The 54,781-nt window shown below is 72.0% G+C and carries 56 protein-coding genes, 1 pseudogene and 1 riboswitch; of the genes and pseudogenes, 27 read left to right on the top strand and 30 right to left on the bottom strand.

Annotation, left to right across the window (positions count from 1 at the left end; genetic code table 11):
* Positions 1-53: 53 nt before the first annotated feature.
* A riboswitch (cobalamin riboswitch) is annotated at positions 54-243 on the bottom strand.
* 91 nt (positions 244-334) lie between these two features.
* The 3 genes from ACH4G3_RS19095 to ACH4G3_RS19085 all read left to right on the top strand — a co-directional run bounded on the left by ACH4G3_RS19095 (position 335) and on the right by ACH4G3_RS19085 (position 3,800).
* A complete protein-coding gene (locus tag ACH4G3_RS19095; protein ID WP_397625589.1) occupies positions 335-763 on the top strand; it encodes a CoA-binding protein in 429 nt (142 codons plus the stop codon).
* 134 nt (positions 764-897) lie between these two features.
* Positions 898-2,538, top strand: coding sequence for an APC family permease (locus ACH4G3_RS19090; protein WP_397625588.1), 1,641 nt, complete (start codon positions 898-900; stop codon positions 2,536-2,538).
* 38 nt (positions 2,539-2,576) lie between these two features.
* Complete coding sequence (locus ACH4G3_RS19085; RefSeq protein ID WP_397625587.1) at positions 2,577-3,800, top strand: 4-hydroxybenzoate 3-monooxygenase; 1,224 nt, start codon at positions 2,577-2,579, stop codon at positions 3,798-3,800.
* A 1-nt stretch (position 3,801) separates the two neighbouring features.
* Here the strand turns inward: ACH4G3_RS19085 and ACH4G3_RS19080 are convergent, their stop codons facing one another.
* Positions 3,802-4,161 carry an ArsR/SmtB family transcription factor gene (locus ACH4G3_RS19080; protein ID WP_397625586.1) on the bottom strand — a complete coding sequence of 120 codons (360 nt, stop codon included), beginning with the start codon at positions 4,159-4,161 and terminating at the stop codon, positions 3,802-3,804.
* Positions 4,162-4,223: 62 nt separating this feature from the next.
* Between ACH4G3_RS19080 and ACH4G3_RS19075 the strand changes: the two genes are divergently transcribed.
* A complete protein-coding gene (locus ACH4G3_RS19075; RefSeq protein WP_397625585.1) occupies positions 4,224-5,276 on the top strand; it encodes a cation diffusion facilitator family transporter in 1,053 nt (350 codons plus the stop codon).
* A 10-nt stretch (positions 5,277-5,286) separates the two neighbouring features.
* Here ACH4G3_RS19075 and ACH4G3_RS19070 read toward each other — a convergent pair whose 3' ends face one another.
* Entirely contained in the window at positions 5,287-5,844 is a 558-nt protein-coding gene (locus tag ACH4G3_RS19070; protein ID WP_397625584.1) for a YbaK/EbsC family protein, read from the bottom strand.
* 44 nt (positions 5,845-5,888) lie between these two features.
* Positions 5,889-6,461 carry a cupin domain-containing protein gene (locus ACH4G3_RS19065; RefSeq protein ID WP_397625583.1) on the bottom strand — a complete coding sequence of 191 codons (573 nt, stop codon included), beginning with the start codon at positions 6,459-6,461 and terminating at the stop codon, positions 5,889-5,891.
* Positions 6,462-6,558: 97 nt separating this feature from the next.
* On the opposite strand from ACH4G3_RS19065, the gene ACH4G3_RS19060 reads away from it, so the two are divergent.
* Positions 6,559-7,416 (top strand): EamA family transporter, encoded by an 858-nt coding sequence (locus ACH4G3_RS19060; protein WP_397625582.1) that lies wholly within the window; start codon positions 6,559-6,561, stop codon positions 7,414-7,416.
* Positions 7,417-7,431: 15 nt separating this feature from the next.
* On the opposite strand, the gene ACH4G3_RS19055 is transcribed toward ACH4G3_RS19060, so the two are convergent.
* Entirely contained in the window at positions 7,432-8,229 is a 798-nt protein-coding gene (locus ACH4G3_RS19055) for an acyltransferase (protein WP_397625581.1), read from the bottom strand.
* Positions 8,230-8,342: 113 nt separating this feature from the next.
* Here ACH4G3_RS19055 and ACH4G3_RS19050 point away from each other — a divergent pair, with 113 nt between their 5' ends.
* The gene (locus ACH4G3_RS19050; protein WP_397625580.1) at positions 8,343-8,870 is read left to right on the top strand and encodes a gamma carbonic anhydrase family protein; all 528 of its coding nucleotides are present in this window, start codon (positions 8,343-8,345) and stop codon (positions 8,868-8,870) included.
* A gap of 62 nt (positions 8,871-8,932) precedes the next feature.
* Here the strand turns inward: ACH4G3_RS19050 and ACH4G3_RS19045 are convergent, their stop codons facing one another.
* From ACH4G3_RS19045 to ACH4G3_RS19030, 4 genes are all read right to left on the bottom strand, one after another.
* On the bottom strand, positions 8,933-9,556 hold the full coding sequence (locus tag ACH4G3_RS19045) for a DedA family protein (protein WP_397625579.1): 624 nt from the start codon (positions 9,554-9,556) through the stop codon (positions 8,933-8,935).
* Positions 9,557-9,627: 71 nt separating this feature from the next.
* On the bottom strand, positions 9,628-12,015 hold the full coding sequence (locus ACH4G3_RS19040) for a phosphoketolase family protein (RefSeq protein ID WP_397625578.1): 2,388 nt from the start codon (positions 12,013-12,015) through the stop codon (positions 9,628-9,630).
* A 314-nt stretch (positions 12,016-12,329) separates the two neighbouring features.
* The gene (locus tag ACH4G3_RS19035) at positions 12,330-14,198 is read right to left on the bottom strand and encodes a ricin-type beta-trefoil lectin domain protein (RefSeq protein ID WP_397625577.1); all 1,869 of its coding nucleotides are present in this window, start codon (positions 14,196-14,198) and stop codon (positions 12,330-12,332) included.
* Between the two features lie 374 nt (positions 14,199-14,572).
* Positions 14,573-15,025, bottom strand: coding sequence for a DUF4442 domain-containing protein (locus tag ACH4G3_RS19030; protein ID WP_397625576.1), 453 nt, complete (start codon positions 15,023-15,025; stop codon positions 14,573-14,575).
* Positions 15,026-15,187: 162 nt separating this feature from the next.
* On the opposite strand from ACH4G3_RS19030, the gene ACH4G3_RS19025 reads away from it, so the two are divergent.
* Complete coding sequence (locus ACH4G3_RS19025) at positions 15,188-16,201, top strand: DUF8017 domain-containing protein (protein WP_397625575.1); 1,014 nt, start codon at positions 15,188-15,190, stop codon at positions 16,199-16,201.
* A 131-nt stretch (positions 16,202-16,332) separates the two neighbouring features.
* On the top strand, positions 16,333-17,646 hold the full coding sequence (locus ACH4G3_RS19020) for an MFS transporter (RefSeq protein WP_397625574.1): 1,314 nt from the start codon (positions 16,333-16,335) through the stop codon (positions 17,644-17,646).
* On the opposite strand, the gene ACH4G3_RS19015 is transcribed toward ACH4G3_RS19020, so the two are convergent.
* Together ACH4G3_RS19015 and tuf are read right to left on the bottom strand one after the other, a co-directional pair.
* On the bottom strand, positions 17,608-18,453 hold the full coding sequence (locus ACH4G3_RS19015) for a spermidine synthase (protein WP_397625573.1): 846 nt from the start codon (positions 18,451-18,453) through the stop codon (positions 17,608-17,610). The genes ACH4G3_RS19020 and ACH4G3_RS19015 overlap by 39 nt on opposite strands.
* A 112-nt stretch (positions 18,454-18,565) precedes the next feature.
* Positions 18,566-19,735 (bottom strand): elongation factor Tu, encoded by a 1,170-nt coding sequence (gene tuf, locus ACH4G3_RS19010; RefSeq protein ID WP_397625572.1) that lies wholly within the window; start codon positions 19,733-19,735, stop codon positions 18,566-18,568.
* 352 nt (positions 19,736-20,087) lie between these two features.
* Here tuf and ACH4G3_RS19005 point away from each other — a divergent pair, with 352 nt between their 5' ends.
* Positions 20,088-20,879, top strand: a complete 792-nt coding sequence (locus ACH4G3_RS19005; RefSeq protein ID WP_397625571.1) for a TVP38/TMEM64 family protein — start codon at positions 20,088-20,090, stop codon at positions 20,877-20,879.
* 22 nt (positions 20,880-20,901) lie between these two features.
* On the opposite strand, the gene ACH4G3_RS19000 is transcribed toward ACH4G3_RS19005, so the two are convergent.
* Positions 20,902-22,071, bottom strand: coding sequence for a thiolase family protein (locus ACH4G3_RS19000; RefSeq protein WP_397625570.1), 1,170 nt, complete (start codon positions 22,069-22,071; stop codon positions 20,902-20,904).
* A 92-nt stretch (positions 22,072-22,163) separates the two neighbouring features.
* Here ACH4G3_RS19000 and ACH4G3_RS18995 point away from each other — a divergent pair, with 92 nt between their 5' ends.
* The 3 genes from ACH4G3_RS18995 to ACH4G3_RS18985 all read left to right on the top strand — a co-directional run bounded on the left by ACH4G3_RS18995 (position 22,164) and on the right by ACH4G3_RS18985 (position 23,950).
* Positions 22,164-22,634 carry a winged helix-turn-helix transcriptional regulator gene (locus ACH4G3_RS18995; protein ID WP_397625569.1) on the top strand — a complete coding sequence of 157 codons (471 nt, stop codon included), beginning with the start codon at positions 22,164-22,166 and terminating at the stop codon, positions 22,632-22,634.
* Between the two features lie 162 nt (positions 22,635-22,796).
* Positions 22,797-23,672, top strand: a complete 876-nt coding sequence (locus ACH4G3_RS18990) for an undecaprenyl-diphosphate phosphatase (RefSeq protein WP_397625568.1) — start codon at positions 22,797-22,799, stop codon at positions 23,670-23,672.
* 98 nt (positions 23,673-23,770) lie between these two features.
* The gene (locus tag ACH4G3_RS18985; protein ID WP_354739636.1) at positions 23,771-23,950 is read left to right on the top strand and encodes a hypothetical protein; all 180 of its coding nucleotides are present in this window, start codon (positions 23,771-23,773) and stop codon (positions 23,948-23,950) included.
* Between the two features lie 15 nt (positions 23,951-23,965).
* On the opposite strand, the gene ACH4G3_RS18980 is transcribed toward ACH4G3_RS18985, so the two are convergent.
* Positions 23,966-24,568 (bottom strand): DUF4291 domain-containing protein, encoded by a 603-nt coding sequence (locus tag ACH4G3_RS18980; RefSeq protein ID WP_397625567.1) that lies wholly within the window; start codon positions 24,566-24,568, stop codon positions 23,966-23,968.
* Between the two features lie 92 nt (positions 24,569-24,660).
* Between ACH4G3_RS18980 and ACH4G3_RS18975 the strand changes: the two genes are divergently transcribed.
* Together ACH4G3_RS18975 and lnt are read left to right on the top strand one after the other, a co-directional pair.
* Positions 24,661-25,131 carry a nuclear transport factor 2 family protein gene (locus ACH4G3_RS18975; RefSeq protein ID WP_397625566.1) on the top strand — a complete coding sequence of 157 codons (471 nt, stop codon included), beginning with the start codon at positions 24,661-24,663 and terminating at the stop codon, positions 25,129-25,131.
* 72 nt (positions 25,132-25,203) lie between these two features.
* Entirely contained in the window at positions 25,204-26,769 is a 1,566-nt protein-coding gene (gene lnt, locus ACH4G3_RS18970) for an apolipoprotein N-acyltransferase (protein WP_397625565.1), read from the top strand.
* Here the strand turns inward: lnt and ACH4G3_RS18965 are convergent.
* Together ACH4G3_RS18965 and ACH4G3_RS18960 are read right to left on the bottom strand one after the other, a co-directional pair.
* Positions 26,693-27,598 (bottom strand): Gfo/Idh/MocA family protein, encoded by a 906-nt coding sequence (locus ACH4G3_RS18965; protein ID WP_397625564.1) that lies wholly within the window; start codon positions 27,596-27,598, stop codon positions 26,693-26,695. The genes lnt and ACH4G3_RS18965 overlap by 77 nt on opposite strands.
* Positions 27,599-27,611: 13 nt before the next feature.
* Positions 27,612-28,797 (bottom strand): annotated as a pseudogene (locus ACH4G3_RS18960) (FAD-dependent monooxygenase).
* Between the two features lie 104 nt (positions 28,798-28,901).
* Here ACH4G3_RS18960 and ACH4G3_RS18955 point away from each other — a divergent pair.
* From ACH4G3_RS18955 to ACH4G3_RS18945, 3 genes are all read left to right on the top strand, one after another.
* Complete coding sequence (locus ACH4G3_RS18955; protein WP_397625563.1) at positions 28,902-29,492, top strand: TetR/AcrR family transcriptional regulator; 591 nt, start codon at positions 28,902-28,904, stop codon at positions 29,490-29,492.
* A gap of 44 nt (positions 29,493-29,536) precedes the next feature.
* Positions 29,537-30,049, top strand: coding sequence for a DinB family protein (locus tag ACH4G3_RS18950; RefSeq protein WP_397625562.1), 513 nt, complete (start codon positions 29,537-29,539; stop codon positions 30,047-30,049).
* Positions 30,050-30,194: 145 nt separating this feature from the next.
* Positions 30,195-30,671 carry a hypothetical protein gene (locus tag ACH4G3_RS18945; protein WP_397625561.1) on the top strand — a complete coding sequence of 159 codons (477 nt, stop codon included), beginning with the start codon at positions 30,195-30,197 and terminating at the stop codon, positions 30,669-30,671.
* A gap of 19 nt (positions 30,672-30,690) precedes the next feature.
* Here the strand turns inward: ACH4G3_RS18945 and ACH4G3_RS18940 are convergent, their stop codons facing one another.
* From ACH4G3_RS18940 to fabG, 5 genes are all read right to left on the bottom strand, one after another.
* Positions 30,691-31,206: a hypothetical protein gene (locus ACH4G3_RS18940; RefSeq protein ID WP_397625560.1), complete on the bottom strand. Its 516-nt coding sequence runs from the start codon at positions 31,204-31,206 to the stop codon at positions 30,691-30,693.
* Between the two features lie 98 nt (positions 31,207-31,304).
* Entirely contained in the window at positions 31,305-31,988 is a 684-nt protein-coding gene (gene ung, locus ACH4G3_RS18935) for a uracil-DNA glycosylase (RefSeq protein ID WP_397625559.1), read from the bottom strand.
* A 92-nt stretch (positions 31,989-32,080) separates the two neighbouring features.
* Entirely contained in the window at positions 32,081-33,667 is a 1,587-nt protein-coding gene (locus tag ACH4G3_RS18930) for an ABC transporter substrate-binding protein (protein ID WP_397625558.1), read from the bottom strand.
* A gap of 198 nt (positions 33,668-33,865) precedes the next feature.
* Entirely contained in the window at positions 33,866-34,618 is a 753-nt protein-coding gene (locus ACH4G3_RS18925) for an SDR family oxidoreductase (protein ID WP_397625557.1), read from the bottom strand.
* 21 nt (positions 34,619-34,639) lie between these two features.
* The gene (gene fabG, locus ACH4G3_RS18920; protein ID WP_020270157.1) at positions 34,640-35,401 is read right to left on the bottom strand and encodes a 3-oxoacyl-ACP reductase FabG; all 762 of its coding nucleotides are present in this window, start codon (positions 35,399-35,401) and stop codon (positions 34,640-34,642) included.
* A 229-nt stretch (positions 35,402-35,630) separates the two neighbouring features.
* Here fabG and ACH4G3_RS18915 point away from each other — a divergent pair, with 229 nt between their 5' ends.
* Positions 35,631-36,074: an excalibur calcium-binding protein gene (locus tag ACH4G3_RS18915; RefSeq protein ID WP_397625556.1), complete on the top strand. Its 444-nt coding sequence runs from the start codon at positions 35,631-35,633 to the stop codon at positions 36,072-36,074.
* A 15-nt stretch (positions 36,075-36,089) separates the two neighbouring features.
* On the opposite strand, the gene ACH4G3_RS18910 is transcribed toward ACH4G3_RS18915, so the two are convergent.
* The gene (locus ACH4G3_RS18910; protein ID WP_354739608.1) at positions 36,090-36,503 is read right to left on the bottom strand and encodes a DUF3037 domain-containing protein; all 414 of its coding nucleotides are present in this window, start codon (positions 36,501-36,503) and stop codon (positions 36,090-36,092) included.
* Positions 36,500-37,255, bottom strand: coding sequence for a HipA family kinase (locus tag ACH4G3_RS18905; protein WP_397625555.1), 756 nt, complete (start codon positions 37,253-37,255; stop codon positions 36,500-36,502). Before ACH4G3_RS18905 ends, ACH4G3_RS18910 begins: the two co-directional genes overlap by 4 nt.
* 259 nt (positions 37,256-37,514) lie before the next feature.
* Between ACH4G3_RS18905 and ACH4G3_RS18900 the strand changes: the two genes are divergently transcribed.
* On the top strand, positions 37,515-38,003 hold the full coding sequence (locus ACH4G3_RS18900; RefSeq protein WP_397625554.1) for a Rieske (2Fe-2S) protein: 489 nt from the start codon (positions 37,515-37,517) through the stop codon (positions 38,001-38,003).
* Here ACH4G3_RS18900 and ACH4G3_RS18895 read toward each other — a convergent pair.
* A complete protein-coding gene (locus ACH4G3_RS18895; RefSeq protein WP_397625553.1) occupies positions 37,990-38,640 on the bottom strand; it encodes a cysteine hydrolase family protein in 651 nt (216 codons plus the stop codon). The genes ACH4G3_RS18900 and ACH4G3_RS18895 overlap by 14 nt on opposite strands.
* 141 nt (positions 38,641-38,781) lie before the next feature.
* On the opposite strand from ACH4G3_RS18895, the gene ACH4G3_RS18890 reads away from it, so the two are divergent.
* Positions 38,782-39,252 carry a pyridoxamine 5'-phosphate oxidase family protein gene (locus ACH4G3_RS18890; protein ID WP_397625552.1) on the top strand — a complete coding sequence of 157 codons (471 nt, stop codon included), beginning with the start codon at positions 38,782-38,784 and terminating at the stop codon, positions 39,250-39,252.
* 15 nt (positions 39,253-39,267) lie between these two features.
* Here the strand turns inward: ACH4G3_RS18890 and ACH4G3_RS18885 are convergent, their stop codons facing one another.
* A complete protein-coding gene (locus ACH4G3_RS18885) occupies positions 39,268-40,170 on the bottom strand; it encodes a LysR family transcriptional regulator (RefSeq protein ID WP_397625551.1) in 903 nt (300 codons plus the stop codon).
* A 75-nt stretch (positions 40,171-40,245) separates the two neighbouring features.
* Between ACH4G3_RS18885 and ACH4G3_RS18880 the strand changes: the two genes are divergently transcribed.
* On the top strand, positions 40,246-41,184 hold the full coding sequence (locus tag ACH4G3_RS18880) for a DMT family transporter (RefSeq protein WP_397625550.1): 939 nt from the start codon (positions 40,246-40,248) through the stop codon (positions 41,182-41,184).
* Positions 41,185-41,274: 90 nt separating this feature from the next.
* On the opposite strand, the gene ACH4G3_RS18875 is transcribed toward ACH4G3_RS18880, so the two are convergent.
* The gene (locus ACH4G3_RS18875; protein ID WP_397625549.1) at positions 41,275-42,606 is read right to left on the bottom strand and encodes an aminotransferase class I/II-fold pyridoxal phosphate-dependent enzyme; all 1,332 of its coding nucleotides are present in this window, start codon (positions 42,604-42,606) and stop codon (positions 41,275-41,277) included.
* A gap of 35 nt (positions 42,607-42,641) precedes the next feature.
* Here ACH4G3_RS18875 and ACH4G3_RS18870 point away from each other — a divergent pair, with 35 nt between their 5' ends.
* Positions 42,642-43,325 carry a pyridoxamine 5'-phosphate oxidase family protein gene (locus tag ACH4G3_RS18870; RefSeq protein ID WP_397625548.1) on the top strand — a complete coding sequence of 228 codons (684 nt, stop codon included), beginning with the start codon at positions 42,642-42,644 and terminating at the stop codon, positions 43,323-43,325.
* A gap of 12 nt (positions 43,326-43,337) precedes the next feature.
* Here ACH4G3_RS18870 and ACH4G3_RS18865 read toward each other — a convergent pair whose 3' ends face one another.
* The 3 genes from ACH4G3_RS18865 to ACH4G3_RS18855 form a co-directional block, all read right to left on the bottom strand.
* Positions 43,338-44,324 (bottom strand): DMT family transporter, encoded by a 987-nt coding sequence (locus tag ACH4G3_RS18865; RefSeq protein ID WP_397625547.1) that lies wholly within the window; start codon positions 44,322-44,324, stop codon positions 43,338-43,340.
* A gap of 228 nt (positions 44,325-44,552) precedes the next feature.
* The gene (locus ACH4G3_RS18860) at positions 44,553-45,566 is read right to left on the bottom strand and encodes an EamA family transporter (protein WP_397626161.1); all 1,014 of its coding nucleotides are present in this window, start codon (positions 45,564-45,566) and stop codon (positions 44,553-44,555) included.
* Between the two features lie 86 nt (positions 45,567-45,652).
* Positions 45,653-46,261 (bottom strand): Clp protease N-terminal domain-containing protein, encoded by a 609-nt coding sequence (locus ACH4G3_RS18855; protein ID WP_397625546.1) that lies wholly within the window; start codon positions 46,259-46,261, stop codon positions 45,653-45,655.
* Between the two features lie 221 nt (positions 46,262-46,482).
* On the opposite strand from ACH4G3_RS18855, the gene ACH4G3_RS18850 reads away from it, so the two are divergent.
* Positions 46,483-46,911 carry a type II toxin-antitoxin system Rv0910 family toxin gene (locus ACH4G3_RS18850; RefSeq protein ID WP_397625545.1) on the top strand — a complete coding sequence of 143 codons (429 nt, stop codon included), beginning with the start codon at positions 46,483-46,485 and terminating at the stop codon, positions 46,909-46,911.
* A gap of 73 nt (positions 46,912-46,984) precedes the next feature.
* On the opposite strand, the gene ACH4G3_RS18845 is transcribed toward ACH4G3_RS18850, so the two are convergent.
* The gene (locus ACH4G3_RS18845; protein WP_354739572.1) at positions 46,985-47,614 is read right to left on the bottom strand and encodes a PadR family transcriptional regulator; all 630 of its coding nucleotides are present in this window, start codon (positions 47,612-47,614) and stop codon (positions 46,985-46,987) included.
* A gap of 536 nt (positions 47,615-48,150) precedes the next feature.
* Between ACH4G3_RS18845 and ACH4G3_RS18840 the strand changes: the two genes are divergently transcribed.
* A complete protein-coding gene (locus ACH4G3_RS18840; protein WP_397625544.1) occupies positions 48,151-48,969 on the top strand; it encodes a PhzF family phenazine biosynthesis protein in 819 nt (272 codons plus the stop codon).
* Between the two features lie 21 nt (positions 48,970-48,990).
* Here the strand turns inward: ACH4G3_RS18840 and ACH4G3_RS18835 are convergent, their stop codons facing one another.
* Positions 48,991-49,794 (bottom strand): CPBP family intramembrane glutamic endopeptidase, encoded by an 804-nt coding sequence (locus ACH4G3_RS18835; protein WP_397626160.1) that lies wholly within the window; start codon positions 49,792-49,794, stop codon positions 48,991-48,993.
* 67 nt (positions 49,795-49,861) lie between these two features.
* Positions 49,862-51,379: a glutamate-cysteine ligase family protein gene (locus ACH4G3_RS18830; protein WP_397625543.1), complete on the bottom strand. Its 1,518-nt coding sequence runs from the start codon at positions 51,377-51,379 to the stop codon at positions 49,862-49,864.
* Positions 51,380-51,939: 560 nt separating this feature from the next.
* Here ACH4G3_RS18830 and ACH4G3_RS18825 point away from each other — a divergent pair.
* The 3 genes from ACH4G3_RS18825 (at position 51,940) to ACH4G3_RS18815 (ending at position 54,362) form a co-directional block, all read left to right on the top strand.
* Positions 51,940-52,524 (top strand): hypothetical protein, encoded by a 585-nt coding sequence (locus ACH4G3_RS18825; RefSeq protein WP_397625542.1) that lies wholly within the window; start codon positions 51,940-51,942, stop codon positions 52,522-52,524.
* Between the two features lie 396 nt (positions 52,525-52,920).
* Positions 52,921-53,127, top strand: a complete 207-nt coding sequence (locus ACH4G3_RS18820) for a DUF5999 family protein (protein WP_397625541.1) — start codon at positions 52,921-52,923, stop codon at positions 53,125-53,127.
* A gap of 200 nt (positions 53,128-53,327) precedes the next feature.
* A complete protein-coding gene (locus ACH4G3_RS18815) occupies positions 53,328-54,362 on the top strand; it encodes a LacI family DNA-binding transcriptional regulator (RefSeq protein WP_397625540.1) in 1,035 nt (344 codons plus the stop codon).
* The last annotated feature ends 419 nt before the right edge of the window (positions 54,363-54,781 follow it).

Raw genomic sequence — 54,781 nt, 5'->3', positions numbered from 1 at the left:
TCGTCGAGGGCTCGATCGCGGAGCCCGGTCGTACGGTGCTCCCCCGCCGCGAACGGCCGCGGGGGCCGCCAGCAGGTCTTCGGACTCGGGTTCGTCCGGTGCGGAGCGCCTTCCCGGACGTCATACGTGCCGTCCAGTGGCCGAGGCCCCGCCCGTCCCCCTCACCGCTGCGCGTCAGTTCCGGATTCGCACCGGATTCCCTGACCCACGTACATGGGTTCGACTGGCCTCGGCAAGCTATCACGCCGGGCGCGGGGGAATCACCGCCCGCCTTGCGCCGTTGGACCAGGGGAAGTCCCCAGCAGTTCTTCCGCGACGTACGAGGAGGCCGCCGGTGTACGGCGACGAGGCAACGGTCCGCAGGATCCTCACCGAGCTCGGCGACACCTGGGCCGTGGTGGGCCTGTCGTCGAACCGGCAGCGCGCGGCGTACGGCGTCGCCGCCGTGCTCCAGCGCTTCGGCAAGCGTGTCGTGCCCGTGCATCCGAAGGCGGAGACGGTGCACGGCGAGCAGGGGTACGCCAGTCTGGCGGACGTCCCCTTCGACGTGGACGTCGTGGACGTGTTCGTGAACAGCGATCTCGCCGGCGCGGTCGCGGACGAGGCGGTCGCGAAGGGCGCGCAGGCCGTGTGGTTCCAGCTCGGCGTCATCGACGAAGCGGCGTACGACCGGACCCGCGCCGCGGGCCTGGAGATGGTGATGGACCGCTGCCCGGCGATCGAGATCCCACGACTTCCTCATCACCGCGTACAGAATTCCTGAAGCGCTTTCCAGGAAATACCCGTGCCGGGTCAAGGGTGCGCAACTCGTCTTCTACCGCTGGATAATCGATTCCTAATCTGAGGCCTCTTGCTCGCAGAACTCACCGAGTTCTTTTATGAGAGGCCCCTTGATTCATGGTGAGCGTCGACCAGGCAGCAGCGGGGGTAAAGGGGGGTCCGGGCGGATTGCGCCGGGACGTCGGACTGATCGGGCTCATGTGGGCGTCGGTCGGTTCCATCATCGGCTCGGGGTGGCTGTACGGAGCCGAGAAGGCGGTCGTGGCGGCCGGCCCCGCGGCGATTCTGTCGTGGCTGATCGGCGCGGTCGGGATCGTGCTGCTGGCCCTGGTGCACGCGGAACTCGGCGGCATGTTCCCGGTCGCGGGCGGCACGGCACGTTATCCGCACTACGCGTTCGGCGGACTGGCCGGCATGTCCTTCGGCTGGTTCTCCTGGCTCCAGGCGGCGACCGTGGCGCCGATCGAGGTCGAGGCCATGATCGGCTACGCCGGTCACTGGCACTGGGCGCAGGGTTTCCAGCACGCCAAGGACGGGACGCTGACGACCAGCGGGTTCGTCGTCGCCGTGGTCCTCATGGCCGTGTTCGTCGTGATCAACTTCCTCGGGGTGCGGCTCCTGGCGCACACCAACAGCACCGCCACCTGGTGGAAGGTGGCCGTGCCGCTGGCCGCGATCTTCATCATCGCGGCCGGCAACTTCCACCCGGGCAACTTCACCGAGCACGGCTTCGCCCCGTTCGGCGCCCACGGCGTGCTGAGCGCCGTCAGTTCCAGCGGCATCATCTTCGCCCTGCTGGGCTTCGAGCAGGCGATCCAACTGGCGGGCGAGAGCCGCGACCCGGCCCGTGACCTGCCCCGCGCGACAATCGGCTCGGTCGCCATCGGAGCCGGAATCTACGTCCTGCTCCAGATCGTCTTCATCGCCGCCCTGCCGCTGGCCTCCTTCGCGCACGGCTGGGCCAAGCTCGACTACCCCGGTATCAGCGGCCCTTGGGCAGGACTGGCCACCCTGCTGGGGCTCGGCTGGCTGAGCGTGGTGCTGTACCTGGACGCGGTCGTCTCCCCCGGCGGCACCGGCCTGATCTACACCACCGCCACTTCCCGCGTCTCCTACGGCCTGGCCCGCAACGGCTACGCGCCGAAGATCTTCACGCGCACCGACGCGCGCGGCGTGCCGTGGTTCGGCCTGATCGTCTCCTTCGTGACCGGCGTGGTCTGCTTCCTGCCGTTCCCGAGCTGGCAGCAGCTGGTCGGCTTCATCACCTCGGCGAGCGTGCTGATGTACGCGGGTGCCCCGCTGGCGTACGGCGTCTTCGCCGACCGGCTGCCGCACCGCGAACGGCCCTACCGCCTGCCCGGCGGGAACGTCATCTCCCCGCTGTCGTTCGTCGTGGCCAACCTCATCATCTACTGGTCGACCTGGGACACGCTGTGGCGACTGGGCGTGGCCATCGTCCTCGGCTACGTTCTGCTGGGCGGATACGCCTGGTACGCCACCCGCAAGGGCCTGCCCGACGCGCCCCGGCTCGACTGGAGGGCCGCCCAGTGGCTGCCGGTCTACCTGCTGGGCATGGGCGTCATCTCCTGGCAGGGCGGCTTCGGCGGCCAGGGACACATCGGACTGTGGTGGGACATCGTGGTCATCGCGGTGTTCTCCCTGGCGATCTACTACTGGGCCCGGGCGTCGGCGTCCCGCGCGGAGGAGATCGAGCGGGGCATCGGGGAGGTGGCCGTCACCGAGGTGCCCGTCCACTGACACAGTCCACGCGCGGCCGGGGCCTCCATAATGAGCGCATGACCCAAGCCTCCCCGTCTCCCAACTCCGGCGCCCCGCAACGCTTCCCGGTCGTTGTAGTGGGCGCCGGTCCCGCCGGTCTGACCGTCGGCAACATCCTGCGGGCCGCGGCCGTGGACTGCCTGGTGCTGGAGACCGAGACGCGGGAGTTCATAGAACAGCGGCCCCGGGCCGGAGTCATCGAGGAATGGGCCGTGCGGGGCCTGGAGAAGCGGGGCCTCGCCCGGAACCTGCTGGACCGCGCGGAGCTGCACTCCGCGTGCGAGTTCCGCTTCGACGGCGAGCGGTACCGGTTCCCCTACGCCGAGCTGACGGGCAGTCATCACTTCGTCTACCCGCAGCCGTTGCTGGTGACGGACCTGGTGCGCGAGTACGCCGACGTACGCGGCGGGCAGATCCGCTTCGGGGTCCGGGACGTGCGGGTGCACGACATCGACACCGACCGGCCGTCGGTGTCGTACACCTGCCCGGAGACGGGTGAACAGCGCACCGTGCACTGCGACTTCGTGGCCGGCTGCGACGGGGCGCGCGGGGTGACGCGGGCCGTTCTGCCGCCGGAACGGGTGCGTGTCGCGCGGCACGACTACGGCATAGGCTGGCTGGCCCTGCTCGCCGAGGCTCCGCCGTCCGCCGACTGTGTGCTGTTCGGCTGCCACGCCAGGGGGTTCGCCGGGCAGATGCCCCGCAGCCCGGAGGTGACCCGCTACTACCTCCAGTGCCCGCCGGGCGACGACCCGGAGAACTGGCCGCACGAGCGCGTCTGGGCGGAGCTCCAGGAGCGGCTCGGGGCGTCCGGTGTGCCGCCGCTGACCGAGGGGCGGCTGATCGAGAAGCGCGTGCTGGACATGCACGACTACGTGGTCGAGCCGATGGTGTCCGGCCGGCTCTTCCTCGCCGGTGACGCGGCCCATCTGGTCGCGCCCATCGCCGCCAAGGGCATGAACCTCGCGCTGCACGACGCCTTCCTGCTCGGCGACGCCCTGGTGGCCCGGCTGGCCGGCGGGGACGACAGCGGCCTCGGCGGCTACGCGGAGGCGTGCCTGCGGCGGGTGTGGGACTACCAGGAGTTCTCGCAGTGGCTGTCCGAGGTGTACCACGGCACGGCGGCCGGCGACCCGTTCCGGGCGGGCACCACGCTCGCCCGGCTGCGTCGCCTGTTCACCTCGCCGGCGGCGGCCGCGGCCTTCGCCGAGCAGTACCTGGGGACGGCCGCGCGGTACTGATTCAGTCGTGGAGGGGCCGGTCGGTGAGCCGGTGGTCGGCCACGTTCAGCGCCTCGTCCACGAGCCGGCGCAGATGGCCGTCGCGGAGCGAGTAGACCACCCGGCGGCCCTCCTTGCGGGTGTTCACCAGGCCCGCGAGACGCAGTCGCGCAAGGTGCTGGCTGACGGCGGGCCGGGCCGCCGCGCACCTCTCCGTGAGGGTCGTGACGTCGGCCTCTCCCCCGGCCAGCTCGTGCAGCAGGGTCAGCCGCGTGCGGTCGCCGAGCAGGGCGAGGAGTTCGGCGGCGAGCGCGAACTGTTCCTCGCCGGGGCTGCGCGGATGCGCATCGTGCGCAGATGACAGGTGCATGCGTGCGCTCATACGCACATAATGGCTCCACGGGCGTGTGGACGTCCACTCGCGCGCACCGGAAGGAGACCCACGTGAGCGACCGGCACGAGCACTCCCACCCGCACGAGCACCCCCAGCCGCACGGCCACGGACACCGGCACGGCCTGCTGCACCGGTTGACCCACCTCCTCACCCCGCACTCCCATGAGACGGCCGACAAGGTCGACTCCGCGCTGGAGTCGTCGGCCCGCGGGATGCGGGCGCTCTGGGTCTCGCTCGCGGTGCTCGGCGTGACGGCCCTGGCCCAGGCGGTGGTGGTGGCCGCCTCCGGCTCGGTGGCGCTGCTCGGGGACACGGTCCACAACGCGGCGGACGCGCTGACCGCCGTCCCGCTCGGGATCGCCTTCGTTCTCGGCCGGCGCGCGGCCACGCGCCGCTTCACCTACGGCTACGGGCGGGCCGAGGACCTGGCGGGCATGGTGATCGTGCTGACGATCGCCGCGTCGGCGGCCTTCGCGGGCTGGACGGCGATCGACCGCCTCCTCGACCCGCGCCCGGTCCAGCACGTTCCGGCGGTCGCCGTGGCAGCCCTCGTCGGTTTCGCGGGCAACGAGTGGGTGGCCCGCTACCGCATCCGCGTCGGCCGGGCGATCGGCTCGGCCGCGCTGGTCGCCGACGGACTGCACGCCCGCACCGACGGCTTCACCTCACTGGCCGTGCTGCTGGGTGCCGGCGGGTCGGCCCTGGGCTGGCAACTGGCCGACCCGATCGTCGGGCTGGCGATCACGGCGGCGATCGCGCTGGTGCTGCGGGACGCCGCGCGCGAGGTGTTCCGCCGGGTGCTGGACGCGGTCGACCCGGCCCTGGTGGACCGGGCCGAGCGGGCACTGGCCGAGGTCGCCGGGGTGCGCGGCGTCGGTGAGCTGCGGCTGCGCTGGATCGGTCACCGGCTGCGCGCCGAGGTCGCGGTCGTGGTGGACGGCGACGTGACCGTACGCCAGGCCCACCGCATCGCCGTCGACGCCGAGCACGCCCTGCTGCACGCCGTGCCCCGTCTCACCGCGGCACTGGTCCACGCCGACCCGGAACCGGCCCCGGGCGAGGCCGACCCGCACCTGCCGCTGGCCCACCACGCGGCGGCGTAGGGCCTACGCCTCAGGCGACCCCCAGCCCCTCCAGCACCACCGCGCCCGGCAGTTCCGCGAACGCCTTGCCCGGCACCAGCAGCTTGCCGCGCCGCCGGCCGCTGCCGACCAGCACGTACGGCAGGTCGACGACGGCCGCGTCCACCAGCACGGGCCAGCCGCCCGGCAGTCCGAGCGGGGTGATGCCGCCGTACTCCATGCCGGTCTCCCCGGTCGCCGTGTCCATCGCGGCAAAGGATGCCTTGCGGGCGCCGAGTTGGCGGCGTACGACGCCGTTGACGTCGACCCGGGTGGTGGACAGCACCACGCACGCGGCGAGCGTGGTCTCGCCGCCGCGCTTGCCCGCGACCACCACGCAGTTCGCGGACCGCTCCAGCAGGTCGCGGCCATAGTGCTCCACGAAGGTGGCTGTGTCGGCCCACTTCGGCTCGGTGTCGACGTAGAGGATCTGGTCGGCGGGGACGCTGCCGTGCCAGTGGCGTACGGCGTCGGCGACCGGGCCGGTGAGCTCGTCGAGGCGGTCGGGGGCCGGACGGGCGTCGTCGAAGTGTCCGATGGGTGCGCGCATAGCGGCACGCTAACAACACCGGACCGCCCTCGGGGCCGGTCGTCTCAGGTCACGGGCGGAACCGAGACGGCCATCATCATCTCCATCGGCTCCTCGCCGGTGTTGCCGTACGTGTGCGGGAGGTTGGCCTCGAAGGACACGCTCGCACCGGCGGGGACGCGGTGCTCCACGCCGTCGACGGTGAGGGTCAGCTCCCCGGCCGTGACGTGGAGCAGCTCCATGGTGCCGGCGGGGTGCGGGTCGGACGCGCTGCTCTCGCCGGGCATGAGCCGCCAGTCCCACATCTCCAGCGGGCCGGGCGCCTCGGTGCCCGCGAGCAGCCGGTTGTAGCTGCCGGCCTCGGTGTGCCACAGCCGTACGGCCTGCTCGGCGGGGACGATGCGGACCTTGGGGCCCTGCTCGTAGTCGAGGAGGGTGGTGATGCTGACGCCGAGCGCGTCGCCGATCTTGACGACGGTCCCGAGGCTGGGGTTGGTGCGGGCCTGCTCGATCTGGATGAGCATGCCGCGACTGACGCCCGCCCGGGCGGCGAGCACGTCCAGGGTGAAGCCGCGCACCGCGCGCCAGTGCTTGACGTTGCGCGCCAGGGACTGGGTCAGCAGGTCGAGGTCCGACACATTCCGTCCAATATTCTGTATGACATAGTGCAACTGACTGCACTACGGTGTGGTTGACCTGATCGTTCACCGAACTGTACTGCGAGGCATCCGTCCCATGACAGCGCTCTTCGCCCTGGCCACCAGCCTGCTGTGGGGACTGGCCGACTTCGGCGGCGGACTGCTGACCCGGCGCACGCCCGCCCTGACGGTGGTCGTGGTCTCGCAGTCGATCGCGGTGGCCGTGCTGGGCGTGGTCGTGGTGGCGACGGGCGGCTGGAGCGAGGCGGGGCCGCAGCTGTGGTTCGCCGTGGCCGCCGGTCTGGTCGGGCCGGTGGCGATGCTCGCCTTCTACAAGGCGCTCGCGCTGGGCCCGATGGGCGTGGTCTCGCCACTGGGATCGATCGGCGTGGCCGTGCCGGTCGGCGTGGGCCTGGTGCTGGGCGAGCGTCCCGGGGTGCTCCAGTTCGTCGGCATCCTGGTCGCCGTCGCCGGTGTCTGCCTCGCCGGCGGTCCCCAGTTCCGCGGCGCGCCCGTCCAGCGGCAGGCCATCGCCCTGACCCTCCTCGCGGCCTTCGGCTTCGGCGCGGTGATGGCACTGATCGCCGAAGCGTCGACCACGCTGACCGGGCTGTTCCTCGCGCTGTTCGTGCAGCGGGTGACGAATGTCGCCGCCGGCGGACTGGCGCTGTACGTGTCGGTGCGGCGCGGGGCACCCGCCCTCGCGGCGGACGGCTTCCCGTGGCGCTCCCTGCCGGCGCTGGCCTTCGTCGGCCTCGCGGACGTCGCGGCGAACGGCACGTACTCGATCGCCGCGCAGCACGGCCCGGTCACCGTCGCCGCCGTGCTCGCCTCGCTCTACCCGGTGGTGACCGCCGTTGCCGCGCGCGGTGTGCTCCGCGAACGGCTGCGGGCGGTGCAGGCCGCGGGTGCGGGACTGGCCCTGGTGGGGACGGTTCTGCTGGCGTCGGGCTGAGCCGGCCGGAGTCGTTCAGGATCCCGGCTCCAGCTCGGCCAGTCCGGCCGTGGCCTCCTCGTCCAGCTCTGCGAGCCGGGCCGCCGTCTCCTCGTCCAGGTCGGACAGGGCGCGCAACTGCTCGGGCGTGACACCCTCCGGTATCGGCACCGGCGGCGGGGTGCGCAGCGGCGGCTGCCAGCCGTCGGCCGGTGTCCAGCGCCGCACGACACGAGCCGGCGCGCCCGCCACCACGGCGTGGTCGGGCACCGCGCCCCGGACGACCGCGCCCGCGGCCACCACCACGTTCCGCCCGATCCGGGCACCCGGCAGGATCACCGCGCCCGTGCCGATCCAGCAGCCCGGCCCGATCTCCACCGGCTCCATCCGCGGCCACTGCTTGCCGATCGGCTCGTGCGGGTCGTCGTAGGAGTGGTTCGTGGACGTGACGTAGACGTACGGGCCGAAGTAGCAGTCGCTGCCGATGGTGACCGTCGTGTCCGCGATGACGTGGCTGCCGCGCCCCAGGACGACGCCGTCGCCGATGCGCAGGATCGGGTCGGGGCCGAGGTCGAGGTCGGGCATCAGACCCGCGGTGAGGGTGACCTGCTCGCCGATGATGCAGTGGGAGCCCAGGTGGATCCAGGGTTCACCGAAGACCGTGCCGAGCGGGAAGGCGAGTCTGGTACCTGTTCCCATCGCCCCGAATCGGTAGCGCCCGGGGTGTTCGGCGGTCACGGAACCCGTGCGCTGCGCCCAGGCCCAGCCCGCGTGGACGGCGCGCTGCGCGAGGCCGCGCCGCCAGGATGAGAACGTGTTCTTGCGCTTCGGCACGAAGTCACGGTACTCACCGGTAGCTCACCACGCGGCGCTGGAGGCCTGTGATCTTCGCCCCAACGGGTGCCGTACGGTTTGCGCGTTGTCTACGACGTTTTCTGGAGGCGGGCATGGGACAGCGGGCGATGATCACGGGGATCGGCGGCAGGGAGCCGCACGTCGATCCGGAGGCGTTCGTGGCGCCGACGGCTTCGGTGATCGGGAGCGTGACGCTGGGTGCGGGGACGAGTGTCTGGTACGGGGCCGTGCTGCGGGGCGATGTCGAGGCGATCTCGGTCGGTGCGAGCAGCAACGTCCAGGACAACTGCACCCTCCACGCCGACCCGGGCTTTCCCGTGACGGTGGGTGAGCGGGTGTCCATCGGTCACAACGCCGTGGTGCACGGGGCGACCGTCGAGGACGACTGTCTGATCGGGATGGGGGCGACGGTGTTGAACGGGGCGGTGATCGGGGCCGGGTCGCTCGTCGCCGCGCAGGCACTGGTGCCGCAGGGGATGGTCGTGCCGCCCGGGTCGCTGGTGGCGGGGGTGCCCGCGAAGGTCCGGCGGGCGCTGTCGGAGGAGGAGCGGCAGGGGGTCACCCTCAACGGCACGATGTACGCCGAGTTGGCGAAGGCGCATCGTGAGGTGCACGCGTAGGTTGTGCGGCGGGTGCGGGTGTTGTGTGGTTGCTCGCGCAGTTCCCCGCGCCCCCGAAAGCTCTACTCCCCGGCAACAGCAGGTACTGCCTTCTTCGCCCTGCGCTTCAGCACCAGCATCGACGTGAGGCCGACCAGGACCGCCGCCACCAGGCCCAGCCACGAGAAGCGCTTCAGCCAGGACTCGGCGACGATGCCGACGTAGTAGATGACCGCTGTCGTGCCGCCGGCCCAGAGGATGCCGCCGAGGACGTTGGCGATGAGGAACTTCCAGTACGGCATGCGGAGCACACCGGCGAGGGGGCCCGCGAAGATGCGCAGGAGGGCGACGAAGCGGCCGAAGAAGACGGCCCACATGCCCCACTTCTCGAAGGACCGCTCGGCCGTGGCGATATGGCCCTCGCTGAAGTGCTTGGGGAACTTCTTGCCCAGCCAGGCCAGCAGGGGGCGGCCGCCCTTGCGGCCGATGGCGTAGCCGATCGAGTCGCCGATGATCGCGCCGGCCGTGGCGCAGGCGCCGAGGACGACGGGGTCGATGTGGCCGTGCTGGGAGGCGAGCAGAGCCGAGGAGACGAGGATGATCTCGCCCGGCAGCGGGATGCCCAGGCTCTCCAGGCCGATGACCAGTCCCACCAGTGCGTAGACGGCGACCGCGGGTACGGTTTCGAGCCACTCCTGGACGTGCAACGCCGGATCCTTTCCCTGTGCTTCCCTGCGAGCACGGGAAGCCTACCGGGTGACAAGACGTCCCTCGCGGCTCAGGCGTTCCAGTTCCACTCGGCGACCTCGGGCAGGTCGGTGCCGTGCTCACGGATCCAGGCGTGGTGGCGGGTGCGGGCGTCGGCCATGCGCTGGCGTACGGCCGTGGCGCGCACGGCGAGGCTCGGTACGCGGTCGATGACGTCCATGACGAGGCGGTAGCGGTCGAGGTCGTTGCGGACGACCATGTCGAAGGGCGTGGTGGTGGTGCCGGCCTCCTTGTAGCCGCGCACGTGCAGATGCTGGTGGCCGGCGCGGCGGTAGGCCAGGCGGTGGATCAGCCACGGGTAGCCGTGGTAGGCGAAGATCACCGGCTTGTCCGCGGTGAAGAGGCCGTCGTACTCGAAGTCGTTCATGCCGTGCGGGTGTTCCTCCCGGGGCAGCAGCCGGGCGAGGTCGACGACGTTCACCACGCGGACCGACAGGTCGGGCAGGTGCCGGCGCAGCAGGTGCGCGGCGGCCAGGGTCTCCTGGGTGGGGACGTCTCCGGCGCAGGCCAGCACCACGTCGGGTTCGCGGGAGCCGTCCTCGGTGCCGGCCCACTCCCAGATGCCGGCGCCGCGGGCGCAGTGGACCCGGGCCTCGTCCATCGACAGCCAGTCGAAGCAGGGCTGCTTGCCGGCCACGACGACGTTGACGTAGTCGCGGCTGCGCAGGACGTGGTCGGCGACGGACAGCAGGGTGTTGGCGTCCGGCGGGAGGTAGACCCGGACGACCTCGGGGCTCTTGTTGAGGACGTGGTCGACGAAGCCGGGGTCCTGGTGGGAGAAGCCGTTGTGGTCCTGCCGCCAGACGTGGGAGGTCAGCAGGTAGTTGAGGGAGGCGATGGGGGCGCGCCACGGCAGTCGCCGGGAGGTGCGCAGCCACTTGATGTGCTGGTTGACCATCGAGTCGACGATGTGCACGAACGCCTCGTAGCAGGAGAACAGTCCGTGCCGGCCGGTGAGGAGGTAGCCCTCCAGCCAGCCCTGGCAGAGGTGCTCGGAGAGGACCTCCATCACCCGGCCGTGCCGGTCGAGGTCCTCGTCGACGTCGAGGGTCCCGGCCTGCCAGGCCTTGCCGCTGGCGGCATAGACCGCCTGGAGCCGGTTGGAGGCGGTCTCGTCCGGGCCGACCAGGCGGAAGTCACGGCGGTCGGCGGTGTCCCGCATGACCTGGGCCAGGAGGTCGCCGAGGACGCGCGTGGGCTCGTGCAGGGTCGTGCCCGGCTTGTCGACGGGGACGGCGAAGTCGTCCAGGGCCGGGACCGGCAGGTCGCGGACGAGCAGCCCGCCGTTGGCGTACGGGGTGGCGCCGAGCCGCCTGCTTCCCTCGGGGACGCAGGCCAGGACGTCCGCGACCGGCCGGCCCTCGGCGTCGAACAGTTCCTCGGGCCGGTAGGAGCGCAGCCAGGTCTCCAGTTGCCGAAGGTGGTCCGGGTTGTCACGGACACCGGCCAGCGGCACCTGGTGGGAACGCCAGGTCCCCTCGACCGGCTCGCCGTCGACCTCGGCCGGGCCGGTCCAGCCCTTCGGGGTGCGCAGCACGATCACCGGCCAGCGGGGGCGCTCGGTCACGCCCTCCTCGCGGGCGACGCGCTGGGCCTCCGCGATGGTGTCGAGCGCGGTGTCCATCGCCCGGGCCATCGCGCGGTGCACGGCCATCGGGTCGTCGCCGGTGACGTGGATCGGCTCGTGGCCGTAGCCGCGCAGGAGCGCGTCGAGCTCGTCCTGGGGCAGGCGGGACAGCACCGTCGGGTTGGCGATCTTGTAGCCGTTGAGGTGGAGGATCGGCAGGACGGCGCCGTCGTGGACGGGGTCGAGGAACTTGTTGGCGTGCCAGGAGCCGGCCAGCGGGCCGGTTTCCGCCTCGCCGTCGCCGATCACGCAGGCGACCAGCAGGCCGGGGTGGTCGAGGGCGGCGCCGTAGGCGTGGGCGAGGGAGTAGCCGAGTTCGCCGCCCTCGTGGATGGAGCCGGGCACCTCCGGGGCGACGTGGCTGGGCACGCCGCCGGGGAACGAGAACTGCCGCAGCAGCAGCTCCATGCCCCGCGCGTCCCGCGTCACGTCCGGGTACTTCTCGCTGTAGCTGCCCTCCAGCCAGGAGTTGGCGAGCACCGACGGACCGCCGTGGCCCGGGCCCCAGATGCACAGCGCGTCCAGCGCGCGGTTCCTGATCACCCGGTTGAGGTGCGTGTGGACGAGGTTGAGTCCGGGCGAGGTGCCCCAGTGGCCCAGCAGCCGCGGCTTGATGTGCTCGGGCCGCAGCGGCTCGGTCAGCAGGGGGTTCGCCAGCAGATAGATCTGACCGGCCGCCAGGTAGTTGGCGGCCCGCCAGTGGGCGTCCAGCGTGCGCAGTTCCTCGTCGGTCGGTTGCGTGCTGCTGTCCTGGCGCGGGGCCTCGGGCATGAGTGAACTCCCTGGGTTCTGCGACGGCCTCAGGAGGAGTACCAGTCTGTTCCGGTTCGATGCCCGGCGCCTCCCGGCCTGCCTCACCCGCTGTCCGGAACGCGTCGCGCAGGCCGCCCGCCCGTACGCCCGTCCGCAGCCGCGGATCCGGTGACAACGCCCCGATCCCCGGGGTGCGTGGCCCGCCCGACCGGGTGACACGGCGGGTGCCCCGGCGGGAGCGGCCGAAGGCCGGGGCAGTCCTGGGAACGGCCCCGGCCAGGCACGGCACCCCGGAGGCCCGCTCCGGTCGCCCGGAGGCCCGCAGACCCGGTCTACGGGAGCGCGGTGGAGTGGAGCGTCGCCGTCACGGCCGCCGTCACGGGAGCTGTCGCGGAACCCGGTACGTCTGCGCGGGGCGCCCGGTCGAGGACATCGGTGCGGGGCGCGCCCGTGTCGCCGGGGGCCCGGCCCGGTTCGGCCGCGCCGCAGCAGTCCGCCCGGGCGAACCGTGTCTCGTACCGCTCCTGCGGCAGATCCCCGGAGTTGCTCCGCGGCGGCTCGGGCCGATGCCCGGGCGGAGCGCCGTCGTACAACTCCTTCTCCCGGCGGCTCTCCCGAGGGGCGTCCTGGCCTCGCCGCTCCCCCGGGTCCCGCGGATCCCCCGACTCCCCCGACGCGTCGCCTCCGGAAGCAGCCCTCGGTTCCAGCGCCCAGCGCTGCGCCTCGGATCCGTCGCGCCCGGCGACGATCACGTTCCGGCCGGGACCATGGGCGAGAGCCAGCCCCTTGCCGCCGCGCGGCAGGAGTTCGCCGCGCACGGTCAGGTCGTAACGCACCACTCCGGCGTGCACGAGGCAGCCGGCGAGGACGACCGAGCCCTCGACGATGTCGGAGCCGAGACAGAGCGTGGGGTCGGCGGCGCTGCGCAGCATGCCGTCGTCCTGGTACGACCACGTCAGGGGCCCGGCGGCGGAGCACGAGGTCAGCACCATGCGGGCGTCGGCCCGGGACCGGCCGTCCTGGACGCCGAGGCACAGGCCGGCGTCGAGATTGCGCAGCCGCCCGCGGGCCACTACGGCGGGGTGGCCCGCGGACGCGGCCGACGGGAGGCCGGCCGAGGAGGTTCCGGCGGAGTCCGGATCGACGGAGTGTCCGCTGACCGCTCCCCAGGTGGCCTGGGGAGCCACGGCGCCGCCCTCCTCCGTCCAGCCCTTGACGGCGAGCAGCGTCGCGAGCAGCACGAGGGAGGTCACCCCGACCGCGGCGGCCAGCGCCTTGGTGTGTCTTCTCGAAGGCCCGGGCCGGCCGCCCGCCGGCAGGGCATGGGCCCGGAGCCGGTGGCGGCCACCGGCCGGGCCCGCGGACAGGGCGCCCCGGCCCTCGCCCCGGCCCGGCCGTGATTCGAGGTAGCGGCGGGCGCCCCAGCCGAGCACGGTCTCGACGAGCAGGTCCTCCAACCCGCCCTCGAAATGGCTGAGTTGTTCGGCGGCGTGCCGGCAGTAGCGGCAGGCCATCAGATGCCGTTGCACATCCGGCAGCAGGGCCCCGCCGCGGCGCATCGGAACGTCCAGCAGACGGTTGTAGAAGCGGCATTCCTGCGTCGGCGCGAGTTCCCGGTGGGCCCGGACGCAACCCGCCCGGAATTGCTCACGCGCCTGCTCCACCGCGGCCGATGCGGTTCGGACGTCCACTCCCAGCAGACCAGCCGGTACGGATATGGGTTCGGCCTCGACCTCCGTATGCCAGAGCAGGCATTGGGACGCTCCCGGAAGGGTCCGGAATGCGCGCTCGGCGAGCCGCCGCCTTTCGGCTGTCACGGATCGCGCGGCACGCAGCCCGCGGGCGCCGACGGGTTTGCGGAGTTCCGGCAGTACTCCGGAAATGCCGTCGTCGGCGGCCCAATCCCGGACCGTGTCCCGCACGGCCGCGAGCAGCCGGGGGCGCAGGGCGCCGCCGCCCGGCCTGGCGAGTTCCCGGCGGAACGCGGCAGCGGCCGCCATCGACGCCGAATCCTCGGCGGAGGCCAGGCAGATCACGGCGTACTCGTACACCGCCCGCCAGTGCCGGGCAAGCAACAGGGCGGCGGCGCGCGGGCCTTCGCCGGGATCACCGACCCGGGCGAGGAGATTGCGATCGGAATCCGCGGGACCCGCTCCGGGGCGCGGCGGGTACGGCGGGCGTGGGGGGTAGGGGGATTGCACTGAACCATTTCCTTCCAGCCGCAGGACGGCATGCGAATTGCGCGTCCGTCGGAAAGCAGGTGCGTGATTGGTGCATACCTATGCCGCGTCAGCTGCTGACCCGGGTGTGAGGCGGCTCACTTTCGCACATACGACTGACAGGTAACAAGGAGTTCGGATGACTCGTGTTCAAAACGAGGGGAATTCAGATATGTTACCGGCGGTATCCGCACCGGCTTTCGAAAACACCGCCGCGATGAGTCTCAAGTTGTGCGCACGCAAAGGCGGTTGGTCACGGAATCTCCAACTTCAGCATGGGCCGCAAGGAGATGCTTCCGGCCGGACACGCGAGAGCCCCGGCACGCTGCCGGGGCTCCGCACGGGCGACAGTTGGTTCAGCCGTTGGGACGCAGCGTCCAGACCACCGTCATCTCGCCGGTCACCGCACCGTCGGCCCGCTGGATGTCGATGGACACGGGGAACTCGGGGCGCCCGCCCGCGTCCAGTTCCGCGACGACCTCGGCGGCCGGACGGCCGAGGGTCGCGGTCGCGGTGACCGCGCCCATCGCCAGCTTCTTGTAGGAGATCTCGGCGCTGACCGCGAGCGGCACGGCACGCGAGAGCTGGTCCCCGAAGGCGGCGAGCACGATCGCCCCGCTCGCCGACTCGCCGAGCGTGAACATCGCCCCGGCGTGCGGCCCGCCCACATGGTTGTGGAATTCGCCCTGGTCAGGCAGGGACACCACGGCCCGCTCCGGCGTCGTCTCGAGGAACTCGAGGTTGAGGGTCCGGGCCATGGGCACCGTGGCGGCGAGCATCTCGCCGATGGACATCTGGTCTGCGCTCATGGCCGCATGTTACTCACGAGTAGAGACGGCTGGATAGGCCCGTGTGACCACTGCCGCATCGCCCTCGCCCGGGCATCCGCGCCGACCCGTTCCCGGGTTGCTACGTCTCCGTCCACGGGCAGTGACCGAATCGTGTCCGGAGCGCGGCTAGGGTTGCTGCCCATGTGGCCAGGACAGCAGCCGCCCGGGGGCGAGCAGAACCCGCAAGCGAACAACCCGTACCAGCAGCCGGGTTACCAGCAGCCGAATCCGTACCAGCAGCCGGGCTACCCGCAGCAGCCCGGCCCCTACGGTCAGCAGCCGCAGTGGGGTCCCCCCGGGCCGGCCGGCGTGCCGCAGCCCCCGCAGGGCGGTGGCGGCGGCAACCGGACGAAGCTGGTCGCGATCATCGCCGCCACGGCGGTCGTCGTGGCGGCCGGTGTCACGGGCTTCCTGGTGCTGGGCGGCGACAAGGACGACACGGCCGACGGCGGCAAGGGCGCGGGCAAGAAGAACACGGCGCCGGCGAGCCCGTCCGCGGAGCCGAGCGCACCCGCCGCGGGCGACAACCCCCGCGGCGGCGAGGAGGAGAAGCCCACGGTCAAGGGCTGGAAGGTCGTCATCAACCCCAAGTGGGGCACGGCCTTCGACGTCCCGGCGGACTGGGAGGTCGCCTCGCCGACGTCGTCCGTCGGCTTCGAGGACGAGAAGTCCGACGACGCCAAGCCGCTCATCATCATGTCGGCGCCGGCCTTCTACAAGTCCGAGTGGTGCACGAGCGACGACAACAAGGACGGCAGGACCGAGAGCGAGTCCCTGGCCGGGGCCGGCACCAAGGGCGCGGACGGCGCGAAGAACACCGACGAGGTCGCGCTCAACCAGGTGGCCTGGTGGGTGTACGGCGGCTACACGCAGCCGGACAAGAAGAGCGTCAAGACCGAGAAGACGGCCAAGCCCTACACCACCGCCGCCGGCGTGAAGGGCAGCGTCGCCTGGGCGTGGTCGGAGAACACGCCCGACAAGGGCAAGTGCGCGAGCGACGGCAAGGCGGTCACGTTCGGCTTCAAGAACTCGGCGGGCGACTTCGTCGCGTGGAGTTTCTACGGGGCCAAGGGCGTCAAGGGCGAGGTGCCCAAGGAAACCATCATGAAGATCCTCAGCACGGTCCGGCTGCACGGCGAGCCGACCGCGAGCTGACACGGACGCCGAACGGGCCCGCCCCGGCAGGGGGCGGGCCCGGCTCAGCGACCAGGCAGGTGTACTCGGCTCGCCCCGCGACGCCGCACAAACGGTTTGCATGACGGACCCCCGGCGGCGATAGTCGGCCGGTGACCTCGCCCACCACTCCCACCGCCTCCGCCCGGCGCCCCCGCAGGCCCGCCTGGGCGGGGCGCAACTACTCGCTGCTCACCGCCGCCGCGGTCGTCACCAACCTGGGCAGCCAGGGCGCCCTGGTCGCCGCGGCGTTCGCCGTGCTCGAAACGGGCGGCGACGGCGGTGACGTCGGCCTGGTCGCGGCGGCCCGGACGCTCCCCCTGGTGCTGTTCCTGCTGATCGGCGGCGCCGTCGCGGACCGGCTGCCCCGGCACCGCGTCATGGTGGCGGCCAACGCCCTGAACTGCCTCTCCCAGGCCGCCTTCGCCGCACTCGTGCTGACCGGGGACCCCCGGCTGTGGCAGATGATGCTGCTCGCGGGCCTCGGCGGCACCGGCCAGGCCTTCTTCGGCCCGGCCGCCGAGGGCATGCTGATGTCCTCCGTCTCGGGCGAGCAGGCGGGCCGCGCGTTCGCGGTGTTCCGGATGGCGATGCAGGGCGCGGCCCTGGGCGGTGCCGCGGTCGGCGGTGCCATGGTCGCCGTGGTCGGGCCCGGCTGGGTGCTCGCGGCGGACGCGGCCGCCTTCGCCGTCGCCGGGGCACTGCGGGCCTTCCTCGACGTCGGCCACATCCCGCCGCGCGCACCGGGCGGCGGTCTGCTCGCCGATCTGCGGGAGGGCTGGCGGGAGTTCTCCGGCCGGGCGTGGCTGTGGGCCGTCGTCGTCCAGTTCTCGATCGCCAACGCGGTCGTGGCCGCAGCCGACGCTGTCTACGGCCCGCTCGTCGCCCGCGACCACCTGGGCGGCGCGGGCCCCTGGGGCCTCGCCCTGGGCGCGTTCGGGGCGGGCACCGTCGCCGGGGCGGTGCTGATGACCCGCTGGAAACCCCGCCGCCTGCTCCTCGCCGGCACCCTCTGTGTCTTCCCCCTGGCCCTGCCCTCGGCCGCGCTCGCCGTCCCGGTGCCGATCGGCGTCCTCTACGTGGTGATGTTCGTCGCCGGCGCGACGGTCGAGGTGTTCGGCGTGTCCTGGATGACGGCCCTGCATCAGGAGATCCCCGAGGACAAGCTCTCCCGCGTCTCGGCGTACGACTGGTTCGGCTCGGTCGCGCTGGTGCCGCTCGCCACGGCCGCGGCCGGCCCCGCCGAGGAGGCGTTCGGCCGGACGGCCGCGCTGTGGGGCTGCGCCGGCCTGGTCGTCCTGGTCACGGCGGGCGCGCTGTGCGTACCGGACGTACGCAACCTGCGGCGCAGGACCACACCGGTGGCCAAGGGCGGCACGGAGCAGGCGTCAGCCGATACCGAACGCCCCGTCGGGGGGCTCGGGTGACGGCACGGCGTCCTCGTCCCGCACGGCCCGCGCGTCGCCGATGAAGTCCCGCAGGGCGGCGCCGTGTTCGACTCTCGCCGGGAACGCGTCGGCGGCCATGAGCCGGGCCAGGGCCGCGACGTCGACCGGCTCGTGCCCGGCCACGAGCACCGCGTTCCCGAACCGCCGCCCCCGCAGCACCCCCGGCTCGGCGATCAGCACGAGTTCCTCGAAGGCGGTGGCCAGGTTGGCGAGTTGCGACCGCAGGAAGGCGAAGGGCGCGGCGTCGGGCAGGTTCGCGAGATAGAACCCACCGTCCCGCAGCACACGCGCGGCCTCGCGGACGTAGTCGACGGACGTCAGATGCGCCGGCACCCGCGACCCGCCGAACACGTCGGCCACGATGACGTCCGCCGAGTCGGAGGGGCCGTTTTCCAGCCACGCCCGGGCATCCGACGCGTGCAGGGCGACCCGGGCCCCCTCCGGCAACGGCAGGTGCTCGGACACCAGCTCCAGCAGCCCCCGATCGGCCTCGACGACGTCCTGCCGCGCCCCCGGCCGGGTCGCGGCCACGTACCGGGGCATGGTCAGCGCACCTCCGCCGAGATGCAGCACGTCCAACGCGGCCCCCGGCTCCGCCACGACATCCAGCACATGCCCGAGCCGCCGCGCGTACTCGAACTCCAGATGCGTCGGCTCATCCAGGTCCACATACGACTGCGGAGCCCCGTCGACGGTCAGCAACCAGGCCCGTTCCCGATCGACGTCGGGCATCAGCTTGGCAAACCCGTGATCGACGGACCGGGCGACGGGTACAGGCTCGTTCACCCCGTCATTGTGCCTGTGCGACGACGCCCCCGAGGGGCGCGGGGCCGTGCCGACGTGCGGCTCCGCCGCGTGGGCGCGACCGGCCACAACGGCCCCGCAGTCCCCCACCACCTCAGCCCACCACGGTCACGGTCCCGGCCCCCACGGTCCGCCCACCTTCACGGATGGCGAACCCGAGCCCCGGCTCCAACGGCACCTCCCGCCCCAGCTCCACGGTCATGACCACCGTGTCCCCGGGCCGGGCCACAGCCACCTCGCCGAGGTCGACGTCCCCCACCACATCCGCCGTACGGATGTAGAACTGCGGCCGGTACCCGCTGGAGACAGCCGTCGTACGCCCACCCTCACGCGCGGACAGCACGTACACCCGCGCCGTGAAGTGACGGCTCGGGACCACACTCCCCGGCGCGGCCACCACGTGCCCCCGCCGGACAGCGTCCCGGGGAACCCCCCGCAGCAGCAGCGCCACGTTGTCCCCGGCCTGCGCCTCCTCCATCGGCTTGCCGAAGGTCTCCAGCCCGGTGACCACCGTCTCGACGCCGGCCCCGAGCACCTCGGCCTTGTCGCCGACCCGCACCGTGCCCCGCTCCACCGCACCGGTCACCACGGTCCCCCGCCCGGTGATGGTCAGCACGTTCTCCACGGACAGCAGGAACGGCGCGTCCAGGTACCGCTCCGGCATCGGCACATACGTGTCCACCGCGTCGAGCAGCGCCTCGATCGACGCCGTCCACCGCGGGTCCCCCTCCAGCGCCTTCAGCCCCGAGACGCGTACGACGGGTACGGAGTCGCCTCCGTAGCCGTGCGCCGTGAGCAGGTCGCGTACCTCCAGCTCGACCAGGTCGGTCAGCTCCTCGTCCCCCGCGTCGGCCTTGTTGAGGGCGACCACGATGTGGTCGACGCCCACCTGCCGGGCGAGCAGCACGTGTTCGGCGGTCTGCGGCATGATCCCGTCGAGCGCGGAGACGACGAGGATCGCCCCGTCGAGCTGCGCGGCGCCGGTGACCATGTTCTTGACGTAGTCGGCATGGCCGGGCATGTCGACGTGCGCGTAGTGCCGGGTGTCGGTCTCGTACTCGACGTGCGCGATGTTGATGGTGATGCCGCGCGCCGCTTCCTCGGGCGCCCGGTCGATCCGGTCGAACGGCACGAACGTGCCGGTGCCGCGCTCGGCGAGGACCTTGGTGATGGCGGCCGTGAGGGTGGTCTTGCCGTGGTCGACATGACCCATGGTGCCGATGTTGAGATGCGGTTTCGTACGGATGTATGCCGTCTTGGACATGGCTGTACCTCGAAGCGTCTGGTCAGCGAAGAAGAAGGTGGGACCCCGAGGACCTGCCCGACCCTCCCCTTGCGGGGTCCGCCGGACGAACCGGAGAGGGTCAGCTTCGGGCGCCGTCTGCAACGGCCGTGAGAACCACGACGGCAGCCTTCGGGGCATCCGTGACCACGGATGCTGCGAGGGTGAAGGCGTGCCGGAACATGTGTCAGATCATTGCCGACGCTTTACCGCACGTCGAATGGTTTTCGGCGCCCGCCCCGTCGGTTCCGGGCGGGGATGCGGACGGCCGCCTGTGACGCTCGTGAGACGAACCATACGGCGATCACACACATTTGTCGGTTAGTGTCACCGGATGCTCGATGCCACCACCCGCTCTGGGGGCACCGCCACGGCCTCTCCCCGGGCCAGCACCGCGGAGCTCGCCGTCGCCGTCCCCTCGGCAACGACCGCCTCGCCCGTCCCGTCCACCGGTTTCACCGCTCGCTGCACGAGAGTTCTGCTCTCCCCGTGGTCGAGGCTGTCCCTGCTCGTCGCGCTGCTCGCCGCCGGCGCGTGCGGGGTGCTGCTGTTCGAACCGCAGCGGCTGCTGACGCAGGGCTGGCCGCCACAGCTCGGCGGAGCCATGGCGGCGGTGGTGTTCGCGGTGGCGTACGGCGTGTGCACGGTGGCGTTCGTACCGAGGCCGCTGCTGAACCTCGCGGCGGGGGCGCTGTTCGGTTCGCAGCTGGGCACCGGCGTGGCGCTGGCGGGCACGGTCCTCGGTGCCGGGATCGCCTTCTGCCTGGGCCGGGCGCTGGGCCAGGACGCCCTGCGGCCGCTGCTGCGCGGGCGCTGGCTGAAGGCCGCGGACGGCCAGCTCAGCCGGCACGGCTTCCGCTCGATGCTGGTGGTGCGGCTCTTCCCCGGTGTGCCGTTCTGGGCCGCGAACTACTGCGCCTCGTTCTCCCGCATGGGCCTGCTGCCGTTCCTCCTGGCGACGGGCCTCGGCTCGATCCCGAACACCGCCGCCTACGTCGTGGCCGGCGCCCGCGCCTCCACCCCGACGTCCCCCGCCTTCCTGATCGCCCTGGCCTGTATCGCCCTGCCCGCGCTGGCGGGTGTGGTGGTGGCCTGGCGCAAGCGGCACCGCCTGCGCCAGCTCTGACCAACCGTCAGGCCCGGTCGGCTCACACCCGTTCCAGCACCATGGCGTTGGCGAGTCCGCCCGCCTCGCACATGGTCTGCAGGGCGTACCGGGCGCCCCGTTCCCGCATCGCGTGCACCAGCGTCGTCGTCAGGCGGGTGCCGCTCGCGCCGAGGGGGTGGCCGAGCGCGATGGCGCCGCCGTGCACGTTGACGCGGGCGAGGTCGGCGCCGGTCTCCTGCTGCCAGGCCAGTACGACGGCCGCGAACGCCTCGTTGACCTCGAACAGGTCGATGTCGTCGAGGGTCAGCGACGCCCTGCGCAGCACCTTCTCGGTCGCCGGGACGACGCCCGTGAGCATCAGCAGCGGGTCGGAGCCGGTGACGGCGAAGCTGTGCAGCCGGGCGAGCGGGCGCAGGCCGAGCCGGGCCGCCGTCTCGCTGGAGGTGATGAGCACCGCCGAGGCACCGTCGTTGACCGGGCTGGCGTTGCCCGCCGTGACGTTCCACTCGATCTGCGGGAAGCGTTCGGCGAAGCCGGGGTCGTGGTAGGCGGGCTTGAGGCCGGCGAGGATCTCGGGGGTGCTGCCGGGCCGCACGCACTCGTCGCGCGTGACGCCCTCCAGGGGCGCGACCTCGGCGTCGAAGAGGCCGCCGTCCCAGGCCGCCGCGGCCCTGTGGTGCGACGAGACGGCGAAGTCGTCCATCTGCTCCCGGCCGATCGACCACTTGGCGGCGATGAGTTCGGCGCTGATGCCCTGCGGGACGAGTCCCTCGGGGTAGCGCTCGGCGATCCCGGGGCCGAAGGGGTCCTTGCCCGGGGGCACGTTCGACCACATCGGCACCCGGCTCATCGACTCGACCCCGCAGGCCACGACGAGGTCGTACGCGCCCGAGAGGACGCCCTGGGCCGCGAAGTGCACGGCCTGCTGGGAGGAGCCGCACTGGCGGTCCACGGTGGTCGCGGGCACCGACTCCGGGAAGCCAGCGGACAGGGCGGCGTAGCGGGTGGTGTTCATGGCCTGCTCGCCGACCTGGTCGACGGTGCCGCCGATGACGTCGTCGATCAGCGCCGGGTCGACGCCGGAGCGTTCGACGAGGGTGCGCAGGGTGTGGGCGAGGAGCTCCACGGGGTGGATGTGCGCCAGGGCGCCGTTCGGCTTGCCCTTGCCGATCGGGGTGCGTACGGCTTCGACGATCACTGCGTCACGCATGTGCGGCCTCCACGGCTACCAGTGAGTAGGAAATCCAAACTCACAGTAGCCCCATGGGTTGGAAATTCCAACCCTCTCCTACACTGAGCCTCATGGCCACCGGCAAAGACCCCCGCCCCTGCTCCATCGCCGACACCCTGGCCCTGGTCGGCGAGAAGTACTCGCTGCTCGTGCTGCGGGAGGTGTGCCTGGGCAACGGCCGTTTCGACCAGCTGGTGCGCAACATCGGCGCACCGCGCGACATCCTCGCCACGCGGCTGCGCCGGCTGGTCGACGCCGGGATCCTGGTCAAGCAGCCCTACAGCGAGCGTCCGCAGCGCTTCGAGTACCGGCCCACCCGGGCCGGGCTGGAACTGGAGCCCGTGCTGATGACCCTCATGGCCTGGGGCGATCGCCATCTGCGCACGGACGGCGACCGTCCGATGGTCGTGGAACACTCCTGCGGCCGGGCGCTCGCCCCGGTCGTCACCTGCCGGGCCTGCGGCGACGAGTTGCGCCACGAGGACCTCAGGGCCCACCCCCAGGCTCCCGGCTGGTCGGTGACCGGACCGACGGCGGCCTGATCCCGCCCCTGCCGCGGAGCACCGGCCAAACCCCTGTGTCGGAGCGGACATCCGGGGGCGCTACGCTTCCCCCTCGGCACATCTGATCCCCCGGTCATCACACCCGGCGGCCCGGTGTGCCCGTCGTCCGTTCCACGATCGGCACTTGGACTCCGCTACCTCATGTCTTGGTTCGAATCACTCATCCTCGGACTCGTCCAGGGGCTGACCGAGTTCCTCCCCGTCTCCTCCAGCGCGCACCTGCGGCTGACGGCGGCCTTCTCGGGCTGGGAGGACCCGGGCGCGGCCTTCACGGCGATCACCCAGATCGGCACCGAGGCCGCCGTGCTGATCTACTTCCGCAAGGACATCGGGCGGATCATCTCGGCGTGGTCGCGCTCACTCATGAACAAGGAGCTGCGCAGCGACCCCGACGCGCGGATGGGCTGGCTGGTCATCGTCGGCTCGATCCCGATCGGTGTGCTCGGCGTGACGTTGAAGGACCAGATCGAGGGGCCGTTCCGGGACCTGCGGATCACCGCGACGATGCTGATCGGCATGGGCATCGTCCTGGGCGTCGCCGACCGGCTCGCGGCACGGGACGAGAACGGCGGCAAGCACCGCGCGCCCAAGCAGCGCAAGGCCCTGGAGGACCTGGGCGTGCGGGACGGCCTGATCTACGGCGTCTGCCAGGCCATGGCGCTCATCCCGGGCGTCTCCCGCTCCGGCGCCACCATCAGCGGCGGCCTGTTCATGGGCTACAAGCGCGAGGCCGCGGCCCGCTACTCCTTCCTGCTCGCGATCCCCGCGGTGCTGGCCTCCGGCCTGTTCGAGCTCAAGGACGCGACCGAGAGCGGCCATGTGTCGTGGGGGCCGACGATCTTCGCGACGGTCATCGCCTTCGGGGTCGGCTACGCGGTGATCGCGTGGTTCATGAAGTTCATCTCGACCAAGAGCTTCATGCCGTTCGTCTGGTACCGGATCGCGCTCGGCATCCTCATCATCGCCCTGGTGTCGATGGGGGCGCTGAGCCCGCACGCGGCCGAGTCGGCGGGCTGACCCGGCGGGCCTGTGACCCGCATCTCGTGACCAACCGCATAGCGCCGGGGTAGCCGTCCGGTAGCGGGCTGTCAGTGGCTGCCCCTAGGCTTGTCCGCATGTCCCCCGATTTCGTGACCCCTGGTTCCGTGCGGTCCGCCGCCGAGGTCAACGAGGAGATCCGTGCGCTCTGGCGGCGCACGGGCGGCACCCTGTCGGCCGCGGAGCGCGCGGAGTACGAACTGCTCGTCGTCGAGTGGGCGGCCGCGATCCGCGGCGCCGTCGTCAAGGCGGCCTGACCCCGCCTCCGCCCTCTAGGCGCAGAGACCCTCAAGCACCTCCCCCTGGACGGGGTACGGCCGCTCCTCGGGCAACAGCCCGGCGGCCGCGTCGAGTTCACCAGCCCGCACCAGCGCGTGAACCTCCGTGGCGAGCGGCGTGACGTCCTCGATGCCCACGATCCACTCGTCGGCGTACCGCGCCGCCGCCTCCCCCGAGAGCCCCAGCTGGAGCGAACGGTGTGGCAGCGGGTTGAGATGCAGGTCCCGCTCCGGATCCCACTGCACGCGCGCCGGCGCCTGCCTCAACTGCCGTTTCCAGTCGGCCCGGTCGCCGTGCAGGACGGGGACGTGATGGGACAAGCAGGCGTTGCGCAGGGCCCACAGGAAGCCCTCGCTGCTGATCTCGACCGCCAGGACCGTCTCCTGGCCCTCCTTGGTGCCCCAGCCGCAGCGGTACATCATCCACAGGAACGACGGCTTGATCCATGTCATGCGGTCGCGCTTCCAGGACGACGGGAACCGGCCGTGGCGGGCGGCGGGGCCGCCGATCTCCGGGCGGTAGGCCTGGTAGACGGTGATCGTGGACTCGGTATGGCGGGCGCGTATCCGGAATCTCGGTTCGTTCTGATCGTTCACGGAGGACAGGCTGGGCCTCCGGGGCCCTGGCCGGCCACCGAATATCACGCACACCCCTTGGCTGCGCACCTCCGGTGCCCAACACTGAGCCGATGACGCAGCGCGTGGAGCTCGCCACCGTGAGGGACCGGCTGGCCGTCGACGGAGTGATCACCGACTACGCGGTGGCGGTCGACGACGGTGACTGGGAGGCGTACCAGGGACTGTTCGTCCCTCAGGGACGGGCAGACTACCGCTCGGCCGGCGGCATCGAAGGGGAGGCCCCGGCCGTCGCCGCGTGGCTCGCCGAGAGCATGCGGCTCTTCCCGATCCGGCAGCACCTGATCGTCAACCGGCGGGTGCGCTTCGGTGTCTGGGAGCAGGACACCGGCGACACGGCCCGGGTCCAGGCCGACTACGTCAACCCCATGGCCGCCGAAGGGCCCGCGCCCGACTTCGTCTGCGGCGGCCGGTACGCCTTCGGGCTGCGGCGCACGATCGACGGCTGGCGGCTGAGCGAGGTGGTCGTCCGGGAGAAGTGGCGGCGCCTTCCCGAGCGGCGGACGGCACCTGTGGTCGACTGACCTCGCGGGCGTCCTCTGTCCTAGATCGTCCGCAGGGCGCACACTGGAGGCACCCGCGGGTAGGAGGCGCCTATGAAGACGCTCGGCCACTGGCTCGCCTCCCCGTGGCGGCGCTCGGCCGCCGCCGTGATCGCGGGCGCCCTTCCCGTACTCGCCTATCCCGCCCCGTCCCTGTGGTGGTGCGCCTACGTCGCCCTGGTCCCCTGGATCCTGCTGGTGCGCAGCGCGCCGACCGGAAAACGCGCGGCGTACGACGGGTGGTGCGGCGGGTTCGGCCTGATGCTGGCCATGCACCACTGGCTGCTGCCGTTCCTGCACGTGTTCACGTTCGTCCTCGCCGCGCTGCTCGGCGCCCTGTGGGCCCTGTGGGGGTGGCAGGTGCACCGGCTGCTGGCAGGCCTGCCCTCGCGGCGGCGGATCTCGGCCGCGCTGGTCGTCCTGCCGTCCGGCTGGCTGGCCATCGAGCTGGTCCGCTCCTGGCAGGGCCTCGGCGGCCCTTGGGGCATGCTCGGCTCCAGTCAGTGGCAGGTCGAGCCGGCGCTGCGGCTGGCCTCGGTCGGCGGGGTGTGGCTGCTCAGCTTCCTGATCGTGGCCGTGAACGTCGCGGTCGCCGTCCTCGTCTCGGTCCGTCAGGCCCGCGTGCCCGCCATGGCCGGGCTCGTCGCCACGGCCGCCGCCACCTCCGCCGCCTGGACCCTCTCGCCCCGCCCCGACGTCGACGGCCAGGTCAGGATCGCCGTCGTCCAGCCCGGCGTCGTCGACGGCCCGGGCAACCGGCTCGCACGCGAGGAACAGCTCACCCGCCGGCTCGCCGGACAGGACGTCGACCTCATCGTCTGGGGCGAGAGCAGCGTCGGCTTCGACCTCGGGGACCGGCCCAACCTCGCCCGGCGGCTCGCTGACCTGTCCCGCGCGACGGGCGCCGACATCCTGGTCAACGTGGACGCCCGGCGCTCCGACAAGCCCGGCATCTACAAGAGCTCCATCCTGGTCGGCCCCGACGGCCTCACCGGCGAGCGCTACGACAAGATGCGGCTCGTCCCCTTCGGCGAGTACGTCCCGGCCCGCTCCCTGCTCGGCTGGGCCACCTCAGTCGGCAAGGCGGCAGGCGAGGACCGCATGCGCGGCTCCCAGCCGGTCGTGATGAACGTGGGGGACAACCTGCGCGTCGGCCCGATGGTGTGCTTCGAGACGGCCTTCCCCGACATGACCCGCCACCTCACCCGGGAGGGTGCCGACGTGCTGATCGGCCAGTCGTCGACGTCCACGTTCCAGAACAGCTGGGCGCCCGAGCAGCACGCCTCCCTCGCCGCGCTGCGCGCCGCCGAGACCGGCCGCCCGATGGTGCACGCGACGCTGACGGGTGTCTCCGCCGTCTACGGCCCGAGCGGGCAGCGCGTCGGCTCGTGGCTCGGGACGGACGCGTCCGCCACGCAGACCTACGAGGTGCCCCTCGCCCACGGCACCACGCCCTACGTGCGCCTCGGTGACTGGACCGTGCGCGCGGCGATGCTGATCCTCGCCGCCTGGGCCGCCGGTGAGGGCCTGCGGACGCTGCGGCTCAGGCGGTCGGCTCCTGAACCGCGCGTACCACCCGCTCGCACAACTCATGGGTCTCCAGCGCGTCCCGGGCACTGAGCACCCGGCCCGCCCTGACCGCGTCCAGGAACGCCAGCACCGCCTGTTCGATACCGCGCTGCCGGGCGACCGGCACCCAGTCGCCGCGCCGGCGCACGGTCGGCTGCCCCTTGTGGTCGACGACCTCGGCGAGGTTGATCACCTGCCGCTTGGTGTCCTGCCCGGACACCTCCAGGATCTCCTCGGCGGAACCGCTGAGCCGGTTCATCACGCCGAGCGCGGTGAAGCCGTCGCCTGCGAGCTGGAGCACGATGTGGTGCAGCAGGCCGCCTCGGACGCGGGCGCGCACGGTGACGTCGTCGACCTCGCCGGGCACCAGGAACCGCAGCGTGTCGACGACGTGGATGAAGTCGTCGAGGATCATCGTGCGCGGATCCTCCGGGAGCCCGATGCGGTTCTTCTGCATCAGGATCAGCTCGCGCGGATGGTCGGCGCACTGCGTGTAGCCGGGGGCGTGACGCCGGTTGAAGCCGACGGCGAGGCTCGTGCCCCGCTCCTCGGCGAGCGCCACCAGCCGCGCGGACGCGTCGAGTTCGTAGGCGAGCGGCTTGTCGACGTACGTCGGCACGCCCGCCTCCAGCAGCCGGGTCACGATCTCCGGGTGCACGATCGTGGGCGCGTGCACGAAGGCGGCGTCGAGGCCTGCCGCGAGGAGGGATTCGAGGGTCGTGTGCCGCCGCTCCGGCGGGACGTGCAGGCCGTCGGCGACCCGGTCGAGCGTGGCGGGCGTGCGGGTCTGCAGGTGCAGCTCCACCCCGGGCTGGAAGGCGAGGACCGGAAGGTAGGCCTTCTGCGCGATGTCGCCGAGTCCGATGCAGCCGACCTTCACGGGGTGCTCTCCTCTAACGGTTGCCTGCCGGGGTCTGCCCGGAGCATACGGCGTCCCCAGGAGGCCGCCAGTCGGCGATGCCGTCGAAGCTCCGCAGGAACAGCGCGGGTCCGGCCTTCGACAGCGCGGCCAGGGCCGTGTCGCGTACGACCGTCCCGACGCGGCTGGTCATGAGGTTGAGCCGGGCCACCCGCACGGCCTGGCGTGCGACGGCGGTCGTACGGGACAGCCGGGCGGCGGTGTAGGCGGGGAGGTCGTCGCAGTGGTGCGCGAGGACGATCGCGTCCTCGATGGCCTGGTTGCCGCCCTGTCCGAGGGTCGGGGGCATGGCGTGCGCGGCGTCGCCGACCAGGGCGACCCTGCCTCGGTGGTAGGCGGGCAGGGGCTCGGCGATGTGGTGGACGTCGTGCCGCAGTACGTCCTCGGGGCGGGCGGCGGCGAGCACGGCGGGGATCGGGTCGTGCCAGTCGCCGAAGCGGCGCAGCAGCTCGGCCTTCTCGTCGTCGGGCGCGCGTCCACCGGCGGGTGTCACGGCGGCGGCGTAGGCGTAGACGCGGCCGTCCTTGAGCGGGTGCGTGCCCCAGATGCGGCCCCTGCCCCAGGTCTCGTGCGAGGCGAACGCGGCACCGGGGACGGGGATCACGACCCGCCAGGTGGTGAATCCGGAGTAGACGGGCCCCGGGTGGCCGGGGAAGAGCGCGCGGCGTACGGCGGACCGGACGCCGTCCGCGCCCACCACCAGGTCGGCCTCCAGCTCGCCGTGCGCGGTGGTGACGCGGGCGGGCCGGCCGGTGTCACCGCTGTCGGCGAGGGTCGCGGCGGCGTCCGTACGGACGGTGTCCGGAGGCAGCAGGGCAGTGAGGCGCTCCACGAGGGTGGCCCGGTGGAGCAGCACGAGCGGGCCGCCGAAGCGCTCGGCGGCGGCCTCGGCGGAGGAGCGCGAGAGCCACCGGCCGGACGGTGTGCGCAGCCCGCCGTCCCCCGACCAGGCGGCGAGGTCGCGGATCTGGTCGCCGAGGCCGATGACGTCCAGCGCGCGCAGGGAGTTGGGAGCCAGGGAAATGGCGGCGCCGACCGGCTCCAGTGAGCGGGCGCGCTCCAGCACGGTGACGCGCCAGCCGCTCAGGGTGCAGTGCGGCCGCCGCGGTCAGGCCTCCGATTCCGCCGCCGATCACGACGGCCCGCCTCGCCTGTGTCATGGCTCCTCCTCGAACCGCGGCCGGACTTGTCCGACCTTGTGACTACATCTGTAGTCCCGCGTCGACTTTACTACGGCTGTAGTGAGACGGGTAGCGTGACCTCCATGTCCGTACGCACCACCGGCCCGGCCCGCTCCGACCTCGTCGCCGACACCGCCCTCGCCCTGCTCGCCGAGCGCGGGATGCGGGGCCTGACGCACCGGGCCGTCGACGAGGCGGCGGGACTCCCCCAGGGCTCCACGTCGAACCTCGCCCGGACCCGGCAGGCCCTGCTGGAACTGGCGGTGCGGCGCCTGGCCGACCGCGAGGCACGGGTGCTGGCTCTGCACGAGATGCCGGATCCCCGGGCCGGGACCGGCTCCCTGGCGGACGCGCTGGCCCTGGCCACCCACCGCGCCCTGACCCGCAACCGCGAACTCACCCTCGCCCGCTACGAACTGGCCCTGGAGGCCACGCGCCGCCCGGAGCTGCGGGCCTGCTTCGACGCGACCGGCGCCCGCTTCCGTGACCAGCTGGCCGCCCTCGTCACCGGGATGGGCTCGACCGATCCGGCCCGGCACACGCTGTCCCTGATCGCCTGGGCGGACGGGTTGATGTTCAGTTGCGTGGCGGGGTCGTTCGGCGCCGAGGTACCGAGCCTGGAGGAGGTGCGGGCCGGGCTGCGGGAGCTGCTGGACGGGATGCTCGGGGCCTGAAAAAAGCCGTGGTGCCGCAAGGGGCGTTGGGAAAGGATGCGGGCATGACGACCGAACGCCGCATGCCTGCCCCGACCGCCGACGAACGCACCATGCTGGAGGGCTGGCTGGAGTTCCACCGGGAGACCCTCGCGTGGAAGTGCGAAGGACTGACCGACGAGCAGCTCAGGTCCCCCGCCGTGGAGCCCTCCGATCTGTCCCTGCTGGGGCTGGTGCGGCACATGGCGGACGTGGAGCGGAGCTGGTTCCGCCGGGTGCTCACGGACGAGGCCGTGACACCGCTCTACTGGAGCGACGAGGACCCGGACGGCGAGTTCCGCCTGACCGGGGCGGACACCTACCAGGAGGCATACGCCGCCTGGCAGGCCGAGATCGAGACCGCCCGGAGCAACGCCGCCCGCTTCGGCCTGGACGACCTCTCCGAGGGCAAGCACCGCCGCACCGGCGAGCGGTTCAACCTGCGGTGGCTCTACACCCACATGATCGAGGAGTACGCGCGGCACAACGGCCACGCCGACCTCATCCGCGAGCGCATCGACGGGTCGACCGGCGACTGACGTCACCCAGGACGGGCCGACCGCCTCCCTCCGGGGCGGGAGATCACCCGTGCGGGGCATCCTCCACCCGTCCGCTGCCCTGCCGCGGGCCGGACGCACCAGAGTGACGCGGGTGCATCGAACCACAGCGACTCTCCTGGTGACCGTGGCTGTCTCGGCCCTCTCCGGCTGTACGACGGTCCAGCATCCGCCCGCACCGGGGCTCTCGGCGGCACCGTCCCGGCCGCCGGCGCCGCCGGCGGAGGAACACAAGGAGACACAGATCGTGCAGGCACCGGCCCGCGAAGCTCTGCAACTCATCGAGGGGCCCAGCCGCCGCGAGCCGACAGCGTCCGCACCCCGCCCGACCACGCCCTCGGCGGCCTCGCCGGAACGGATGCGGCCGCCCTCCGGCACCCGTGACGTCCGCCCGGGTCCCGCCCGCCCGGAACGCCCTGCGCCGGCCCCGCGCGGCCCACGGCGCCCGTACGCCGAGCTGCCCGGCGTCCCGGAGTCGGTGCGTCAGGACGTCCACGAGAACGTCCCGGACCACACGGACGTGTGCGCGCTGGGCATGCGCTACGGGGGGTGGCGGGCGGACAGCCCGGAGGCGACCATCTGCCGCGACACCTACAGGCGCTGAACCGCGTCGGGGGGTGCGTTCACGGCCGCTGCCTCGGCGGTGTCCACGTCCCCCCGCCGTCCTCGCCCAGCCGGGACTCCAGTCGGCTGATGGCCGCCCGGACGCCCTCGCCGTAGGGATCGTCGGAGAGGGCCGCGGCTGCTCCCCGGGCCCGCCGCAGGTGTGCGCGGGCCGCGTCGCGGTGGCCGAGTCTGTCGTAGTCGGCGGCCAGGTTGAGGTGCAGGGAGGGGTAGAACGCGCGTACCGCCAGGGCCCCCTCCCCCGCGGTCGTCCCGGCGTCGGTGATCTCCTCCGCCGCCGTCAACGCGCGCAGGTCCCAGGCCAGCTCGTCGGCCGGATCGTCCTGCGTGTCGGCCAGGTAGTGGGCGAGGGTGCAGCGGTGCAGCGGGTCGCCGTGCTCCCCGATCTCCGCCCACAGGTCCAGGAACCGCTGCCGGGCCTCCTCCCGGTCCCCGGCGTGGTGCAGCATGACGACCTGCCCGATCCGCGTAGGCACGGCATCCGGCACCGCCTGTCCCTGTCGCTCCACGACCACGCCCTCCGAGACCGCTCGCCCGCTGTTCCTCCCGACGCTAACCGCAGGCCGGGAGGATCCAGCTGAGGCCGCTCCGTACGTCGCCGGGGCGTCGGCCGTCAGCCCAGGTTCGGGATCGTCCAGTCGATCGGCTCGTGTCCCTGCGCCGCCACCGCCGCGTTGATCTGCGTGAACGGACGCGAGCCGAAGAACTTCTTCGCCGACAGGGGCGACGGATGCGCGCCCTTGACCACCGCGTGCCGCGACTCGTCGATCAGTGGGAGCTTCTTCTGCGCGTAGTTCCCCCACAGCACGAACACCGCCGGGTCGGGCCGGCCGGCCACCGCGCGGATGACCGCGTCGGTGAACCTCTCCCAGCCCCGGCCCTTGTGCGAGTTGGCCTCGCCGCCGCGGACCGTCAGCACCGCGTTGAGCAGCAGGACGCCCTGCTCGGCCCACGGCATCAGATAGCCGTTGTCCGGGATCGGCGTGCCCAGCTCCTCGTGCATCTCCTTGTAGATGTTCCGCAGGGACGGCGGGATCCGCACCCCGGGCCGGACCGAGAAGCACAGGCCGTGGCCCTGGCCCTCGCCGTGGTACGGGTCCTGGCCGAGGACCAGGACCTTGACCCGCTCGTACGGCGTGGCGTCCAGCGCGGCGAAGACCTCCTCGCGCGGCGGGTAGACGGGGCCGTTCGCCCGCTCCTCCTCGACGAACTCCGTCAGCTCCTTGAAGTAGGGCTGCTGAAGCTCGTCACCCAGAACCCCGCGCCAGGACTCGGGCAGCATGGCGATGTCGGTCACGTCAACGTCCTCACGATGTGCGGTCACTTCCAGGCCACAGAACCTACCGGCGACCACTGACAACGTGCCCGCCAAGCCCGGCGCCCGCCCGCCTACCAAGCGGTCTTGCGGTGCAGTTCCCACATCATCATGATCGTCGACGGGTCCATGGCCCGTTCCGCGCCCGAGACGTCCCGGCTGGCCGCCACGTACTGCCGGCCCTGCCACAGCGGCAGCAGCCGCGCGTCGTCCACGAGGATCCGCTGGGCCTCCTCGAACTCCTTCTCCACGTTCGCGCGGTCGCTCTCGCGGCGCGACCGGGGCAGCAGCTCGCCGGTGATCTCGGGCGCCGGGTAGGGCGTACCGAGGGCGTTCTGCTCGCCGACGAACGGCGCGATGAAGTTCTCGGCGTCCGGGAAGTCGGGGAACCAGCCACGCCCGAACACCGGGTACTCGCCCTTCTGGTAGCCCTCGACGTACGTCTTCCAGGGGCGGCTCTTGAGGGTGATCTCGAACAGGCCGGAGTCCTCGAGCTGGCGCTCCAGCTCCTTGAACTCCGCGGCGGTCTCGGAGCCGTAGCGGTCGCTCGTGTACCAGAAGGTGAGCGGGACCCGCTGGTTGATGCCCGCGCCGGTGAGGATCTTGCGGGCCTTGGCGACGTCCGGGTCGCCGTAGTCGTCGAAGAAGCCCGTCGTGTGACCGGTGAGGCCCTTGGGGACCATGGAGTACAGCGGGTCGACGGTGTCCTTGTAGACCTTGTGGGCGATCGCCGCCCGGTCGACGACCTGCGCGATGGCCTGGCGCACGGCCTTGCGGTTCGCCCAGGAGTCCTTCGGGTTGAACACCAGGTAGTTGATGTCGGTGCCGGTGCCCTCGACGAGCTGGATCTCCTCCTCCTTGGAGGACTTGCTCTGGAGGTCGACCACGTCACCGGCGCCCAGACCGCGGTAGGTCACGTCGATCTGCTCGTCCCGCAGGGCCTTGACCATGGCGCCGGAGTCCTGGAAGTAGCGGATGGTCACCGCGTCGTTCCGGCGCTCCGCGTAGCCCTTGTAGCCGTCGTTGCGGACGAGCACGGCCTCCTTGCCCTCGTCGTAGGAGTCGAGGGCGTACGGCCCGGAGCCGACGACGTCGCTGCCCTTGCGCAGGGAGTCCTCCGGGTAGGCCTCCGGGGAGACGATCGACATGGCGGGCGTGGCGAGCACGAAGGGGAAGGTCGCGTCGGGCTTGTTGAGGTGGAAGATCACCTCGCGCTCGTTCGGCGCCTGGACCCGTTCGAGGCTGCCGAGCAGACCGGCGGGGCCGCCGTTGACGTTGATCTTGCGGATCCGGTCGAACGAGTACTTCACGGCCCGGGCGTCGAGCGCGTCGCCGTTGGAGAACTTCAGGCCCTCACGCAGCTCGCAGCGGTACACCTGGTTCGAGGAGTCGCTGAAGCCGCAGCTCTCCGCGGCGTCCGGCTGGGGCTCGCTCGTGCCGGTCGGATAGCTCAGCAGCGTCTGGTAGATGTTGCGGAACAGCTCCCAGGAGCTGTCCCATGAGGCGGCAGGGTCGAGCGTGCTGGGAGCACTGGTGGTGCCCACGACGATCGGCCCTTCGTCCTCCGGAGTGTCGGACGACAGCACGCCGCATCCGGCGACCAGGGACGATATGGACGCGATGGCCGCCACCCGCCGCAGGCATCGGTTCCGGTTGAACACGCGCACGCTCCTCGATCTGCCATACCAAGGGTCGGCAGACCATACCGCAGTGCCGGGCGCGCTGACCCACCCCGGGACATGACTCCTTGATCGATAAACCTTTGACGACGTTGTCATCGCCCTTTGCGAGGGCTTTACGCCGGCACGGGCGCCGCCTGTGGGCAGGGGCGCCCGTGCCGGGCCGCGTCGTCGCCGGGATCAGCCCGTGCCGGCGTTGAGGAAGATGCCGCCGTCCACGACGAGCGTCTGGCCGGTGACCCAGTCGGACTGCTCGGAGGTGAGGAACGCCGCCGCGCCGCCGATGTCGGAGGGCACGCCGAGCCGGCCGAGCGGGTAGGCGGCCGCGGCCTCCTCCTCGCGGCCCTCGTACAGGGCCGTGGCGAACTTGGTCTTCACGACGGCCGGGGCGATCGCGTTGACCCGCACCCCGGGCGCGAACTCGTGGGCGAGCTGCACGGTCAGGTTGATCATCGCCGCCTTGCTGACGCCGTACGCGCCGATGAACGGCGAGGGCGACAGGCCGGCGACGGAGGCGATGTTGACGATCGCGCCGCCGTTGTCCTTCTGCCAGGCGTGCCAGGTCCGCTGGGCGAAGCCCAGCGCCGAGATGACATTGGTCTCGAAGACCTTGCGGGCGACGTTCAGGTCGAGGTCGGCGATCGGGCCGAACACCGGGTTCGTCCCGGCGTTGTTGACCAGGTAGTCGACCCGGCCGAAGGCCTCCATCGTGCGCTCGACGGCAGCGGCCTGGTGGGCCTCGTCGTGTGCCTTGCCCACCGCGTAGATCACGCGGTCGGAGCCGAGCCGCTCGACGGCCTCCTTGAGGGCGTCCTCGTTGCGGCCGGTGATGCACACGCGGTCGCCGCGTGCGACGAAGGCCTCGGCGACGCCGTAGCCGATGCCGCGGCTGGCGCCCGTGACGAGCGCGGCCTTGCCGGAGAGTTCAGTCATGTCCGTGAGCTCCTGTGATCCCTAGTCGAGCGGTCCGCCGGCCACGTACAGCACCTGGCCGGAGACGAACCCGGCCGCCTCGCCGGTGAAGAAGGCGATGGCGTTGGCGATGTCCTCCGGCTCGCCGACGCGCGCCACCGGGATCTGGGTGGCGGCGGCGGCCTTGAAGTCCTCGAAGCCCATGCCGACGCGGTCGGCGGTGGCCTTGGTCATCTCGGTGGCGATGAAGCCGGGGGCGACGGAGTTGGCGGTGACGCCGAACTTGCCGAGCTCCTTGGCGAGGGTCTTGGTGAAGCCCTGGAGGCCGGCCTTGGCGGCCGAGTAGTTGACCTGCCCGCGGTTGCCCAGCGCCGAGGACGACGACAGGTTGACGATCCGGCCGAAGCCCGCGTCCACCATGTGCTTCTGGCAGGCCTTGGACATCAGGAAGGCGCCGCGCAGGTGCACGTTCATGACGGTGTCCCAGTCGGAGACGCTCATCTTGAACAGCAGGTTGTCGCGCAGCACGCCGGCGTTGTTGACCAGGATCGTCGGCGCGCCGAGCTCCTCGGCGATCCGCGCGACGGCCGCCTCGACCTGCGCCTCGTCCGAGACGTCACAGCCGACCGCGATGGCCTTGCCACCGGCGGCGGTGATCTTCTCGACGGTGTCCTTGCAGGCCGCCTCGTCGAGGTCGAGCACGGCGACCGCGCGGCCCTCGGCGGCCAGTCGTACGGCGGTGGCGGCGCCGATCCCGCGCGCGGCACCGGTGACGACGGCGACCCGCTGCTCAGTGGTGGACATGAGTGCTTCTCCTCAGGTGAGCGACCGCTTAGTACCTTCAGTGGGTGTGACGCTAGAAGCCCTGGCACGCGGTGTCAACGGCCACGCTCGGCATGTGATCCATCACCCGGGCCCACCCTGCCCGGCGGCGCCCTCAGGAACACCCGATCGGCTCACGGCCGCGCGCCGCCGCGCCTGTCGCCGCCTAGCGTCGGAGCACGAGCCACTCGTGGCCGGAAGGGAGCACTCCATGCACCGTCGTACCGGTGCCATAGGCATGCTGTTCGCGAGCGCCGCGATCGTGCCGTTGGCCGACCCCGCTCATGCCCAGGACCTGGACTGCCGCGACTTCTCCTTCCAGGAGGACGCGCAGGCCGTCTTCGACGCGGATCCCAGTGATCCCAACAGACTCGACGAGGACCAGGGCCCGGACGACGGCATCGCCTGTGAGGCCTTGGCCCGCCACGGTGTCATCTCCCCCACCACCTCGCCCCCCGCCTCGCCCAGTCCCTCCGTCAGCCCCTCCGCTCCCGTCACCGCGACTCCCACCCTCGCCCCGACCCGAGGCGTGCGAGGCGGGCTCGGGGGTGCGGTGGCCTCCGGGCCGAGCGACTGGGACGTCGCCATCGGCCTGACCTTCGCGGCGGGTGCCGCCGTCGCCGCCGGTTACGCGGTGAAGCGCCGCCGACGCTGACGCCGGGGGCGTCCGTCACCTCACCAGCAGGTCCAGCAGACGCTCGGTCTCCGCCTCCGGGTCCGTGGTCAGACCGGTGTGCACGGGGCCGGGCTGGACGATCGTGGAGCGGGGGGCGACGAGCCAGCGGAAGCGGCGGCCCGGGTCGTCGGAGGCCGCCTGGCCGGCCGCGGTCCCGCCCGCGCACAGTCCCTCCACGGCCCTCAGGGCGGCCCGGACCCCGGCCACGTCGGCCCGGGGGTCGAGGGCCAGCAGGCGGGCCTCGTCGAGATGAGTGCGGGCGCCGACGTAGGACTCGGCGCGGCAGTAGACGAGCACCCCGGCGTTGATGCACTCGCCGCGCTCGACGCGCGGGACGACGCGCAGGACGGCGTACTCGTAGATCTGGCGGTCGCGCGTCCCGCCCTTGATGATGTGCCGGTCGTTCACTCGATCCCCTGGATGCGGTCGTGCATGACGGCGGCACGTGCGAGCAGCGGCCGCGCGTAGGCCCGCCTCAGGTCGTCCGGTGTGTCGAAGCCGGGCTCGCCCGTCAGCCACGCGTCCGGGATCTGCGCGGTGACGTCGGCGAGCAGTTCCCCGGTGACCCGGGGCGCCAACTCGGCCGCCGCGGCGGCGACATCGGGCGCGAAGGACGCCAGGGCATGGTCGGAGGCGTCGTACGGGCGGGCCGCGGAGGCCTCGGCGCCGGGCCAGTTGTGGTGCCAGATCATGGTCGCCCCGTGGTCGACGAGCCACACCTCGCCCCGCCACATCAGCAGGTTGGGGTTGCGCCAGGACCGGTCGACGTTGTTGACCAGCGCGTCGAACCAGACGATCCGCCCGGCCTCCTCGGGAGTCACCGCGAAGGCGAGCGGGTCGAAGCCGAGCGCGCCGGAGAGGAAGTCCATGCCGAGGTTGGTGCCGCCGCTGGACCTGAGCAGGCTCTGCACCTCCTGGTCGGGCTCGCCGAGCCCCAGCTCCGCGTCAAGCTCGACCGTGACCAGGCGTGGCACCCGCAGCCCGAGCCGGCGGGCCAGTTCCCCGCAGACCACCTCGGCGACGAGCGTCTTGCGCCCCTGTCCCGCGCCGCTGAACTTCAGGACGTACGTACCGAAGTCGTCGGCCTCGACCAGTCCCGGCAGCGAACCGCCCTCGCGCAGGGGCGTGATGTAGCGGGTCGCGGTGACCTCTTTCAGCATTTCCCCGGCTACCCGTCTCTTCAGCCCTGCCATCCGACCGACTTGAAGTGAGCATAGTAACCGAGGGTGATCAGGGCGTTTCCGCCCCTCCGCGCATCTGCCCCGGACGACGGCGAACCCGGAATCCGACAGCGAACCGACAGGCCCCCTTTACCCACGTCGTTCCGCGCACCCGTCAGGATTTCCACACCGTCTGAACAGCCGGTCCCCAGGGGCCGTACCTCTCGGCAGATCACGAATCCCCGGAAGGAACGTCAGCATGACCAGCGAATCAGTTCGGCCGAAGTCGGGACCCAGCCGCCGTGCGATCGTGGCGGCGGCGGGCGCGGCAGGGCTCACCGTGGCGCTGACGGCGTGCGGATCGGAGGACAAGGCGTCCGATTCGTCCACCGAACAGGGCGCCGCCGACGGCGGCGCGACGAACGACGGGGGCGGCTCGTCCACCGGAGCGGGAGCCGGTGGTGCAGCGCTCGCCAAGACCTCCGACATCCCCGAGGGCAGCGGCAAGATCTTCAAGGACGAGAAGGTCGTGGTCTCCCAGCCGGCGGCGGGCGACTACAAGGCCTTCTCGACGCTCTGCACCCACCGCGACTGTCCGATGGTGGACCTCAAGGACGACATCATCTCCTGCACCTGCCACGGCAGTCAGTTCTCCGTCCTCGACGGAAGCGTGAAGAAGGGGCCCGCGATCGAACCGCTGGAGGCGAAGCAGATCAGCGTGAACGGCGACTCCATCACGCTCGCTTGAGTCCCCGCGGGCGCTCCAGACACGCCAGCACCTCGTCCGTGGTCGCGACCGTGGCGACCAACGCGAGAGTGTGGCGGATCATCGCGGGGGTGTACTCGGACGGCACTCCCGCGATGGCGTCCGCCGGGACGACGGCGGTGTAGCCGCGGTTCACGGCGTCGAACACGGCGTTGGGGACGGCCACGTTGGCCGAGACGCCGGTGACGATCAGCGTGCGGCAGCCGAGGTTGCGCAGCAGCGGGTCGACATCGGTGCCCTGGAGGGGCGACAGCCCGTGCAGGCGTCGTACGACGAGGTCCTCCTCGGCGACCTCGATCGGGGCCGCGACCCGCACCGCAGGCGTGCCGGACACCTGCTGGACGGGCAGGCGCTCGGCGGCCCGGAACAGGCGGGCGTTGCGGCTGGCCCCGCGGCCGTCGGGGCGGCGCTCGGCGATGGCGTGCACGACCTGGACGCCGCTCTCGTGGGCGGCGGCCACCAGCCGGGCCACGTTGGCGAGCACCCCGCCGGCGCGTGCCTGCTCGGCGAGTTCGGGCAGTGCGCTGTCCGCTCCGACGACGCCCTCCTGGCACTCGACGGTCAGCAGCACTGTGGTCCGCGGATCGAGGAGTTCGCTGAGCTCTGCGTACGCGGGCACGGTTCCCCCTGGGCGCCGGCGGCTGGGCGCGCGAGCGTAGCCACCATTGCGTACGGACGGAAGAGAACTCATTCTTTTCTGACGTGATGTCAGAGGATCTCCTCTGACACGACGTGAGAGAAGAAGGAAAAGAGGGGGAGCATGACCGTCACTCAGCAGCGCCGGGGCCGGAAGATCATGATGACGCCTGGCGAGCTGGACGATTTCCTCACCACGCAGCGCACCTGCCGGGTCGCCACGGTGTCGGCCGACGGCGCCCCGCATGTGAGCACACTGTGGTTCGCCTGGGACGGCACCTCGATGTGGCTGTACTCGGTCGTGCGCAGCAAACGGTGGACCGACCTGCGGCGCGACCCGCGAGTGGCGATCGTGGTCGACACCGGCGAGGAGTACGACGAACTGCGCGGCGTCGAGTTGTCGGGCGCCGTCGAGTTCGTGGGCGAGATCCCGCGCACCGGCGAGCTGCGCGCCGAACTCGACGTCCCGGAGATGTTGTTCGCCAGGAAGAACTTCCGCATGGAGGAGATGCCGCACGACGGCCGGCACGCCTGGATACGTCTGACGCCGCAGAAGATCGTCTCCTGGGACTTCCGCAAGCTGGCAGCGCGGTAAGCGGCCGCGCGGGCTTCAGCCGAGGCTCTCCCCCGCCGCCTGGAGGGCCTTCACCGCTGCCCGGATCGACGGACGGCGGTCGGCGTCCGCGCGCCAGACCACGTACACATGGCGCCGGACCCGCTGCCTGACGGGGACGGTCACGACCCCGTCGGGCACCGGGTGGCGGCCGAGCAGCGGGGCGATGCACACCCCGAGGCCCGCGGCGACCAGCCCGAGCTGCGTATGGGTCTCGGCGGCGCGATGGCCGACGATCGGCTCGATGCCCTTCGAACGGAGCGTGAACATCAGCCACTCGTGACAGAACTCGCCTTCCCCCCAGGTGATCCACTCGTCGTCGGCGAACTCGGCGAGGTCCACCTCGTCACGCCCGGCGAGCCGGTGGCCCGCGGGCATGGCGACATCGGCGGGGTCGTCCATGATCGGCGCCTTGACCAGGCCGTCGGGCAGCGCCATCGGCTTGTTGTACCAGTCGAGCACCACGGCGAGGTCGAGGTCGCCGCGGACCACCCCGGCGATGCCGCGCTCCGGTTCCAGCTCGCAGGAGCGCAGCCGGAGGGCGGGATGCCGCTCGCGCAGCGCGGACAGCGCGAGCGGGAAGAGACCGCGGGCGGCCGTCGGGAACGCCGAGAGTCTCAGCTCGCCGACGACCTGCCCGCGCTGCGCCTCCAGGTCGGACTGGGCGAGTTCGACCTGGGACAGGATGCGCGCGGCGTGCTCGGCGAGGAGCCGGCCCGCGTCGGTGAGGCGCACGCCCCGGCCGTTCTTGGCGAGCAGCCGCTGGCCGACCTCCCGCTCCAGCTTGGACATCTGCTGGGAGACGGCGGACGTCGTGATGTGCAGCCCCTCGGCCGCGCCGCTGACCGAGCCGTGCCGGGCGAGGGCGTCGAGGGTGCGCAGGCGTTCCAGGTTTAACATGTAAGCAATGCTACGCAATACCGCGTGCGAAATCTCGATTGTGCTACGAGGTTCTGGCCCGGCATCGTGTTCTCCATGAGCACCGTCACCACCCCCGGCCGGGTCGCCACCCTCTCGGGCGACCGCCCCCGCCGCCGCCTCGACTGGCGTCTGCGCTTCGCCGCCCTGTCCCTGATCTGGGGCTTCAGCTTCCTCCTCATCAAGGTGGGCACCGAGGGGTACGCGCCGTTCCAGGTCACGCTCGGCCGGCTGGTGTTCGGTACGGCGGTGCTGGCCGCCGCGATGGCGGTGCGCCGGGAGCGACTGCCGCGCGGGGCGCGGACGTGGGGGCATCTGGCGGTCGCCGCGTTCCTGCTCAACGCCCTGCCGTTCTCGCTGTTCGCGTACGCCGAGCTGACCATCCCGTCCACGCTCGCGGGCATCTGCAACGCGACCTCGCCGCTGTGGGGCATGGCGCTGTCACTGGTCGCCCTGTCGGAGGACCGCCCGACCCGGGTGCGGGTCGCCGGGCTCGGGATCGGCTTCCTCGGGGTGCTCACGGTGCTGGGCGCCTGGCAGGGCTTCCACGGTCTGGACGCCGGCGGCACGGCGCTGGCCCTGCTGGCCTCCCTCAGCTACCCGGTCGGCTGGATCTACGTCCGCCGCACCCTGGCCGGCACCAGCCACTCGCACCTGTCGATGACCGGCGCGCAGTTGCTGCTCGCGACGGTCCAACTGGCCGTCGTCACCCCGCTGTTCACGACCCTGCCCACCAGCCTGTCCGCCGGGCCGCTGCTGGCGATCGCCGCCCTGGGCGCACTGGGCACGGGCCTCGCCGTCCTCCTCCAGTACGGCCTGGTCGCCGAGGTCGGCCCGACGACCGCCCAGATGGTCACGTACTTCATCCCGGTCATCGCCACGGCGGCGGGCGTCGCCCTCCTCGGCGAGCCACTCACCTGGTCGACACCGGTCGGGGCGGTCATCGTCCTGATCGGCGCGGCACTTACACAGGTACGGCCGAAGCGTCGGGTGTAGGGGTCTGGGTGGGGTGTCGGGGGACACAGCCGGTTCGCAGAGCCCCCTCGGCCCACCCACTTGCCGGCCCAGCCCACCCAACCGGCAAGCTCAGACGTAACTCCGTGCCGGAGCCGGCCCGAGGGCCGAGGCGATCGCGGCGGCGAGCGCCTCGGTCTCGTCCTCGGTGAGCGTCGAGACGGTGACCCGGATGCCGGGCGGTGCGCTCAGCCGGAAGCGGGCGCCGGGGGCGACGGCCCAGCCGGCGTGCAGCAGCCGCGCGACGGCACCGGTCTCGTCCGGCACGGGCACCCACACGTTCATACCGCTGCGCCCGTGCGCCACGACACCGCGCCGGCCGAGCGCGCCGATCAGCGCGTCCCGGCGCCTCCCGTACGCCGCCGCCACCGCGCGCGCGTCCACCGCCCCGTCGGCCCACAGCCGCACCAGCGCCCGCTGCATCAGCCTGCTCACCCAGCCGGGTCCGAGCCGCTGCCGGCCGCGGACCCGGTCGACGGTCACGGCGTCCCCGGTGAGCAGGGCGAGGCGCAGATCGGGCCCGTAGGCCTTGGCGGCCGAGCGCACGAACGCCCAGTGCCGGGTGGCGCCGGCCAGGGGGTGGAGGGGCACGTCGACGATGCCGTGCCCGTGGTCGTCCTCGATGAGGAGGGTCTCCGGGTGCTCCTGGAGCACGGACCGCAGGGCACGCGCGCGTGGGGCGCTCACCGCCGCGCCGGTCGGGTTCTGCGCCCGGTCCGTCACGATCAGGGCGCGCGCCCCGGCCTCCAGCGCCCGCCGTACGTCGTCGGCACGGGGCCCCTCGTCGTCGACCCCGACGGGGACGGTCCTGAGCCCGAGCGCCGGCACGAGGTCGAGGGTGCGGCCCCAGCCGGGATCCTCCACGGCGACGGTGTCGCCGGGCTTGAGGTGAGCCGCGAGCACGCGTTCGACCCCGTCAAGTGCCCCGGAGAGCACGGCGAGCGGCCCGTCCGGCACGCCGTCGGCGTCGAGACCGGCGCGGGCGATCCGGGCCAGCTCCGGCTCCAGCGGATCGGCCCCGTACAGCACGGGCGCGCGGTCGCTCTCGGCGGCGGCCGCCGCGAACGCCCCGGCGAGCGGCGGCAGCAGCGCCTGATCAGGGTTGCCGTTCGCCACGTCACGCACGCCGTCGGGGACGTCCACCCTGATGTGGTCCCGCCCGGTCGTGGCCGGCGCGGGCCGCACCCGGCTGCCACGCCGCCCCGCGGTCTCGATGACCCCGCGCTCGCGCAGAGTGCGGTACGCGGCCGCGACCGTGTTGGGATTCACTCCCAGCCGCTCCGCCAACTCCCGCATGGGTGGCAGCAGTTGACCCGGCGACAGCTCACCGCTGCCCACCGCCCGCTCGATGCTCGCGGAAATGTCCGCTGCGCGACGCCCACTGATCCGATAGTCTCCTAGCACAAAGCCGATTATGCACTAGTGCAATGGAGAGCGCCATGCAGGGGTCCACGCAGACGCCGACGCCGTCCGCCGCCTACATCCCGACCGACCGCACCGTCCCCACACGCTCGGCGGACCGGGCCGCGTACGACAAGGACCTGGTGCACGCGATACTCGACGAGGCCTACGTCTGCCACCTGGGCTTCGTCCGCGACGGCGCGCCGGTCGTGCTGCCCACGCTGTACGCCCGGGTCGGCGAGCGGCTCTATGTGCACGGCTCGACGGGCTCGCGCCCGCTGCGGGAGGCCGGTCAGGCAGACCCGGGTCTCCCGGTCTGCCTGACCGTCACTCACGTCGACGGACTGGTGCTGGCCCGCTCGGCCTTCCACCACTCGATCAACTACCGCTCCGTGGTGGTGCACGGCGTAGCCCATGACGTGACGGACCCCGAGGAGAAGCGGCAGGCCCTCGACGCCCTGGTCGACCACGTCGTGCCGGGCCGCTCCGCCGACTCACGGCCGGCCAACAAGAAGGAGCTGGCCGCCACCGCGGTGATCCGCCTTGACCTGGACGAGGTCTCCGCCAAGCTCCGCACCGGCGCCGCGAACGACGAACCCGAGGACCTCGCCCTCCCCCACTGGGCCGGCGTCGTCCCGCTGCGCAAGGGCTACGACGCCCCGGTCGCCAACCCCGACCTGGCCCCCGGCACCGAACTGCCCGACTACCTGCGGGCACGGTGAGGCCGACCCCCCTCAGGGGCGCGGAGCCGCGCTGATCTGCGGCTCCGCCGCGATGGGGGCCCCTGGTTCTCGGGACGCCCTCGCGCCCCGCGCCTCCCCCACCGCGAGCCCCGCGACCGAGCCCAGCATCAGCAAGGTGCCGGCCATGGTCGCCGCGGTGAGGTGCTCACCGAGCAGCACGACGGCGAGCACCGCCGCGCTCACCGGCTCCAGCAGCATGATCACCGAGACGGTGGCCGACCGTACGACGGCCGCGCCCGCGAAGTAGAGGCCGTAGGCGAGGGCCGTGGGGACGGCGGCGACGTACGCCAGCAGCACCAGGATCCGGCCGGGTTCCTCGGTGTGCGGCAGCAGCCCCTCGGCGAGAGCGAACGGCAACAGGCACAGGCTCGTGACGGCGAACGCCCCGACGGTCGTCCATGAGGCGTCGGTCTCGCCGCCCCGGCCCCACCGGCGGGTGAGCAGCGTCATCAGGCTGTACCCGGCCGCGGACAGCAGCGCGAGCAGCACACCCCACGGGCGCACGGTCGTACCCCCGCCGCCGAGGACGAGGACCGCGAGTCCGGCGAGGGCACCCGCGACGGCCGCGGTTCCGCCCCGGCCGAGGCGCTCGGCGAGCGTCAGCCGGGCGCCGAGCGCGATGAGCACCGGCCCGGCACCGAGGGTGACGACCGTGGCGACGGCGAGGCCGGTGGCGGAGACGGCCGCGAAGTAGGCCGTCTGGAACACCGCGAGCCCGAGTCCGGTGACCCCGGCCCGCAGCGCCCGGCGGCCCAGCGGCTCGCGCACGGCGGCCCGGGCTCGCGGCCGGACGAGGCGGACGGCGACCAGCAGCGCGAGACCGGCGGCGCAGCGCCAGAAGGAGAGGGCGACGGGCCCCATGTCACTGGCCCGGTAGACCAGTGAGGCGGCCGCGCCCGCGGTGCCCCAGGCGGCACCGGCGACGATCAGATAGAGGAGGCCTCGCCCTACGGGCAGGCCGGAGGCAGTGTTCGACACGTGTTCTCTCCGCAGACGCGCACGGCGCGCCGCGCGGGATCGGCGGCGGCTGGTGCGCGGAAGTTCGGGAAGGGCCCCGGATCACGTCGGATCAGCGGGGTCCGCGGACTTCGTCTGCGGGCAGCACCGTTCGGCCCGGCGGTGACACGCCGGGCGCGGTTTCCGGAGGGCCCGCCTCAGGCGGCCGGAGGCGGAAGAACGAGTGCGTTCGAAGGCATGATCGGCACCTTATGCGGCCGTTCCGGGCCGGGACAACTTCCTTTCCAGGCCGCCGCTCGCCACCGGCTGTTCGGAGCCCTTCGCGGGCGTCGAGGACTGCGCGATGAACGCGCCCACCAGCACGATCACACCACCGGCGAGCTGCGGCGCCGACAGGTGCTCGCCCAGCAGGACCCAGGCCAGGACGGTCGCGATGACCGCTTCGAGACAGGCCACGACACCGGCGACCTGCGGGGAGAGCCGGCGCACGGCGAGCACGCCCGTGACGTAGGCGACGACCGTGGCGACGAGGACGATCCAGGCCAGCAGGGCGACCGCGGCGACGGGCGTGCCGTCCATGCGCGCGGTGCCCGTGAGCACGGTCCAGTCCATGCTCCAGGGCCGGGTGACGGCGGTCAGTACGGCCGCGCCGACGAGCAGTCCGTAGGCGATGACGCCGAGCGGGTCGGGCGCCTCGTCCCCGGCGTCGCTGCCCTGGTCGGAGAGGACGAAGTAGCCGACCTGGCAGCAGGCCGCGCCGAGTGCGAGCAGCAGGCCCAGGGCGTCGAAGCGGAGCCCCGACCACACCTCGACGACACACGCGAGCCCGCCGACCGCGAGGACGACACCGACGGCCGCGGCACGCGTCACGGGCCGCCGCTGCACGAACCGCACCCAGCCCAGCACGAGGGCGGGCGCCAGGTACTCGATGAGCAGCGCCACCCCGACGGGGATACGGGAGAGCGAGGCGAAGTAGCAGGCCTGGACGCCGGCGACGGCCAGCAGCCCGAACCCGGCGAGCAGTCCGGGGCGGCGGCGCAGCAGCGCGCGGTGGCGCACGGCGAGCGGCAGCATCACCAGGGCCGCTCCGGTCACGCGCAGCCACACCACGTGCAGCGGGTCAAGGCCCGCCTCGATCAGCGGCTTGGCCGCGACACCGGATCCGCCGAAGGCGACCGCGGACAGGAGCGCGAGGCCGAGCCCGGCGCCCTTGCCGTGCCTGCTGGGGCCGCTGGGGCTGCTGTCAGACGTACGCACCGGCACATGATGACAGGCCATGACAGGAGCGTCACCCCCTATGGCACCTGTCTCACTGTCTGGACGCGACGAGCGGCTCCGCCAGGGGCCGGTCAGTAAGCGCCTTCGCCACCTCTGGCGCACGCCCGAGACGGGTACTCCTGAGACGGGTGTTCCTGAGACGGGCCGTCGTGTTCCGGAGGCCGGTCGGCCCAGCCGTCGATGCGGGCGAGCACGGCGTGCGGATCGATCCCGGCGCGTCGGAGCACTTCGACGGCGCGCGCCTGTGAGTCGACGACGATCGCCGCGAGCAGGTCGATGCCACGGGCCGGACCGCCGTGCCGCGCGGCCCGTTCGCAGGCGTACTCCATCGAGGCCGCGGCCAGCGGCGAGAAGCCAGCGGTCTCCGTCACGACGGGGACGGCGCCGGAGTCCTCGACACCGCTCTGCCAGCGCAGGCCGTAGCCGATGCTGCGCTGGACGAGATAGCCGAGCAGCCGCGCGATCTGCGGCCCGTCGCCGAGGACGGCACGCACCTCGGGGTCGGACTCCAGCAGCGAGTGGAGCAGGTGGGCCGTGTCGATCTGCCGGTCCGCGTCCCTGACCGCTCTGCGGCGGGCACCGGTGAGCACCGATGCCAGCTCGTCACTGAGCCTGGCATCGTTCTCCGCGCGGTGGATGCCGTGCTCATGGGCCGACTGGCGGGGGATACGGGGTTGCACACCCCTTACCCCATCAGCCCCGAGAGCCCGGGTCATCCACGGAGCGAAGCATCTTCGCGTCCCACGGAAAGTGGACGTCGCGGGCCGAATCTCCTCCTTACGGAGGACATCAGGCTGTTTCACCGGGCATCCCGGAACATCTGACGGTTCATCAGTATTGAACATTGCGGCCGTCGCGGCTACGTTCCGCGACACCCAGCCCGACGTGAAGAGGTGGTCGCATGGCCGAAGTCAGCGCGGAGGCACGCATCGGGGCGCCGGCCGAGAAGGTGTGGGCCAGGCTCACGGACTGGTCCGCGTACGGCGAGTGGAACGCGACCCACACGAGCTTCCCGTCGGGCGGCCCCGAGCCCCTCGAAGTGGGCGCGACGTTCCAGGAGAACATGCGGCTCATGAACTTCCCGGCCGAGGTGGAGTGGACCGTCGAGGCACTGGAACCGGCCCGGGTGCTCGCCATCCGCGGCAAGGGCCCGATGGGCGTGACCGTCGCGACGCGCTACACGCTCACACCCGACGGCGACGCGACGACGGTCCGCATCGACGGCGAGTTCACGGGCGCGACGGTGTCGCTGATGGCGGGCAAACTCAAGGACTCGGCCACAGCCGCCCTGAACGAGTCGCTGCGCAGGCTGGACGGGCTGGTGGCCTGACGCCGAGGCGACCCGTGGATCACTCCACGGGTCGCCTGCCCAGCGCCGCGATCGCCCGGAGGGCGCTCGGTCCTCAGTCCTCGTCGGCGAGGATCAGATACAGCTTCTTGCGGGCTTCGTTGATGACGCCGAGCGCCTTCTCCCGCTGCTCCTTGCTGCCGGTCTTCCAGACCTGGCCGAAGGCCTCCATGAGACCGAAGCCGGCCTGGCGGATCTCGCCGAGAGCCTCCCAGTCGACTCCGCGGGAGGCCTCTTCCCAGGGCGCCTCGGGCCCCTCTTCGGCCGCTGCGCGGCCCGCCTCGGTGAGCGAGAACAGCTTCTTGCCGCCCTCGGACTCACTCGTGATCAGACCCTCGTCCTCCAGCAGCTGGAGGGTGGGGTACACCGAGCCGGGACTGGGCTTCCACGCCCCGCCGCTGCGCTCGGCGATCTCCTGGATCATCTCGTAGCCGTGCATCGGCCGGTCCTTCAGCAGAGCCAGGATCGAGGCCCGCACGTCACCGCGCCGCGCCCTTCCCCGCGGCCCGCCGCGCCCTCGTCCGCCCCAGGGTCCGGGGCCGAAGCCCGGGCCACCGGGCCCGCCCCAGCCGGGACCGCCCGGCCCGAACGGCCCGAAGGCCGCACGCAGCCCCTCGAAACCACCCCGGCCGCCGTGACGGGGTCCGCCGCGGCCATGCCCGTGCTCGAATCCGTGAGTATGCATCGCAAACACTCTCCATTCCATCGTTGATCTGTCGCGATGCCTCAACGATATATCGGTACTCTTCACATGGCAAGGCTCAGACGGAAAACCGGTGGAACCGTCGCAGGCCGTGTCCGTACCAGATGATCGACATCGAGCAGCCCGTGGTCCGGCGCATCCTGGACGCGGTGCTGGCGGAGTTCGCGCGCGTCCTGCGCCCCGGCGGAAGCCTCGTGATCTCGGACGCACACCTGCTGGTGTCCTATCTCCGGCCGACCCTGCCCCGCCGTCCCGGCGCCGACGGCCGCCCGTCCCTCCTCACCGAGCACCACCGCCCGCTCAGCGCCTACCTCGCCGCAGCCCTCCCCCTGGGATTCCAGGTCCGGCAATGCGAGAACCCCGCCGCCCGCGCCACCTCGACCCCGGCACCGCCCCGGACCCACTCCCCGCCCACGTGTCCTGGGACCTGTTGCACTGGTGCCCGGAAGCGCCGGACCGGGCCAGGACTCTCGAATTGGCCTTGTCCCGCGACTCCGGCGAGCCTCTAGCGTCGGGCCATGCGGATTCGAATCGTCGACGCCTTCACCGATCGCCCCTTCTCCGGCAACCCGGCCGGGGTCGTTCTTCTGAACGACGCGGACGCCTTCCCGGACGACACCTGGCTCCAGAACGTCGCTCTCGAGGTCAACCACGCCGAGACGGCCTTCGCCCACCCCCTCCCCGAAAGCGGCGAGGCCGACTGGGCGCTGCGCTGGTTCACGCCGGCCACCGAGGTCGCGATGTGCGGCCACGCGACCCTGGCCACCGCCCACGTCCTGCACACCACCGGCACCCACGAAGGCCCGGTCCGGTTCGCCACCCACAGCGGTGTCCTCGTCGCCACCCCCGCCGGGGACGGCTCCGTCACGCTGGACTTCCCGACGGCTCCGCTCACCCGGATCGACCCGCCGGACGGCCTCGCCGAGTCCCTGGGCACCGAACCGCTCACGGTCCTCGACACCGGCCCGAACACCGGCGACCTGCTGGTCGAGGTCGCCGACGAGAAGACGGTGCGCGGCCTCGCACCCGACCTCAGGGCCCTCGCCGCCCACTCCGAGCGCGGCGTCATCGCCACGGCCCGCGCGGACGACCCCGAGCAGGGCTACGACTTCGTCTCGCGCTGCTTCTTCCCGAACGTCGGCATCGACGAGGACCCGGTCACCGGCAGCGCCCACACCGCGCTCGCCCCCTTCTGGTCCGAGCGCCTCGGCAGCCCCCGCCTCACCGGCCTCCAGGCCTCGCCCCGCTCCGGCCGCGTCCGCACGGAGCTGCGCGGCGCCCGCACCCTGCTGTCCGGCAGTGCGGTCACCGTCATCGAGGGCGAGCTGCTGGCCTGAGACGGTCCTGGCCCCGGTCCCTCACGCCGTCGGCAGCCATCCGACCTTGCCCGCCAGCAGGGCGTAGCCCACGAAGGCACCGATGTCGAGCAGCGAGTGGGCCACCACCAGCGGGCCCACCCGTCCCCAGCGTCGGTACAGGCAGACGAACACCACGCCCATGACCATGTTGCCGATGAAGCCGCCGATGCCCTGGTAGAGGTGGTACGAGCCGCGCAGGACCGAGCTGCCGACCAGCGCGGCCGTCGGCGTCCAGCCCAGCTGCCCGAGGCGGCGCAGCAGGTAGCCGACGACGATCACTTCCTCCAGCACCGCGTTCTGGATCGCCGAGAGGATCAGCACGGGATACTTCCACCACACCTCGGGCAGCGCCTCGGGCACCACGGTGAGGTTGAAGCCGAGCCCGCGGGCGGCCAGGTAGAAGGCGATTCCGGTGCTGCCGATGACCGCCGCGATCGCCGCCCCGCGGCCGATGTCGGGCCAGGGGCGGGTGCGGTCGAATCCGATGGTGCGCAGGCCCGCGCCCTCGCGCAGCAGGAAGTGCGCGACGAGCACGACGGGCACGAGCGCGGTGGTGATCCCGAAGAGCTGCCAGGCCAGGTCGAGCCAGGGGCGGCCGGGCGCTGCCGAAGCGTTCATCGTGGCCGCCTGGTCCTTCAGCCCGCCGGGCTTGGTGACCGAGCCGATGAAGCTGATCAGGGCGGAGACTCCGCTCGCCCCCAGCGAGAGCGCCAGCACGAGCAGCGTCTCGTTGCGGAGCATCCGCCGCGAGAGCCGCTGCTGTGGAATGGAACCGTCGTCCGCCGGGCCCGCCTCCGCCTGCACACCTGCCTCCACTTCACCGACCTGTCGGATCAGTATGAGGCCGGCGGGACAACAGCCCTGAGGCGCATCAGCCCAACGGCACCGGCTCCGGCAAACCCACCGGCCAGGCGTGCACGGGCTCCCCCTTGTGCATCAGCTCGCGATAGCGCCGGGTCGTGGCGGCCAGCGCGGATTCGCGCGAGTGGCCCGCGTCCAGTGCCTGGTGGAAGGTCGCGGCCTGCCAGCTCGCCCCGTTCACCCTGCGCCGGCACCGCTCCTCGATCACGCCCAGGTACAGATCGCGGTCGGCCGGCTCCACGCCCCACGCGTCCAGCCCGGCCTCGGCGAGCGGCAGCAGTTCGTCGCGGACCAGGCTCACCGCGTCGACCTGTGCGGTGCCGCCGTAGCGGCCGCGCCGGGGCCAGGTGAAGCGGGCGTCGATGCCGTCCTTGCACGCGGCGTCGAAGTTGGCGGCGGCCGCCTCGAACGGCAGCCGGGCCCACACCGGCCGGGCCTCCTCGGCGAGGGCGCGGACGAGGCCGTAGTAGAACGCGGCGTTGGCGACGACGTCGATGACGGTGGGCCCGGCGGGCAGGACGCGGTTCTCCACCCGCAGGTGGGGCGCGCCGTCGGCGATGCCGTAGACCGGGCGGTTCCAGCGGTAGATCGTGCCGTTGTGCAGGACGAGCTCGGCGAGCGACGGGGTGCCGCCCCGGTCGAGCACCTCCAGCGGGTCCTCGTCGTCGCAGATCGGCAGCAGCGCCGGGTAGTAGCGCAGGTTCTCCTCGAACAGGTCGTGCGCCGAGGTGATCCAGCGCTCCCCGAACCAGGTGCGCGGCCGGACGCCCTGGGCCTGGAGTTCGGGCGGGCGGGTGTCGGTGGACTGCTGGAACAGCGGGGGCCGCGACTCGCGCCACAGCTCACGGCCGAAGAGGAACGGTGAGTTGGCGCCGACGGCGATCTGCGCGGCGGCGACCGCCTGGGCCGCGTTCCACACATCGGCGAAGCGGGCCGGGGTGACCTGCAGGTGCAGTTGCACGGAGGTGCAGGCGGCCTCCGGCGCGATGGACTTGGAGGTGCAGCTGAGGTGCTCCACGCCGGCGATGTCGAGGGTGAACTCCTCGCCGCGTGCGGCCACGATCTGATCGTTGAGGAGCGTGTAGCGGTCGACGTCGGAGAGGTTCGACGACACCAGGTCGTCCCGGTCGAGGGTCGGCAGAATACCGATCATCACGATTCCCGCGTCGACCTCACCGGCTTTCCGGTCGGCATATGCCAGTGACGTACGGAGTTCCTCCGCGAGCCGATCGAATACCCGATCACCAAGACGGTGTGGGGGAATGTTGACTTCCAGGTTGAACATGGCGAGTTCTGTTTGGAAATCACGGCTCGCGATACGTTCCAGGACTTGCGCGTTCAACATTTTCGGCATGCCGTCGGCGCCCGCGAGATTCAACTCGATCTCCAGCCCCATGAGGTTCTTGGGGCGATCGAACCGCTGCTCCGCCAGGAGTCGCTCCAGGCCCGTCAGACACCGACGGAGCTTGTCGCGGTAGCGCTGGCGATCGGACAGGTCGAACCGGCCTGCCACGACCTTCTCCCCCATCGAAGCGTCCCTCCTCGGATGATGCGGGCCGAAGATCCGGCCGCCGGGGTCCCGGTCAGGTGGAGGATGCCCAGCGAAAGCGATCGATAACGTCCCGGAGGGACCCGCCGACCGCTACGCTGGTCACGTATGACCGGTGGCACATTCACTCGGCATGACGCAGCGGGCCCGGGTTTCGGGGTCGCGTGAACTCGTGAAAAACGCCGACGAGAATGGGCCGACCGCCGCGGGGGCATTAGCCGAGGTCATCGCCGCACACCCCCGCGTGGAATCGGGATAATTCTCGCGTATCGCCGACCGAATGTACCCTTGTTCTACTCACCGGAAACGACTAGACGAAACACAGTCTGAACCCGTGTCGTATAAACTCCGCGAACAAGGCAGAAGGTTGGCGCCCACGGTCGATGGGTCATGCCGTCGAGGTGATGTTCGGCGGACGGACCCCACCCCCCTCTCGTTCTTGAGACCCCGGCCCCTGCCTCTGTCGACCCCCGTGAGCAGACAGCGCCGTCCGCCCCCGCCCTCGTGCCACCGTGCCTTTGAATGAGAGGCGACCCACCATGCCGCTGCATGTCCCCCCGGCTCCCGCGCCCGCACTCCGTTCCGTCCTTACTGCGCTCTCCTCTCCCACCGCGGTCGTCGAGGCCCGAACTCCCTCCCTGCTCCGCGCCCAGGGACCCGCCACTCCCGAGCTCCCGCTGCCCGTCCACGTCCTCGATCGCGTCACGGCCGAGGGTGTGTCGGCCACCCGGCTGGCCGGGTGGCGCTTCCTGATCCGCTGCGGCGACCGTGCGGTGGCCGCGGCGGAGACCATGCTGACTCCCGACGGCTGGGCCTTCTCCCGCTTCTTCGAGGGCCCGTACATCGCCTCCACCGAGCGCGCCCTGCGCCAGGCCGAGTCGATGCCGCAGTCGTACCAGCCCCGCCTGCTGTCCGTGCCCGGCCTGTACATGCTGACGCTCTGGCTGCACGAGGACTGCACCGCCGACGGTGCCGCCGGCCATCCCGCCGCCACCGACCTGCTCGTCCCCCTGGCCCCCGCGCCTCCCGGCATCGCGGCCCATCGCCCGCACCGCGTCGCCGAACTGCTCCCGGTGCTGACCCACCGGGTGACTCCCACGCGGCTGCTCGGCTCACCCGCCTGAAGCGCCGCGCCCCGCAGCTCTCCGCGCCCCGTCGTCGAATTCCGGCGACGGGGTCGCTCTTTTCCATTCCGCCACTCTCATTCGCTCGGACGAGCACTCAATAGCTCGTACGAGCCGGAATGGATCACCTGCCGACCGGACTAGCCCCATTCGGCCACTACGAACCATCCGAAGTGACAGCCCAGTTGGGATGAACCGTCCGCGCGGGTGATGCGTCATGAACCTGTGAGAAGCGGTGCCGCGAAATCCCTGCGGATCGACGCCCGTGGGGCAACACTGGGTTCCGACGACTTATGACAACGGGGGGCGGCCATGAACGATACTTCTAGCCGCGGAACAGACACGACAGCCGACTCAGCGATCCCATCCACCACGACACAGCGAGAGATCCCACCCATGTGCCAGCACCAGACTCCGTGCCCGTCAGCCGAATCCGCCGACCGGGAATCCGCCCGTCTCGTGGCGCACCACCCGGAGCAGGGTTGGAGCCTGCTGTGCAACGGCGTGCTGCTCTTCGAGGACACCGGCGAGCTCCTGCCGGACGGGCGGGTCATCGCCCCGCACCGTCCGCTGGCCTCCAGCCAGATCATGACGGCCGCCTGAGGCCGCCGGGCGGCGTGACCTCCCGCCCGCAGACATGAGGGGCCGGCCGCAGGAGACACTGCGAACCGGCCCCGACGCGTGTCCGGGTGCCGTCACTCCCCGTCACAGCCACGAACGGGACGGTACGCCTTCCCACGGATGCCCGTTTTCCGGAAGACTCCTGGAAGTTTCGGGGTCACCCGTCGACGGAGGTGGGGCAAGTGGCAGCACGTGAGGCAGAGGCCGGGGGCAAGGTCACGATCACGGAGATCGCCCGGCAGGCCGGCGTGTCCGTGCCGACGGTGTCCCGGGTCGTCAACGGCCGGTCCGACGTGTCGCCGCAGACCCGGGCCCGCGTCGAGGACCTGCTGCGCCGGCACGGCTACCGCAAACGCCCCGCGGCCCCGGGCAGCCGTGCCGGCCTGCTCGACCTGGTCTTCAACAACCTCGACAGCCCCTGGGCCGTGGAGATCATCCGCGGGGTCGAGGAGGTCGCGCACGGGGCCGGGGTCGGCACGGTGGTGTCGGCCATCCACGGGCGTTCGGGCGACGCCCGCGAGTGGATGCGCAACCTCCGGGCGCGGGCCTCGGACGGCGTCATCCTCGTCACCTCGGCCCTGGAGCCCACGCTCCACGAAGAGCTGCGCATTCTCGGCGTCCCGCTGGTCGTCGTCGACCCGGCGGGCTCGCCCGCCCTGGAGGCTCCCACCATCGGTGCCGCCAACTGGTCGGGCGGCATGGCGGCCACCGAGCACCTGCTGTCCCTTGGCCACCGCCGGATCGGCCTGATCGCGGGTCCACCGCGGCTGCTGTGCTCCCGGGCCCGGCTGGACGGCTACCGCGCGGCTCTGGAAGGCGCCGGCATCGCGATGGACGAGTCCCTCGTCATCCCCGGCGACTTCCGCCCCGAGTCCGGCTTCGCCGCCTGCGACGCCCTGCTCCGCCTGCCCGAGCCGCCGACCGCCGTGTTCGCGGCCAGCGACCAGATGGCACTCGGCGCGATCGAGGCACTGCGCCGACGCGGGCTGCGGGTGCCGCAGGACATGAGCGTGGTCGGTTTCGATGACCTTCCGGAAGTCCGCTGGTCGGCCCCGCCCCTGACCACCGTCCGCCAGCCCCTGGCCGACATGGGGAAACTGGCCGTCCGCACGGTGCTCCGCCTGACCCGCGACGAACAACCGGCCTCCCCTCGGGTCGAGCTGGGAACGGACCTGGTGGTACGGGCAAGCACGGCACCGCCGGCGGGACCGGCCTGACACACTCACCAACGGAACGAAAGCCGGCCCGGGGTACGGCGCGAGAGACCCGGCCAGGTGTCACCGGGACGCGAGCTCAGCACCGAGGGGCCACCCGCCCCAGTGCCGGGGAAAGCCCCAGCCCCAGCACCGGCCAGGGCACCGGACTGGCATCGGGGGAAAACGCAACCCCAGCAGACGCCCGCCTAACACCGGCGAGGGCACCAGCCCAGCACCGACGAAACCGCCCCAACCAGGACGGGGGAAAGACGCCCGCCCCAGCACCGCCCAGGGCACCGGACCGGCACCAGGGGAAAACACAGCCCCAGCAGACGCCCGCCCAGCACCGGCGAGGGCACCAGCCCAGCACCGACGAAACCGCCCCAACCAGGACGGGGGAAAGACGCCCGCCCCAGCACCGCCCAGGGCACCGGACCGGC

The sequence above is a fragment of the Streptomyces afghaniensis genome (assembly GCF_044327915.1).
GTDB lineage: Bacteria > Actinomycetota > Actinomycetes > Streptomycetales > Streptomycetaceae > Streptomyces > Streptomyces afghaniensis.
Note: the sequence above shows the minus strand (reverse complement) of the source record. Positions and strands in the feature narration are given on the sequence as shown.

Bases quoted from the DNA above. Each gene is read 5' to 3' on its own strand.
- ACH4G3_RS19090 (WP_397625588.1), top strand. From the start codon at position 898: ATGGTGAGCGTCGACCAGGCAGCAGCGGGGGTAAAGGGGGGTCCGGGC.
- ACH4G3_RS19085 (WP_397625587.1), top strand. From the start codon at position 2,577: ATGACCCAAGCCTCCCCGTCTCCCAACTCCGGCGCCCCGCAACGCTTC.
- ACH4G3_RS19080 (WP_397625586.1), bottom strand. From the start codon at position 4,161: ATGAGCGCACGCATGCACCTGTCATCTGCGCACGATGCGCATCCGCGC.
- ACH4G3_RS19070 (WP_397625584.1), bottom strand. From the start codon at position 5,844: ATGCGCGCACCCATCGGACACTTCGACGACGCCCGTCCGGCCCCCGAC.
- ACH4G3_RS19060 (WP_397625582.1), top strand. From the start codon at position 6,559: ATGACAGCGCTCTTCGCCCTGGCCACCAGCCTGCTGTGGGGACTGGCC.
- ACH4G3_RS19050 (WP_397625580.1), top strand. From the start codon at position 8,343: ATGGGACAGCGGGCGATGATCACGGGGATCGGCGGCAGGGAGCCGCAC.
- ACH4G3_RS19040 (WP_397625578.1), bottom strand. From the start codon at position 12,015: ATGCCCGAGGCCCCGCGCCAGGACAGCAGCACGCAACCGACCGACGAG.
- ACH4G3_RS19030 (WP_397625576.1), bottom strand. From the start codon at position 15,025: ATGAGCGCAGACCAGATGTCCATCGGCGAGATGCTCGCCGCCACGGTG.
- ACH4G3_RS19025 (WP_397625575.1), top strand. From the start codon at position 15,188: ATGTGGCCAGGACAGCAGCCGCCCGGGGGCGAGCAGAACCCGCAAGCG.
- tuf (WP_397625572.1), bottom strand. From the start codon at position 19,735: ATGTCCAAGACGGCATACATCCGTACGAAACCGCATCTCAACATCGGC.
- ACH4G3_RS19005 (WP_397625571.1), top strand. From the start codon at position 20,088: ATGCTCGATGCCACCACCCGCTCTGGGGGCACCGCCACGGCCTCTCCC.
- ACH4G3_RS19000 (WP_397625570.1), bottom strand. From the start codon at position 22,071: ATGCGTGACGCAGTGATCGTCGAAGCCGTACGCACCCCGATCGGCAAG.
- ACH4G3_RS18995 (WP_397625569.1), top strand. From the start codon at position 22,164: ATGGCCACCGGCAAAGACCCCCGCCCCTGCTCCATCGCCGACACCCTG.
- ACH4G3_RS18990 (WP_397625568.1), top strand. From the start codon at position 22,797: ATGTCTTGGTTCGAATCACTCATCCTCGGACTCGTCCAGGGGCTGACC.
- ACH4G3_RS18985 (WP_354739636.1), top strand. From the start codon at position 23,771: ATGTCCCCCGATTTCGTGACCCCTGGTTCCGTGCGGTCCGCCGCCGAG.
- ACH4G3_RS18975 (WP_397625566.1), top strand. From the start codon at position 24,661: ATGACGCAGCGCGTGGAGCTCGCCACCGTGAGGGACCGGCTGGCCGTC.
- lnt (WP_397625565.1), top strand. From the start codon at position 25,204: ATGAAGACGCTCGGCCACTGGCTCGCCTCCCCGTGGCGGCGCTCGGCC.
- ACH4G3_RS18955 (WP_397625563.1), top strand. From the start codon at position 28,902: ATGTCCGTACGCACCACCGGCCCGGCCCGCTCCGACCTCGTCGCCGAC.
- ACH4G3_RS18950 (WP_397625562.1), top strand. From the start codon at position 29,537: ATGACGACCGAACGCCGCATGCCTGCCCCGACCGCCGACGAACGCACC.
- ACH4G3_RS18925 (WP_397625557.1), bottom strand. From the start codon at position 34,618: ATGACTGAACTCTCCGGCAAGGCCGCGCTCGTCACGGGCGCCAGCCGC.
- fabG (WP_020270157.1), bottom strand. From the start codon at position 35,401: ATGTCCACCACTGAGCAGCGGGTCGCCGTCGTCACCGGTGCCGCGCGC.
- ACH4G3_RS18915 (WP_397625556.1), top strand. From the start codon at position 35,631: ATGCACCGTCGTACCGGTGCCATAGGCATGCTGTTCGCGAGCGCCGCG.
- ACH4G3_RS18905 (WP_397625555.1), bottom strand. From the start codon at position 37,255: ATGCTGAAAGAGGTCACCGCGACCCGCTACATCACGCCCCTGCGCGAG.
- ACH4G3_RS18900 (WP_397625554.1), top strand. From the start codon at position 37,515: ATGACCAGCGAATCAGTTCGGCCGAAGTCGGGACCCAGCCGCCGTGCG.
- ACH4G3_RS18890 (WP_397625552.1), top strand. From the start codon at position 38,782: ATGACCGTCACTCAGCAGCGCCGGGGCCGGAAGATCATGATGACGCCT.
- ACH4G3_RS18885 (WP_397625551.1), bottom strand. From the start codon at position 40,170: ATGTTAAACCTGGAACGCCTGCGCACCCTCGACGCCCTCGCCCGGCAC.
- ACH4G3_RS18880 (WP_397625550.1), top strand. From the start codon at position 40,246: ATGAGCACCGTCACCACCCCCGGCCGGGTCGCCACCCTCTCGGGCGAC.
- ACH4G3_RS18870 (WP_397625548.1), top strand. From the start codon at position 42,642: ATGCAGGGGTCCACGCAGACGCCGACGCCGTCCGCCGCCTACATCCCG.
- ACH4G3_RS18850 (WP_397625545.1), top strand. From the start codon at position 46,483: ATGGCCGAAGTCAGCGCGGAGGCACGCATCGGGGCGCCGGCCGAGAAG.
- ACH4G3_RS18845 (WP_354739572.1), bottom strand. From the start codon at position 47,614: ATGCATACTCACGGATTCGAGCACGGGCATGGCCGCGGCGGACCCCGT.
- ACH4G3_RS18840 (WP_397625544.1), top strand. From the start codon at position 48,151: ATGCGGATTCGAATCGTCGACGCCTTCACCGATCGCCCCTTCTCCGGC.
- ACH4G3_RS18830 (WP_397625543.1), bottom strand. From the start codon at position 51,379: ATGGGGGAGAAGGTCGTGGCAGGCCGGTTCGACCTGTCCGATCGCCAG.
- ACH4G3_RS18825 (WP_397625542.1), top strand. From the start codon at position 51,940: ATGCCGCTGCATGTCCCCCCGGCTCCCGCGCCCGCACTCCGTTCCGTC.
- ACH4G3_RS18820 (WP_397625541.1), top strand. From the start codon at position 52,921: ATGTGCCAGCACCAGACTCCGTGCCCGTCAGCCGAATCCGCCGACCGG.